The organism is Hymenobacter cyanobacteriorum (assembly GCF_022631375.1).
Classification (GTDB): Bacteria; Bacteroidota; Bacteroidia; order Cytophagales; family Hymenobacteraceae; genus Hymenobacter; species Hymenobacter cyanobacteriorum.
Genome location: NZ_JALBGC010000003.1, coordinates 171,786 through 229,056 on the forward strand (window position 1 = coordinate 171,786; position 57,271 = coordinate 229,056).

The window sequence follows — 57,271 nt, forward strand, 5'->3', positions numbered from 1 at the left end:
CGCAGGCCGTCGACTCCTTTGCCACCGACAAGCCCGTGCGCCGGCCGCTGCCGCCCGGCTACTACCTCGAAGCCCACGCCGAAGGCGCGCAGCTGGTGTATGAGCTGCGCGCCGAAACCGACCGCGAAGTGGCGCTGCTTGATAATCAGGTCGACCTGACGCTGGTGGTGCGCGACTCGCTGGGCCGCCCGCTGCCCGACGCGCAGGTAGCCGTAGCCGGCCGGCCGCTGCCCTTCGATGCCGCTACCCAGAGCTACCGCCAAGCCGGCGGCGGCCGGGCCGGCCTCGTGGCCGTGACGCACGCCGGTCGCACCACCTTCCACCCGCTCAGCCAGACGTTTCCTGAAGGCCGCCGACGCTACGGCCGGCCCGCCGGCCCCTGGCTGCGGCGCGCCTACTGGCGCGTGGTGTACGGCTTTCCGCTGGGCTACCTCACGCGGCCCACGCGCCAGCTGGTGAATGACTTGCGCCACGCCTCGTACGTGTCGACGGGCCTGGTGGGGCTGCTGCGCTCCATTTTCAACGAGGAAGTGCGCGAGGAGCGCCGGGAGCGCCGTCACCCCGAGCGGGAAGATTCTGACGACAACGACGAGCAGGCCGGCCGCTGGACCAGCTACGTGGCCACCAGCCAGCCCCGCTACCGCCCCACTGGCGACACCCTCCGCCTGAAAGCCCGCGTGCTCAGCCGCCGAAATGGCAAGCCCTACCGCCAGCCCCTCACGCTGTGGCTGGGCGGCGATTACACCCACCCCGAGGGCAAGCGCCTGGCCGTGCTGCGCGCCAGCCGCCCCGGCAGCTACCTCTACACCCTGCCCCTGACCGATACGTTGGGCCTGCGGGCCGATACCTACGTGGGCTTCCGGCTGAAGGACCGGCGCGGCCAGGTGCGGGCCAGCGGCCAGTTCAAGCTCGAAGACTACGAGCTAAAAAACAGCCGCTACACCCTGCGCGTGGCCGAAAAAAACCCGCACGCGGGCCAGCCGCAGGCCGTGTACGTGCGCGGCACCGATGCCAACGACCTCAATCTGCTCGATGCCCGCGTGCAGCTTAGCCTCACGCCGGCCGGCGCGCCGGGGGTGCTGCCGCGCCGCCAGCTGTTCGTGCCCGACACGCTCTGGACCCGCCGCCAGCCCCTCGATGCGCTGGGCGAAACCCGCCTCGACGTACCCGCCACCGCCCTGCCCGATGTCGATTTCAGCTACCAGGTGCAAGCCACGCTGCTCACCGCCGACAACGAGCGCCGCACCGAAAGCACCGTGGTGCCGCAGCTGCGCGACCCCGGCCAGCTGAAGCTGGAGCTGCGCGGCGACTCGGTGCACCTCAGCTACGAACATCTGGGCAAGGCGCAGCCGCACGCGGCCACGCTGCATATTTCGGCCAACCGCAAGGTGGGCGGCGACTGGCTGTTTCGGGGGCCGGTGCAGTTACCGGTTGCGGCGCCGGTGCAGGCGCAGGCCGATTATTACGAACTGCGCGACGCGCAGGGCCACACCGCCCGCCTCGACCTCGACGAAGAAAATGCCGGCCTGAGCCTGCTCTCCGACCGGCCCGCCGACTCGCTGGTGCTGGCCGTGGACAACCCGCGCCGCCTCGCATTCTGGTACTACGTGTACCAGGGCAACCGCCTGCGCTACCGCGGCTACGGCCCGGCCCTGCGCCTGGCCGTGCCCCACGCGGGCGCCGAGCCGTGGTACGCCTCGCTGCACTACTGGTGGGGCGGCGAATTGCGCACCGCCGAGTACACCGTGGCCCTGCCCGCCCCGCAGCTGCGCATCGAAACCCAGCAGCCCGCCGTGGCCTACCCCGGCCAGAAAATCAGCCTCGGCTTTGCCGTGACCGACGAGCGCGGCCGCCCCGTGCCCAACGCCGACCTCACCAGCTACGCCCACACCAGCAAGTTTGAGCAGGCCGCCGTGCCCGCGCTGCCGGTGCTGCGCGTGGCCCGGCCGGTGGCGGGCCGGCGCTCGCTGCGCCGCTTCGGGCTGGCCAACGATTTCGGCCACCAGCCCACGCGCCGCCTGCTCGACTGGCCGCGCTGGCGCAACGTGCTGGGACTTGATTCGCTCACGTTTTATCGGTTTCTGTACCCGGATAACGGGTTTTTCCACGAGTATCGGCCCGCGCCGGGCGGCCTCACGCAGGTGGCGGTGTTCGTGGTCGACTCGGGCCGGGTGCAGCCGCCGGTGGCGGTGTACGTGGACGGGCAGCCCGGCTACATCCACCACATCAACAGCAACGACCCCTATACCGTGGTGGCCGACAGTGGCCTGCACAACATCAGCATCCGCACCAGCACGCGACTCGTGCGCCTCGATGGCGTGTATTTGAAACCCCTGCACAAGCTCACGCTTAGCATCGATATTAATCAACCTTGCTATGAATTGAGCGTGCAGAAGGTGAAGCCACAGCTCATTCCAGATGAGTTGCTGGCTTTGCAGCGCACGCTGGTGGTAGTAGACGAGGCCGGCCTGACCGCGCCCACGCTGCGGCAGGGCCGGCTGCTGCGCCCGCTCGGCGGCCGGACGTACTCGGGCCGGGTGGCGGGGCCGTTCCGGCCCGATTCGGTACTGCTGCGCGACCCATTGGGGCTGCGGCGCAAGTTTTTGTTTGAGCCGCTTTACAAGTATTCGTTCGGGCCGCAGTTGCTCAAAATGCAGTGTTTCGATGCCAACCTGCTGGGCCCGCTGAACGGCACGGCCGGCTATGGCTGGTTGCCGCTGAAAGGGTTTGCTTACACCGAAGCCGACTTCCGCCGGCAACCGCAGTGGGTGGCCCCCACCATTCCAGTCTACCTCGACAACGCGTTTGACGCGCCGTGGAGCACGCCCGCCGGGCAGGGCCGGCTGGAGCTGCGCTCCCCACCGCCGCCCAACAACCCTACCGAAACCGCGCTGCCGGCACCGCGCTACGTGCGCCTCATCTGCGCCGACCAGCCCAAATTCCTGCGTTTCGTGCGCTACTACGGCACCATGACGCTGCACGCCCTGCCAGCCGGCCGCTACCGTGTGGCCGTGCTGCTGGCCGACAGCTCCTGCTTAGCTCCGACCGAGGACGTGCTCATCCAACCCAACGGCCAGACTTACTACCAGCTCCAGCGCACCGACCGCGTGCCCGCCGGCCCGCTCGGCCACCGCCTCAACCAGCTGCTGTGGCGGCTGCGCCCCAAGCTGGGCACGACCATGAAAGACGTGGAGCAGCGCCGCGTCATTCGGGTCGAAACGCCATCCAAGCCACAACCGGGCTGGCGCACCATCCGCGGCCAGGTAATCGACCAAAGCAACGAGGAAGGTCTTCCCGGTGTGACGGTGCTGCTGAAGGGCACTACCCTGGGCGTGTCGACCAACGCCGACGGCAGCTTCGTACTACAGGTGCCACCCGATGGCTATAGTACCCTGGCCATCAGTAGCGTGGGCTACGTGACCCGCGAAATTCCACTGGGCTGGTTGGGCGAGCTCACCGTGAAGCTGGCTGCTGATGCCAAGCAGTTGAGCGAGGTGGTGGTGACGGGTTATTTTTCGGCTCGTCGGGCAGATTTAACTGGCTCGGTGCAGACTATTTCGGCGGCCCCGCTTCGTGGCCTGAGCGGCCGGGTAGCGGGCGTGAGCATTGATGGCGCGCAGCCGGGCGCGGGCGCCCGCGTGATGATTCGCGGGGCGGCCGCGCTCACTAGCAACAGCCCGCTGATTATCCTCGACGGGCTGCCCTTCAATGGCCTGGCCGCCGACCTCGACCCGGCTACGCTGGCCAACGCCCGCACCATTGCCGGGGCGCAGGCCACCGGCCTCTACGGCGCGGCTGCCGCCAACGGCGTGCTCATCCTCACCACCAAAAAAAGCGCCGATGCCGACGGCCCCGGCCGCGACCCGCGCCTGGCTCTGCGCCGCCATTTCCGCGACTACGGGTGGTGGCGGCCGCTGCTGACTACCGACGCCCGCGGCCAGGCCCGCACCGAGGTGGTGCTGCCCGACGACGTGACCAGTTGGGACAGCTTCGTACTGGCGTCCGACCGCCACGGCCGGCTGGGCCAGGCCACTGGCCGCCTGAAATCGTTCAAGCAGCTGCGGGCCGAGCTGGCCACGCCCCGTTTTCTGGTGGCCGGCGACCGCACCCAACTGCTGGGCAAAAGCCTGAACTACGGATTCGACACGGCCCGCGTAACGACCACCTTCCGCAACGGCGACAAAGTACTGGGCAGCCAGGCCCGCCTCGTCAGCCCCTCGGCCGTGGATACGCTCACCTTCACCGCCCCCACGCCCACCGGGCCCGATTCGGTGACGGTGAGCTTCGCCCTGGCCCAGCCCAATGGCTACCAGGACGGCGAGCAGCGCACCCTGGCCGTGCTGCCGGCCGGCACCCGCGAAACCGTGGGCACCTTCGCCACGCTGGCGGCGGCCGATACCACCGTGCAATTCATGATTGACCCGACGCTGGGCGAGGCCACCGTGCGGCTCGAAAGCGACGCGCTGCCGCTGCTGCTCTCCGAAATCGAGCACCTGCAATCCTACGCCTACCTCTGCAACGAGCAGGCCGCCTCCAAGCTGAAGGCCCTGCTGCTGGAGAAGCGCATCCGCGCCGTGCAGGCCCAGCCCTTCAAAGGCGACCGGGCGGTGAACTTTCTCATTCGCAAGCTGCTGGCCGGCCGGCACAAGCCCGAGGGGCTGTGGGGCACCTGGCCCAACTCGCTGGTGAGCCCCTGGGCCACCTCGCACGTGCTGGAGGCGCTGCTGGAGGCCGAGCAGGCCGGCTACAAGCTGAAGCTGGACCGCGCCCCAATTCAGGCTTTTTTGCTGCGTGAGCTCGATGCTCAGCTGAGCGAAGCTGCCACCGTGGCCGTCCTGCGCCGGGCACATCCGGCCTACTACAGCAGCTACTACCAGTCGGCCGACGACCTCATTCGGCTGCTCTCGTTGTTGCACCATCTGGGCGCGCCGGCCGACTATCGCACCTACCTAGCCCGCTTCGACCGCCTCCAGACCGGCCGCCAGCCGCTCGACCGCTACCTGGCCCTCACGGCGCTGCGGCAGCAGCTGGGCCTGCCCTACCAGCTCGATACGCTGCGCCGCTACCGCCTGCGCACCCAGCTCGGTGGCGTGTTCTACTGCGACACGCTGCACGCCTCTACCTACTACCGTTTCCTGCTGCGCAACCAAGTGGGCTCCACGCTGCTGGCCTACCGGGTGCTGCGCGCCGCACCCGGCCACGAGGCCGAACTAGCCCACCTGCGCCTGGGCCTGCTCAACCTGCGCGAGGGCGGCCACTGGACCAGCACCTTCGAAGCCGCCCAAATCCTCGAAACCATTGGCCCCGAGCTGTTTGCCGATGGCCGGCCGGCCACCTTTGCCCGCGCCCGGCTCAGCGGCGGGCTGAGCCAGACGGTGAGCGAGTTTCCTTTCACGGCCAAAATTCCTGCCACGGCCGGCCCCATTCTGCTGCACAAGGAAGGCCTGCTGCCCGTGTACGCCACCGCCTACCAAACGCGCTGGAACCCCACGCCCGCCCCGGTGGCCGGCGCGTTCACGGTGCGCACGGCGCTGGCGGGCCAGGCCGGCACCCGCGTGCTGTTGCGCGCCGGCCAGCCCGCCGAGCTGGTTGTCACCGTCGATGTCAAGGCCGAAGCCCGCTACGTGCTGCTCGAAGTGCCCATTCCGGCCGGCTGCTCTTACGGCGACCCGGCTGCGCCCAACTACCTCGAAACCCACCGCGAATACCTGCGCCACCAAACCGGCATCTTCCTCGACCAGCTGCCCATTGGCCGCCACGAGTTCCGCATCGCGCTCCAGCCGCGCTTCCGGGGCCAATACACCATCAATCCGGCCAAGGCCGAGTTGGTGTATTTCCCCACCAAGTTTGGCCGCTCGGCCAGCAAGCAGGCGGTGGTGAGGTAGCGTAATGAAGCTACCCAGCCACATCTAAACCGTCATGCTTTGCTGCGCGCTGCATGACGGTTTGGTACCTGTCAGCCCCATTTTAAATGACTGCACCATCAATCGTCGCTGATTTGATGCAGGGAGATATGCCCGCTCTCTTCCAGCACGGCGAATTGCTGGCGGTCGCGGGTGGCCAGCACGGCTACCGGGGTGCTTTTTAGCTCGATGAGCCGCACTTCATCGTAGCCCTTTTCTTCCCACCGCAGCAGTGCGACACATGAATCATCGAGCACCACCAGATGCTCAGGCCCCACAAACTGTAGGTTGCCGGCAAGGCTGTAGGTCGACAAAAAAGCGGGCAACGGCTCGTTACTGATGGGCTGGGTGGGCTCCCAGTTAAATAGGTCTTCCTGCATGGCTATGGCCAGCTGCAGCTTCGGCGTGTAGGGCGAGGGCACAAGTTGCAGGATTTCGCCATCCGGTAGCTGGTGGGTGCGCCCGCGGCCGTCTTCCGCCCAGCATACCAACCAGTGCTGCCAGTAGCTATAGTACATCCCATCGCGGTAAAGCAGCTCGGCCGGCCAGTTGCGGCCGTTTGCGTACTCGTCCGGATTACCTTCGGCAAATGGGTGCGCGAATGGGACTCGCCGCTTACCTTCAGCCAAATAACGCTCTACCACAATGTTCCCGTTCTGGAGCCGGGCGGTGGCGGTGCCACCGTCGGGCAGCAGGCACACACGGGCGGGCCAGGGCGGCAGCCAGCTGGGACACTCCACGGTCAGGGCTTCGGCGAAATATTTGTTTTGGGGGAGATACTTGGTTTCCAACGAAAGCTGCTCCGAGGGCCGCAGGATGATGCGGGGGCCGTGCTGCTCGTCGGCCACCAGCACGATTTCCGTGCCGGCCGGCACCGGGGTTATCCACGAGTAATATTCGACCTGGCCGTACCAGTTGCCCCGGGCCAGGTGCAGCCGCTCGTCGCGCACACCCACGGCCACCCATTGGTGGCGGTGCGTCAGGGCAGCTTTCCAGTGAATGGTGGGGTCGAGCGGCGACGTGGTTAGGCCGGCGGTTGGGCCAGTTGCGGGCCGCGCGCGCGGCTGGCTGATGAAGCGACCGCAGTCGGCGGCCAGCAGGCGGTCGTCGGGCACGAAGTGGCGCAGCAGGCTCAGGTGGGCGAGGTTGCCGGCGGCGGCTTCGGTGCTCACCACCTCGTAGGCAATGTCGCGCGCGGTGCTGAGCAGCGTCGGGGCCGGGTGCTTTTCGCTGAGGGTGGCCAGCACGCGTAGCAGCGGCACGCGCCGCTCGCGGGGCGTGTGCTCGGCAAAAATGGTGCGCACGGGCGCGCTCAGGTCAGCTCCTGGAGCGGCGGCCAGCAGGTCGAAGTACTGACGCAGGCACACTTCGGGCTGCTTGGGGCTGGCCCAGCCTTGCAGCAGCACCTCCTGCGCCCGGCCGGTATCGACGAGCTTGTGGGCCAGCAGGCGGGCGGCGGCGGGGTGGTCGTGGTTGTCGAGCAGCAGGGCCACGCCGCGCTCGTAGTGGCGGGCCGCCAGCGCGGGCTGAGCAAGGCGTTGGTGCAGGTCGCCGGCTTTTTCGTGCTCCTTCAGCTCGGCGTAGAGCTCGGCAGCTTCGAGCAATAGGCCGCCGTTTTCGAGGCACTTGGCGGCGGCCGGCTTGTTGTGCAGGTGGTCTTTGTAAAGCGCGGCGGCTTCGCGGCAAAAGCCGCCCTGCTCCAGGGTGTTGGCGGCGGCCGGGTAGTCGCCCAGCAGGTGCGCGTAGATGTAAGCAGCTTTTTTGAAGCGGCCGGCATTGATTTCCTGCGTTGCCGCGGCGCGGTACCGCAGGCTCAGGCTGTGGCGGTAGGAATCGAGGTTCCAGGCATCGACCCGGCCACCGCCACCCAGGCGGCCGAGGTTGAATTCGGTGTTGCGCTGCCCCAGCCGGGCCGATTCCGGCGCGCGGCCGCGGTCCTGGTATGGCCCGCCCAGCGGAATAGCGTACTTCAGGGCCTCCTCCAGGCTTTCGCCAAACAGCTTCAGCAGGCGCTCAATCTCGTTCTGGCGCTTCTGCTCCAGGTTGTGAATGCGGCGGTTGAGCCATTGCTCGACCCGCTGCCCGAACCCGGGCCGGGCCGGGGCGGCGGGCGCGGGGCGGCGCGGCGCAGTCGGCGCGGGGCTACGTTCATTCAGCAAGCGCATGAAAAGCCGCCCTAGCATCACCACCAGCATTATCAGGCCCGCCACGGAGTGCGAGCCCAGCGCACTAAACAGCAGCGCCATCAGGGCTAACACCCCCAGCACCAACGCGGCTCCGCCCAGCACCTTACCAAAAAATCCCCAGTCGATAAGCAAGGGCCGGGGGCGTATTCTCCACAGGCCTGCCCCCACTCGCAGCAACCAGTGGCGCAGGTTGTCGAAGGCCGTTTGCAGCGGCCCCGTTTGGTCGTCGGCCAGGCCCGGCAACTGGGCGAGCGGTACGGTGCCCACTTCTTCCTGAATGCTCTGCACCACTTCTTCCACGGTGGGCTGGAGCACGCGCACTTGCTGCAGGCGCGGCCTGGGCGCGAGGCCCGGCCGGGCGCGGCTCCAGTCGGTGGGGCGCGACGCGGGGCAGTCGAGCAAGGTGGCCAGGTCGAGTTCGTCGGCCGTATCGAAACCGACCAAACCGATGCCGGGGTGCAGCAATTGCCGGGGCCAGAGCAGCGCGCCCGCCAGCTCGCCGGGCGCCGTGGCAGGCCAGAGCGTGGCGCCCACGGGCACGTAGAGGCGGCCGTCGGCTTCGCGGCCGTAGGGTTCGAGCACGTCGGCGGGCAGGTCGCCGGCAGCCACCACGAACAGGCCGGCCACTTGCACCGAGCGAATGGACTCGGGCACGAGGTAGCAGGTTAGCTGGGCGGCGGGCAGGTTCCAGCGGCTCAGCTCGCGTAGCCAGGCCGCCGGGTCGGCCCCGCGCAGGAAGGCCGCGCTGGCCGGGCGTTGCGCCGTTTCGTGGTAGCGAAGCGTGAGGAGCATGAGCGGTTAGCCGAGGTGGGCGATGAAACGTTGAAGATACTGCTGCTGAAACTCCTGCGGTGGCAGCCGCCGCACCGGGTCGGGGCCGGTGAAATAGTCGGGGCCGCACACGGTGCCATCGGCGGCCCAGGCGGCGGTGGGTTTGCCCAGAATCAGCAGCACGGCCAGTTCCGGCACGCTGGCATCGGCGCTGCGCAGGTGCAGCAGGCCGCGCGTGTCGGCCACGGCCGTGCTGCCATCGGGCCAGCGGAAATGCCGCAGCAGCACCTGCTCGTTGGCCGCCAGGGGCAGCGTGTGGTCCAGCGTGGCCTTCGTGCGGTACGTGGCTTGCTGCCCGGTCGTGATGCTCATCAGGTGCAGGCCGTGGTGCAGCGAGGCCGAATGGCTGATGAGGCGCAGCTCGTGGCCCTCAATCACGAGCTCGCCCAGGCCGTTCACTTCCAGGCGGTTCACCCGTTGCAGCACCGTGTAGCCGTTGTTGACGTGGCGCTTGATGTGGCCGAAATCGGGCCGGAAGCCGGAAGGCGTGGCCGTGGGAACCGTAAAATTCCGGCTGTCGCTTTTCCGCCACTGCTCGCAGTCGAACACCAGCACGCCATCGGGCTGCGGCACGTAGTAGCACTGGTCTTTGAACACCACGCCGGCCGGGGCCTCGCCCATTTTCAGCTCCGCCGACAAATCCATCATGGTGGCCTCGATGTCGGCGCTGAAGGCATACACCCGCAGCAGCTGCGGGCCGCTCACCAGCACATACACCTCTTGCTGGCCATCGCTGCCGAACCAATAGCTGCCCGCTTCAATCTGCGGCAGCAGCTCCCGCGCCCCGAAGCTTTTATCGGGCCAGAACAGCACCCTGCGAGTATCGACAATAGCCAGCACCCCAATCTGGGGCACGTAAAACGTGTTTTTGATGGACATCCGCAGCCCCGTAACCGGCAGGTAAAGCGGCGCCGGCGCGTACTGCCAGAAGGCCGGCCCGTCGGCGGCAATTTGCCGAAGCAGCGGCCGGCGCGGCACCACCACGGCTGCGAACAGCAGCTCGGCCAAATCGTAGCGGGTGGTGCTGGCCAGCGTGCGGTGGCCGTTCTGGTACTCGTAGAACTGCAGCTCGCCGCTGCGGTCTACCGTGAGCAGGAAGCGCAGCATCGGGCCGGCTTCGGCCAGCGCCCGGGCAAACTCCGGCTGGTGCAGCAGCCCGGCTTCGGTGATGAGCAGACAGTCGCCGGGGGCGGGCCGGTGGTGGCCGACATCCTGCAAAGCCGGGCCGGCGTGCGGGGCCGGGTCGAGCCGTTCCAGGGCGGCCACCACGCCGTCAAAGGTTTCCAAATCGAGCGGCGTGGCCTGCTGGCCGCCGAGGGCCAGCGCCGCCACCGGCACCGGCGGGCGGCCCTGGCGCGAGTTGCGGGCCCAGGCCAGCGCGGCGGCCAGCGCAAACACGCGCGGCACGCCCCACATGCGCAAGGTGGTGTCGAGCAGCACGGCGCGGGGCTGCACTTCGGGCTGCGGCGGGGCTTCGCGGCGCAGGTACAAGGCCTCGTTGTTCACCAGCCGGGCCATCAGCGAAAGGTCGTCGTGGGCCAGCTCGCTCAGCAGCAGCCGGTCGAAGTTGCCGCGGTTGCTGATGTCGGCCACGCCACCGATGGGCTGGTTGCCGGTCCTGCTGGCGTGCAGCGGAATGCGCAGCGCCGCCACCAGTTGCCGGGTGAGGCGGGCCAGGCCGGCCGTGCGCGCATCCTGGGCCAACTGGTCGAGCAGGTCGATGGTGGCCGGTGCGTCCGGCAATGGTTGAGGAGCCTTATTGCCCCGGGTATGCCGGTGCAGCGCCACGGCGGCAATCAGGTTTCCAAGGAGATGGCGGCCAGCTTCGGGCAGCGGCGGGGGCAGCTTGTCGAGGCCGGTGCGCAGGTGCAGGGCAAGGGCTTCGGTGGTGGGGAAGCGCCGACGCGCCTGCACCAGGCAGTCCAGCTCATTAAAAAACGTGCGCCGCAGAAGCTGCCCGCCCGGGGCGCTGCGCAGGGCCGAATCCAGCCGGCCGCTGCTCCAGTCGTCAAGCAGCGCCCCTGCCATATCCGGGGCCACCAGCGGAGCCTGGACGCTGAAAATCGTTTGCAACAGATGCGCCTTGGCCACGCCCTGCCGCAACCCGGCGGGCAGGCCGCGCACCACGTCCATAAACTCCAGGGTTTCGCTCACCTGCCTTTCCGATATGCCGACGTGCGGGTCTTTCGGGCCGCCCGGCAAGTGGTGCACCAAGCTGCGCAGCACGGCCGGGCCGCTGCTGCCGTCCGGCCAGGTATCGGCGCAGGCGGCCAGCAGTAGCAGCACTGGGGCCAATGGCGGTAATCCTTGTGCTACGAGGCTGCGCAGGCTTCCCGCCAAATCTTCGCGGTAGCAGATGGTGTTGCCGTGTTTCCACTCCACCACTTTGCCTTCTTCCACCCAATTCCAGAACGAGCCTTTCGGGCTCTGAAAATAGTCGAAACCCAGGCTGGGCTGGTGCGAGGGGCCGGGTGCATTATTCAGCTCATTCATCCCCAAACCCTTCCATCGTGAACCGCACCGCGCTGCGCGTAACGGGCAAAACCGCCGCCGCCGGTATGCGCTCCCAGCGGCCATCGGCGGCAAAGAGCAGCACGTCATCGGCCGCGGTTTGCAGCTTCTGGCGCAGCAGCGGGGCCAGCAGAGGAGCCTCAAAATCGAAGCCGGCCGGTAGCAGCAGGCCCGCGCGCCACCACAGCTCCTGGCCCGGCAGCGGGGGCAACGGCACGCCCAACAGCAGCACCCGGCCATCGGCCGCCACCGCAAAGCGCAGGGCGCGCAGGCGAATTTCCGGCGCCGTTTCGGCATAAGCATGCCAGGTGGCCAGGTCGGTGAGCAGGCCCGCGCCCGCCTCAGCCCGCGCCGACGCACCTAGCCGCACCCGATAAGCCGGCGCGCCCTGAGCGGGCAAAGCGGCCGTGGGAAGCTCCAGCGGCACAAAGGCCCGAATTGGCTGCCAACTCAGTCCGGCCGGCAGCCGGGCGGTGGGCGTGCGCTGCCCGCCGGCAAACAGCCGGACCTCGCTATCAACCGCATAGGCGGCCACGGCGGGCAGGCCGCGCACGGGCAGCGGCAGCTCGGCGGTGGCGGGCAGGCCGCGCAGCCAGAGCTGGCCGGCGGCCTCGGCCACTTGCAGGCCCGGCAGGTGACGCACGCGGCCCAGGGCTTCGCGGTCGGCCGCCGCCAGCACGAGGATGCGCTCGGTCATCATGCCTGCAACACTTTCTGCCAAAGCGCATCCAGGGGCTGCTGCACGTAGGCGCGCTGCTCGTCGTTGGCCAGCCATTGGGCGCGGCCGTGCAGGTAGCGCAGCTGGTCTTTGATGGTGGTGCGCTCGGCGGGCGAGGTGGCGGGCAGTTCCCACTGGCCAGCCAGGGTTTCGATTTCGCGCAGCAGGGCCTCGGCATCGGGGGCATCGTGGCCGGCGGCCCGGGGGTGCTGGGCCGGCGCGGTGTCGGCGTGCACCACAGCGTCCACGATGCTGCCCACTACTTCGCGCTGCTCGTCGGTGTCCCAGATGTAGCGCAGCACCCACATGTCGGAGGCGATGGCCGTGGTGCGCTGGCACAGCAGGGCGCTGGCCGCCAGCAGCCGCTGCAGCTTCACGGCGCGGCGGTCCGACACGGCCAGGCCGGCCAGCCGCAGCTTGCGCACGAGGTCGGTGTAGAGCGGGCGCACGGGGCGCAGGTCTACCAGCGGCAGGGCGGCCTGCAGGCGTAGCACCGCTTCGGCCGAAATGGTGGGTGCGTCGGCCGCGTTGGTGCGCTCCAGCGCCCAGCCGGCTTCCAGCACATCGGCCAAGGCCTCGGGGGCCACGTAGTCGCAGTGCACACGCACCAGAAAACGGTCGAACAGGGCCTGCAGGGCGTCGTCTTCGGGCAAATGGTTGCTGGCCCCCACCATCAGCAGGGCGGGCAGGGCGCGGGTTTCGCGGCCCCGCCGGAACACCCGCTCGTTCAGCACCATCAGCAGGCTGTTGAGAATGGCGCTGTTGGCGTTCAGCAGCTCATCCAGAAATACCAAGTGGGCTTCGGGCAGCATCCCGGCGGTGTTGGTCACGAGGTCGCCCTCGCGCAGTCGCCGGATGTCGAACGGCCCGAACAGCTCGTTGGGTTCGGTGAAGCGCGTGAGCAGGTATTCGAAGGTGTTGCCCTGCAGCCGCTGGGCCAGGGCGCGCACCAGCGCACTTTTAGCCGTGCCGGGTGGCCCCAGCAGGAACAGGTTTTCGCGCCCTACCAAACACAGGCACATCAAATCGATGATGTCGTCCTTGCCCACAAAAGTGGCTTTGAGGTGCGCGGCCACGCGGTTGAGCTGCTCGACCAGCAGCCATTCTTCGGTCAGTAGGTTTTCCATTTAAGCGGGTAGTGAAAAGGCAGCGAAATCGGGCCACAAGGTAGCGGCGTATTGGCCCAATGCCGCGTGTACCAGCGGGGCCAGGTGCGTCTGCGCAGCCCGCACCTGGTCCTGCGTCCGGATGATGCGGTCGATGTATTCCTGCTGCAGCGCCGAATGCGCCAGGATGCGCGCTTCCGCTTCGGTTGCACCGGCCGCGCCTTCTTCAGCGCCCACAAACGAAAAAGGCCACTGCCCGGCCGTGGCGCGCAGGCGGCCCACCAGCGCATCGCCGGGGGCCAGGCCTTTGGCCAGCCGCAGCAAATCGGGCAGGTAACGCAAGGTTAGGTCAGCCGAATAGATGGCGGCCGGGGTGATTTCGCCCGTGAAATCGGCTAGCTGCGTTTGCACCACGGTTTCATCCAGCTCGCGCACCAGCGCCAGCTGCACGGTGTGGTAGAGGTAGGCCGCCGCCCAGCTCGCTGCCGGCGCATCAAAAGCCGGAGCCGGACCGGGCAATTCGCGCACATCGTCGGCGTAGTAGGCGCGCAGCAACTCTTCGGCAGCCAGTAGGTCGGCCGGCTCGAAAGGCACCGGGCGGGCCGTTAGGGTAACGGCACCAGTCGTCAGCAAATGGTGGAGGAAACCGGTCAGAAGCATGGGTAGAATGCAGCTAGCCGCGGCCCGCTCCTTGGCGGCTCAGCCACGGCGAATGGCTCGGCACAAAGCTACGGTAGTGGCTGGCTGTCCGAAACCAGCCGCACGCCCGTTTGCCAACGCAGGGCAAAGGGCTCCATCATCGCGCATTATTACTGCGGGAATGAGCTTGGCAGCAAAACAAAAAGGCCGTTTGCGAATTGCAAACGGCCTTTTTTCTAGGTAGCGGGGACTGGATTGCGGCCTATGTTTGAGCCCTTATACTAGCCAGACTAAAAAAGGCCCTTTCTAGCCTGCAAACCGCTTTCGCAATGTGCAGTTGTCGGGATTAGTCGGGGTACGCACTGTTTAAATCGCAGCGTGTGTACCCCCACGTGTACCCTTGTCGGGGTACACACCCTATCTTTAGCATGGCAACTACACACTCATTTTATGGCGACGGTATCCTTTCACTTGAAGGAGCCGGGGGCAGACCGCCCCACGGCAATTTACGCCCTGCTCACCATTGACCGGCGCAACCGGGTCAAGGTGTACACCGGGCAGAGCATTCACCCCAGCAAGTGGCTCAAAGCTGACCAGCGAGCCCAGGTGCGCGGTCGGGGCAATGAATTGAACGGGCACCTCAACGACGCGCTGGCCGGCATCAGCGAGCGGCTACTGCTCGCCTATTCGGAGCACCTGGCGGCCGGCACCGTGCCGACTGCGGCCGCGCTGCGCGAGGCGGCCGCTCCGGAGCGCCTCGCAGAACCGGCGGCCGCCAAAGTGCCGGCGGGTGGGGTATTCTGGCAGCACTACGACGAGTGGGTGGCCTACACCCGGGCCGCCGGCACCGTGCGCACGGCCCAGGCCCACGCCACCGCCGGCCGCCACCTGCGCGAGTTTTCGGAGGCCAACGGGTACGCCATCGATTTCGAGACGCTGACGCCCACCGTGGGCGACCGCTGGGCCGCCTACCTGCTGAACGTGGCCAAGCTCACCGACAACACCATCAACAAGCACCTGGGCCGGCTCAAAGCCTTCATGAAGTGGGCGGCCAAGCGAGGCTACACGGAGAGTACCGCCCTCGACCGTGTGAGCTGGGCCCGACGTGAGCCCGACGTGATGGCGCTGAGCGCGGCTGAGCTGGCCGCACTGGAGGAGCTGCAGCTGGTCGCCGGCAGCCGGTTGGAGAAAGCCCGCGCCTGGTTCCTGCTGGCCTGCTACACAGGCCTTCGGTATTCTGACCTAGTGAGCATCCGGCCCCAGCACCTGCGGCCCGCCACGGCCACGCTGCCGGCCCACCTGCGGCTCACGGCCCAGAAGACGCGCGCGGTGGTGAACGTGCCGCTGAGTGCCCGCGCCCTGGGCATCGTCGAGCGGCTGCTGACCGGCGAGCTGGCCACGCACAAAAGCCAACCCATCACCAACCCTGTCCTGAACCGCTTCCTGAAGGAGCTCGGGCAGCTGGCCGGCATCGACAGCCCCGTCGAGGTGATTCGCTACCGCGGCGGGGTGGCCGACGTGGCCACGGCGCCCAAGTACGAAAAGCTAACGGTGCACACGGCTCGCCGCACGTTCGTCACGCTGAACCTGGGCAAGGGCATGAGCGCCGAGTTCGTGATGAAGCTCACCGGGCACACTTCCTACAAGTCGTTTCAGCGCTACGTCAACCTGACGCCCCAGCGCGTGGCCGAGGAGTTCGCGCGGTTTCACGAAATGCCTGCCAATGACGGTGATTCCTCTGCCTCAAGCTAATTCAATCTATCATGTTAAACATCCCAGTTGTAACAGATTTCATTGATAAATTATGGAAGATTGAGAACGTCTTTCCAGAAAGCAGCATTCATTTGCTGAGACTGTATCACAAAGCAAGAGAGGCTAAAAGCGATTTAGAAAATTCTATTCAGCAGATGCTTATGGGTCTGCCACGAGAAAATCAAATTCAGATTTTAAATCATGTATTACAACAATTGGACCCCTCTTCTACCCACTTTAATACGTGCGAATGGTGGATAAAGGAATGTATTCGTGGCAAACCTAAGAGTTGCTGGCTTGGCGAATTGGGAGAAGTTGGGCAATTTATTGGAGTAGATAGAGACGCAATTTCGGAGATGACATTCAACGTCGCACGCGGAATTGCAACAAGATTAGACTCTGAAAGTGAAACGATAAAAAGTTGGGGCGAAGCATATTCAGTTGTAAAAAGCATGCGTGGCTTTATCTCGAAAGACTTAGATGCCATTATAAAAGAATACGTTGAAAATGGAGACGCTTTCCCATTTGACGACCAGCCTTTTAATAATGACACTGTTGCCGCTCGTGCCGTTTCCATAGTGACTAGTAAGACAATGGGCGACACTATTTACACTTTGTCGTCTCACCTTACTTTTATAGAAGACCCTAAAGCAGGATGGACAGCGTCTCCTTCGCGCTGGTGGCAGGGAAAGCTTGAAACAAGCATAACCGATTTAATCAGCGGCCTTTATTACGAGGAACAGGCTGGTTATGCTCCAGCTATAGAATGGCGTGCCAAGCTGGGTGCAGCTCGGGATAGATACTATGAGGCGTTTTACTGGAATGTTGACTCAGAAGGCAAGCCAAAGCCGGGCCTAGTTACTCGCCAACTCTCGGATTTGCAATGGCAGGGCAGCAAAACGGAGTTGGCAGAATTAGGCTATGCCTTGCTGGAGGCTGGCTTAATTAGCGGCCCGCGAGAAGCGGCACTGAGGGCGTTAGCAAGTTCTTTTGGGCAAGACTTAGGCAATCCAGCGAAGCACTTGCAAACCTTGCAAAAACGCAAATGGGGCCCTGGTGGCAAGGAACCAATAACGCCGCTTATAGACCGGCTCGGGGCAGCTTTGAAACAACTGCTGAAAACCAAGTCAGAGGATTCCCCTAAAAAATAAGCATGTCAACCAATGCTAAGCTTCCCAGCAGAACGCGAGTTTATCAATCAATTATGCGGCGTTCAGGGCACTTGCTCCGGCCGATTCGATAAGTTAGCGCTAATCAAGCTTGCTCATAGGTCATACGCAGCCGGTGAAAATTTTGAGGAATCAGTGGCAGAATTTATTTTGAAGCTACCTCTGCCAAATCAGATACAAACATTGGATTTCATTCTCAATAAATTAGTGGGTGAGGATGGTGCTGTTTTTCTTTCTATCCCATGGTGGGTAGGGGAAGTAAAAGGCTATAGGAGCAGGCTCAGCTATTGGAAGGATGAGGTGATAGCTTATGCAGGTTTTTTGACTGAAGACTTTAATAAAATCTACCGCGAAATTGCTGCAGCTATAGCCAATGGGGAGAGCGTAGAGAAAATGGCTGACTGGACTGAGGCAATCAACATTTTAGGAGATGTACTTCCTTATACCCACGAAGATTTAACCCTCTTATCTCAAACACAAATTGATGACCTTTCGCATGAACTAGATTATGACGTATTCTCTATAGTAGCTCAAGAAATTGCATTCAAAGAATACGACCGAATTGTTCTTCAGCTAAGTCAGTTTTACTCTTCTGTCCTTTCTGGAGACCACAAACCAAATCAAACTGCACACCTGAAGTGGATGGATGGTATTCAAGACTTTTGCCATGAAATAAGCCTCTACTGCTCATTGAATGAAACAGAAGGGTCGATTCATGTTTTTGCAGGAACAGGCTTCAAAATCTTTAATGAATCCTTTGTGCAATTTTTAAAGCTTATCAAAGACGTCGGCAAATTCCGAAGAGACCAGGTATATGAGTGGTTGAATCCCAGCCCGACTGACATTGGTGTGAAAGATAAAGTGTTATCACCTGTTTTGGCTTGGCAGGGTAGTAAAACCGACCTTGCTGAGCTAGGCTACGCTCTGTTAGAAGCGGGGCTGATTGGTGGGCCCCGTGAGGCTGCGCTGAAGTCTTTAGCCAACTTCTTTGGTCAAGAACTTGGTAACCCTGCGAAGCACTTACAGACGCTACAAAAGCGGCAATGGGACCCCGGTAAAAAGGAGCCCGTTACGCCACTGCTGGATAGAATGGCGAGTGCCTTAAAATCCTTGCTGAGAATCAAAGCAATAGCTCCAGCAAAAAAGTAATGTTGGGGTACTACCCCACCTAGTACGCCGTTTTCGCTCTGGCCGATGAGTCCCTTTGTTCTGTCGCTGGCAGGCTTGTCACATTCCCCAGCCAGCGGCGGGAAATATGCACGGTATCATCACCCAGGGCGTGGCCCACGTCCACCACGCCATCACATCTCTTACCATTGAGCATGCTGCAGCCATTATCGGCGGCACCTGTGCGGTGGGGCGCCTGCTGCTCCAGTACCTGAGCTTCCGGCGTGGCAAGAGCAAGCAGTAGGCCCCAAATATTGCTGCAGCCATAGGGCGTTGCTAGTCGGGCGTTGTTATTTGCTACATGTATTATCAGCCTGATGACCGCTGGCCCAGATTCGGCGCGCCCACCCGCGAACAGTTCGAAGCACTGTATGTATTTCCGCCTCGCTTCCACGCGGGTGTCCCCGAGGATGTAGTCAAATCCTACACCACGGCCAGCCACCTAATGGCCCTCGCCTGGTATCACTATCCTGTTTACGATGAAGCGCTGAACAAGCTGCTGTTGATGCTGGAGATGGCCATCAGGTTGCGCTGCCAGCAGCTGGGACTACCAGCGGGCGCAAACCGGTCGTTGCAGCAACTTATCAAAGCGCTCGAGGCAGCCGAGCCAGCCAAGCAATTGGGCTGGTGGCTGGACGGGCTCCGGCGGCTGCGTAACCGGGTGGCCCACCCGGAGGAGCACAGCTTCGGAGGCGTGGTTTTTCGGCTTGCGATGCTCCGAATGGTGAACACGCTGAATCAACTGTTCGAGGATGAGGCGGCCGTTACACAAGGCCTGCAGTACTGTGCCGCGCTGGCCGACTTTGCGAACCAACCGCTGGAGTGGAGCACTTCAAATCCGGATATGTTTCGGCCATTCACCCATGCGCGGCCGCTACGGGCCCGACATGTGGACAGCGAGTGGCGCGTAGTTTGGGCGCTTTTCCCTTCATTGCCCAATTGCATGCCCACTGTGACGGTGGTAGTCGGAGCGCTGGAAGAGAAAGGATTTCGCGGGGTAGAAGTACCGTCGCAGCAACTGATAGTCTTACGGCCCATGCGGCCAGAGGCCATCGCCTACGAAGAATGGCAACACCGCGCGCAGCGAAGTCAGATTTCGGAGACAGAACGAAAGCTATCTGAGGTTGTGCAGGAAAGTGAAATGTATCGGCAACAGGAGGAAATGATTTATCGGTTTCTGTGGGTGTAGCAGCGCGTTGTGCGCTAGCCGCTTTACCCGGTTCACCCGTTAAAACCGCTGACCCGCCAGCCGGGCTGTGGCAACGTCGTCGATGAAGGCCGCGGCGCGCGCCGCCAACTGCGCCGGGAAGTCGCCGCCGGCCAGCGGCCCAAATCGCAGCGCCACGTCCTGCTGCAGGGCCAGACCCAGTGCGTTCGAATGCCCGTAGGTACCGTAACTGGCCGCTAGGCATGAGCGCGCCGCGGCCAAACGCTCAAGGGACGGCAGCCGTGCCCGCTTGACATGCTTGTTGAATGCTGGGTCCACCGGTAGCAAGTTCCACAGTTCGTTGACGGGGTAGAAGCTCAGTGGCAACAAGTGGTCTAGGTCGTACTCGTCGGGACGGGTGATGAGCTTTCCCGTCCAAGGGCAAACAAAGTGGTGCTGCTCCATCAGCAGCACGTTGACGTGGTTGCGCTCCCACGTCAGCGCTTGGCGGTTATCGGGCCGGGCCGTGAGTAGTGCGTAGGCCTCCCCGCGCGGGGCTGCCCCGAGCTGTTCGGTGAACAGGCTCCACTCGTGTACGCACAGGGCCTCGACGTACAGCGACAGGCGGTGGGAGGCCCGCCACAAGTAGGCCGGCACCAGCAGACATTTTTCGTTGGGGTCGGTACCGGGCAAGGCCGTGGCCACGGCGTCACGCAGGCGGATGGGGGCAGTGAATACGCTTTGCTCGTGGGTGCCCGCGTGGCGAATCGGCATGGCCAGCGCAGCAACGGCCGCCTTGCGGGCCTGGTCGTAGGTGCTCAGCAATTCGGCGGGGTATTGGCCTCGCCGGCGGGGCGAGCGCATCTCGGTGAGCAGAAAATAGCCGTCGCCAGCGCGACCGGGGCCAACCACCAACCGCTGCCAAGCAGAGCGTAGCAGTGCCAGTGCCGGACGGAAACTCATGTCCTGGCGCTGGGCCTCGCCGCGTTGGGCAGGGCGCCCCTGCAGCACGGGCTGGGCGGGGTCGGCAAAGCTCCAGTAGTAAGCCAGCCACCACTCGGCCAGGCGCACGAGGGGCACAGCCACGGGCAGCTCGCCCGTGAGCGCCAGGTCGGGGTAGCCGAGCACCACGTCGTTGAGCGCCCGCAGCAAGGCGAACTTGTAGCTCGTTGTTTTGCTGTCGTGCTTGAGGATGGTGGCCAGCAACTGCTCACCGGTGGCTTCTGAGGGCATAGGGCTGACAAGATAGTAAGTGCTCAGTTTCGCCACGTCAGCAGCCTGCGGCTCCAGTACATGAATTACTGTTGCGCGATAAGGCCACCCGTTGAGGTGGCCTTTATCATATAATCGAGCCCGCAGTGGAGCGATATATCAGGCGGTCAGAATCGAACTGACAACCTCCCCTTTCGAAAGGGGCGCTCTATCCAATTGAGCTACACGCGCAAGTTCGTAAGCATTGTGCTTGCGTAACATTTATACTCCCGACACTTGCGAGATGTTAAAATTGAATCAGCTTCATAAAGGTTACGAGAAATAAGGCAGTCCAGCTAACCAAGCTCATCTATAGACCTACAATATCCTTTACTGCTTGCTCAATTGTAGTTGCTGTCCTTAATAGGTCCTTTATGATATATCGCTCGCGTCCGGTTAGGTGCCCTCGAATTATGCGAGGGTTGGCATTAATCATATTCTGTACGTCTTGAAAGGGCACTACTTTAATTGTGCTGCAATCAGCATAACTGTCATAAAGTGCAAACAAATTGCGCTGGCCGTTGGGTAATAGCAATTGGCGCTTACCTATCTCAGGGTTCCTTGCTGCGTAAGGATTGAGCCGAGAGTTTGCAATAACCAAGCCCACATCGGTGCCACTAGCAGAAATAGAGGCAACAATTAAGTACTTCTCCTTCGGTGGGTTTACTAAACTGGTGTAGGTCAGTAAAACCATGCCCTCAACCGGGGGCTGCGGCCTAGGTTGATACCCCACGTTATGCTGCAGCAAATAGGTTATCGCTTAGCGAATCCCTCAGGTACTCAAGTTCCTCACGGGTAGCCCCACCGGCCTCCGCGATGTCCACTGGGTCTATAGGCCGATTATTCTGAGCTTTATCCCAAGCTGAATCATGGGACAATTTACTAAGCTCGTCTGGACTTGTATCACGATACCGCTCAATTGATGCCAATAACGCCTGTTGGGCACTCTCAGCTATGTAATCTAAATCGGCACTAACTTTTGCCTGAGCATGACGCCGTCCCGGGTAAGCAAGGCTGGCTTTAACTTTAGTAACGAATTCAGCGGGGTACCTGTAACCAGTCTGACGCCCATCTACGATTTTGACGAAATCGTACATCATGGATGGCACTGGGCCTTTTTCCATCTTGATAAAGTGGTCCTCCCCCATCAACGACAGGCCGTAGTTTACCAAGTGCTCTTGTTCAGCGAAATAAATCGTTTTAAACGCTTTAAGATAACCAGGCTGGCCCATACGCTCGACAACGTAGACCAGCGTGTTTAACGCTTTTTCAAGAGAGAGAGAGGAGAAAGCCATAACCTATGTCAGACATTCCCTTACGGAATGTAGTTTCGAAGGTAGGTCTTTTCTAATTAATCCTAGTAGTGAATGGCACTAACTCATACTTAGTCTACTGGGTTATCAGAACAGATGCGAGCCATTCGAGCAGCGATACAGCAAGCAGAAAAGCCGCTCACCAATGGTCAAGCAGCTGCTTATTTTATTCCTACCCGCCCGGAAAAAGTACGACCATTAGGATACCCTGACAGCTTTGGTGTTGGTCAGGCCTACTTTGGAAGGGGCTTATGCTGGGTGAAGCAACTCATTTGCTGGTTGCATTTGAAGTACAGCCCTGACTCAACGGAAGTTATTTATGTCCGGTAAGGAATGGAATGTTGCAACGATAACCTTCCGACAGCTAGCTTACGGTTGACACAGAGTTTTTCTATCGGCCAAAAGGTATGTGTAACCCATTACGCATCCTCCGGGACAGTAAAATGCTCTTGCTGTCTCTATCGGCTGCTATGTGTAACCCATTACGCATTAGAGCTTCTACCCCGCCTCATCATGCCATACGCTATTCTTCTCGTCAGCAAGCTTACCACCCCGGGCATGGCCACCAGCGCCACCCAGCACAACTACCGGCTGGAGGAGACGCCGAACGCGGACCCGGCCCAAACCTGGCGCAACATGGACTACGTGAACTTCGAGCGTCGCCCTTACCTGGACTTGGCCAACGAGCGCCTGGCAGAAATCAACCTGGTACCGCGGCGGCGGGACGCGGTGCGCCTCGTGGAGCTGGTGCTCACGGCCAGCGCCGACGGCTTCCCGCGCGGCGCCGATGGGCGGGTACCTGACCTGTTCGACTCGCCCTGGCTAAAGGATAATTTCAAGTTCGTGGAGAAGCAGTTTGGGGCGAAGAACGTGGTCGGCTTCATGCTGCACCAAGACGAAATCACCCCGCACCTGCACGTGCTCGTCGTGCCCATTACCTCCGATGGCCGGCTCAGTTGCCGAGACGTGTTCAGCCCGGCCCGCCTGCACCAGCTGCAAACCGACTACGCCGAAGCGATGGCCCCCCACGGGCTGGCGCGGGGCATTAAGTACAGCACGGCCAAACACGAAGACGTGCGCCGGTACCACGGAGCCCAGCAGATGAGCAAGGAGCAGCTGACAGAGTTGGCCCGGCCCCTAGTCATCGCGCCGTATCAACTACCGGTTCCGCCCGAGCGCATGACCATGGAGCAGTACCGCCAAGAATCCCAAGCCGCGTTCAACTCTCAATTAGCCCGGCTGCAGGCCCAGACCAACCAGAAGATTGGGCAGCTGGCCACCGTGGCGACGGCCAACGCCTACGAGCGGGAGCGGGCCCGGGTGCTGGAGAAGCGTCTGGCCAGCAGCCAGAACTTGGTGGTGGAGACCCACGCGGAACTGACCACCCAAAAAGGTACCCTTACCGCACAAGTGCAACAGCTTCAACAGGAGTTGTCCACCCGAACCGCCGAACTAGCGGAGCAGAAAGCCCTGACGACTAAGGCACACCTGAATCATCTACGCGCGGTCATGAAGCACTTGCAAGGGGAACCGTTGTCAGAGAAGCTGACGGCCTGGGGGCAGGGGCAGCGCCAGACGCACCAGGCCGGCATCGAGCGCGGGTTGGCCAAGCAGTTGCTCAAGCCAATCGAGCAGGTGGCGGACATGGTTCCTGTACTCCTCAAAAACAGCTACGTGCTGGAAGTCATCAGCCCCGAGAAATTCACCCTGACCCACGAGAAGAACGGCATGCGCTTCAGCAGTGACGAGCTGCGGCCCAATGGGCGGGACTTTTTGGAGCAGCTTCGAGAGGCAGTGGGGAAAAGAAAGGCACAGGAGCGGGCGGGCCAAGCACCGAACCGGGATGGCGGTATTGAACTGTAAGCTTCGCTATTAATCAGATGGGAAACTCATTGGACTTGCGAAGGATGCTTGCTTACCGAGAGGAGGAACGCATAGCAGCAGCTGAGAAAGCAGGTGCTCGAAAGCGAGCATATCGAGAAGAACGAACCATATACTATGAGGGGTTTAACGGATACTTTGCTTGGATAATTGCCAGAATACCTCTTTTCAAGCGTCATGATGCATTCGATATACACTTGCATGGGTATGGAATTCCGCTAAAGCTTTATGAAGTAGCCGCCTATTTAGAGGAATTAACGGGTGAAAGGTTTGAAGCAATCTTCGGGTTCAAAGCAGCCAGACAAGACTATCAGTACTTAGATGACTTAATAACGCTTGGGCTACAAAGGCTGGGCACCGAAGTAAATGATGTCGGCATCGACTGGAACAACGTCAGCCGGGCTCAATCTTGGCTAGCCGAACAGATAGCCAACTTTAAAACGGCTCACGCTGCGGCCCCCTTTATGGCCGCTGATGCAAGCCAGAAAGCACCTTTTGCTCTGCAGCCGAATACGTCGAGTTACTGGCCATGGGCTCCCTTATTTGGCAATCGAATCTCCTCTGACCGGTTTTATCAGTTCCTCGAAGAATGCGGTTTATTAAACAGCGATGGGAGTCTCACGCCACTTGGCAAAGGTGACGAACTCGGTAAAGCCAGAAGGGCTCCGTGGGTCGGAACTTTACAAGCATTGATAGCTGCCAAAATTCTTGACCCGAACGTAGCAGCCATTTGTCGCGCATTAGCTGCACCAAGCGGCAGGTTACAAGTAACATTAGCAGAGAATACTTTACTGAATCCCAGCGACAAAGCAAGCACTTACCAGCAGGTAGCGGAAGGAAAGCTACGTGAATTGGGGTTGCTGCGGAACTGAGTTTTTTCTGCGCCGCTGGTTTACGCACAATCTCTATCGGCTCTTTGTGCCACGCTGACCGGCTCACTTCTCCGGTAGCGTTGCGAACGTGCTAGCAACCATCATCACCCAGGGCGTGGGCTATCCGCAACTGCTCGATGACCTACGGGCTATCATCCGCCACGAAGTCGGCCTGGCCCAGGTGTCGGGCGCCTCATCTGCGACAGAGGCTGAGCAGGAGTTACTGACCGTGCGCCAGGCCGCGGCGCTACTAGATGTGTGCGTGGCTACCATCCACGAGTGGAAGCGCCGTGGCCTGCTGGCCTATACCCGGCTCGGTGGGCGGGTCTATTTGAAGAAGGTAGAGGTGCTCAACGCGGGGACTCGATGTCGGCGGAGTGAGAAGGTGGGGAGAGAAAGAGTCGGCAATGCTTAATTACTCTTCAGTTTTTTGTGGCGTTTCAGTTTTTCTCGAACCTATAGTATTGTGCTCTGATGGCCCAGACAGTATGCGCCCCATAAGTGCCACTCCTTCTGTATCAAGAATCCTATTGAGAACGTCTTTAATTCGTTTCGCTACTTCTGGGCTACTGGTGCTTGCTGCTACTTCAGCTATTTCTTTGATAGCAGTTTCTTGAGCCAGAAGCCTTTTATCAACTTCGCTGTATTCGGCTGATTTTTCGCGCAGTGTTTCGGGTGAGACATATAAACCTGAAAAATCACCCGACCCCATATAATCCTCCCAAGCAGCTTTGAGCATCGTCCCCCTACCCATGACAAGCCAATCTATACGCACTTGTGGGAATGCATTAATGATTTTCTGAAGTGCGGAAAAAGATGGAGAACTTTGGCGAGTGCCTACAATCTCTCCAAGACTCTGGTTACTGATGCCTACTGCTTTTGCGAATGCTGATTTATTGCCCTTACTAAACTCATTAATCATTTTAGCAATTCGCTCATTTACAGATGATTGTTTCATATTATTCAAAGATTAGTTGATTTTATTACGGTTTTGTTGGCATTTTCGTAAACTAATCCGTAAACTTGCAGTGTTAGACATTCAAAGATGTACAAGTATAAACAAATGTAGGAGAAATGGAAGCAAAAACCAGCATTAGTAGTTTACTTGCCCCTGGTGACATTGGAGGTATTGCCAAAAAACTAGGCATCTCAACCACTGCTGCTAGTGCCGCAATTCGCCGGGCCAACCCAGGACACCCAGCCGTGAGAGAAGCTCTCAGACTTGCTGAGGCAAGTGGCGCTATAGCTGCGGCCCAGACACTTGCGAACCTGGGTTAATCCTAGTAAAACAGCTACACAGTCAAATACTTACTGACCTATCAAAAGGCCAGGCCACCCCCCTATTGCCTTTTCTAATGGCTGTCATCATTACCCAAGGCGTCGAATACCAACAGTTGCTGGATGACTTGCGCGCGCTCATTCGCCATGAGATGAGCCAGTCCTTGCCCGCAGTCGCTACGGCACCAGTAGCTGACGAGCTACTCACGGTGCTGCAGGCAGCGACGCTACTAGACGTGTGCGTGGCCACTGTGCACGAGTGGAAGCGCCGCGGGCTACTGGCGTACACCAAATTAGGCGGCCGCGCTTACCTCAAGCGCTCAGATGTATTAAGTGCTGGAACAAGCCAGAAGCGTAGTCAAAAGACTGCCCGCAGTAAGTAACTCATTTCTATCACCATGCTACGCATCATATACCCTGACGGCAGCATCGCAGAGGCGGAAGGTGCCGAGTCCGAACAACATCTGCTCGATGATGCCAGCAAGCGCCAGGCCTATACAGTCAAAGGGCTGGCCAATAGGCTGAACATAAGCGAGCGCGGAGCATACGACCTCGTGCGCAACGGCGAAATCCGCTACGTCTGCGCCGGCAAAAAGAACTACCGCATTTCTGAGCTGGCCGTCCGCGAATACATGGGCGACATCAAGTCATAAACAACTAGCTACTCCAAATACATGGCCGACTCTACTAACCCAATATTAACTGTCACCTTCACCACGGCCAACGGCATGCTGGCCTTCGAGGACCGCGACGCCACGCTGCGGCTGCTGGAATACGACATCAAGGCTAAGCGCGACGCCGAGGCCGAACAAGCCCAGCTTTCCAAAGCCTACGACGTCACGGCGCTGGCCGCTCGCCTCGGCATTAGCACCCGCACCGCCTACGACCTAATTCGAAACGGCAAAATCGGCTACTGCCTCTGCGGCAAAAAGAACTACCGCATTAGCGAGCGGGCCGTTCGCCGTCACGAAGACGGACTACCCCCGCTGCCCACCTGATAGCCCTCATTTTCTGGGATTTATACCGGCCGATTTACTCAGCCCTGGCCACGCCTTTGCCTTCATTTTTCACCCTTCAATACATCAATCTCATGGATGCTAAGACCCCCACCCTAGCCGACATCGCAGCCGCCCAGGCTGCCAATCCCTTGTTCGCCTACGACCGCGGCCACGAGCAGCGCACTCTTGTGCGGCTGCAGCGTATTTACGCGGCCAAGCTGGCGCAGATGGAGGCTTTCCTTTCGTTCTTCGACGAAGGCCAGCCCGACATTGTGCTGCGCAGCGCTTCTCAGGAACTGGCCTTGCGCTTGCCCGCTTGCCCGCAGATAAGCGAAATCTACAGCGGTCTGCGCGATGCCTTGGCTGATGAACTGCGCAACCTGGAAAAGGAAATTGTGGCTGCTCATCTCGACATCGAGCGTGACCAGCGCAAGACTGAAAAATACAAATACAGCGAGCCCGCTCACTTGGCAATCATCCGCGCATTATGTGCGCCAGCGGGTGCTACCATGGCAGCTTTAGTGACGTCTCTCGCTGCTGAATCTCCTGTTTCCAATGCAGCATAGCGTGGCCAGTTTCTCGAAAACGATAGGCCGCCGGCTGCGCCAAGCCGCCCAGGCTGGGGCCAATATCCAAGGCCAGCAAATGATTGCTTTGGCCGACGGCCGCAAACTGTGGGCTACCCGTGTACCCCGGCGTGAATGGCCCGACCTGCAGCCTGGCCATAAATTACTGCTGGTGCGCTCCTCGCGGAAGCACTTGCCTGACCACACCGGCATCGAAATGGCCACCGTGCTGGGCAATCACGCCGGCGTCGAGTCGCTGGCCCTGGCGTGGGGCTGGCGGCCCGATGGCGAAGCTGATGACCGCCCCGCCACCGTGCTCTATTACCATGATATGGCCACCATCCTGCGCTACGAACTGCGTGACACTGGCTGCCCCGACGTGGTGGCCACCATCCTCCCAACCCCGAACTGATACCCTGTACCGAACTGCTATGCTAGTTTCCTTCTTCCCCAAATTAATGAATCCCGAGCCCACCGCGGCGCTCCACTTAGCTGAGCTGCTGGCTGGCATCCGGGACGGGCGCTGGGCCGAGCAGGTGTTGGCCGTGCGCGCGCTGTCCGCCAGCAGCACGGCGTACAGCGAGGCAAAACGAAGCCTGCCTTGCTTCACGCCTTCCGGTACCTTCGAACGACGCACCCCGGCCGGGCTGCTCCAGCACTCGGGCATCGTGGGCCTGGACCTCGACGCCAGGCAAAACCCGGGCGTCGACCTGTCTGCCGTCAAAGTGCTGCTGGCTGCTGACCCCTCTACCTACGCCTGCTTTGCCAGCGCTGGCGGTGAAGGGCTGTGCGCGCTGGTGCGCATCCCCGCCGATAATCACGCCAGCAGCTTCCGCAGCCTCAAAGCCTATTATCACCAGGCCTATGGCTTAGTAGTGGATGACCTCAACGACGTGAGCCGCCTGCGCTTCGTGAGCTACGACCCCGCGCTGTACCTGAACGAGGAGGCGGAGCTCCTCACACCCACGCCAGTGCAGGCTACCACTCTTTCTACATCGAACTAATGGTTATGCCTGACGCTGCTATGCTGGTTTCTTACTTCCCCAACTCGCTAAAGCCTAAGTTACCGGAAGCCCTGCCGCTGCCCGAGCTTCTGGCCGGCGTGCGGGATGGGCGCTGGGCAGAGCAGGTACAGGCCGTGCGCGCGCTAGACCCAGCCAGCACGGACTATACTAGTGCGAAACGGGGGCTGCCGAGCTTCACCGCTTCAGGCACTTTCAAACAGCGTAGTGTGGCCGGCCTGCTTCAGCATTCGGGGTTTCTCTGTCTCGACATCGATGCCAAGACCAACCCAGGTGTTGACCTAGCCGCGGCCCGCCGGAGGGTAGAAGCCGACTCCTACACTTTCGCATGTTTCGCCAGCGCCGGCGGGCTGGGCTGGGCTAGTGTGATACCGGTGCCGGTGGATGACCACAAGGGCAGCTTCCGCGCGCTGGAACGCTACTACCAGCAAGAGTATGGACTGACCGTCGACCCTGCCTGTAGCGACGTGAGCCGCCTGCGCTTCGTCAGCCACGACCCGTCGCTGTACCTGAACGAGGAGGCCGATACCTTCGAAGAGTCGGAACCTGAACCTGCAAAGCCAGCCACTACGGTGCCGGCGCGGGCCCGCCCCGCGCGGACTACGCCTTATAACGAAGACTACGGCCAGCGGGCGCTGGAGCTGGCCTGTGACCGGGTACGGTCCGCGGCCGATGGCACGAAGCGCACCGTGCTCAACACCATGGCATTCCTGTGCGGCGGCTACATCGGCGCAGGCTTCCTCGGCGAGGCCGAGGCCCAGCGGGCCCTGGAAGCCACCATCAGCAGCCGCGAGGTGGAAGATTTGCCAGCCGCCTTCAAAACCATTACCATCGCTCTGCGCGACGGCCAGCAAAAGCCTGTGCTACCGCCGTCGCTCCAGCGCATCGTGCGCCAGCAGCAACGTAACGAAGTGCCGCGCGAAGCCATCGTGCAGAGCCTGAGCGCGAGCACCGGCGCAGCTGCAGAAGCATTGGCCGCTGGCGTTGATTCGGTGCTGGCTGAGCCCAACCCCACACTGCTTACGTTCTGGAGCGTGAATATGAAGGAGGGCAAAAACGACTACCCCACTACGTACAAACTGCGCATCGAGCGCTACGAGCTGCGCGAGTGGCTTCGTGGCCAGGGCTTCAGCTTCCGGCCGGCGGGTGCCGGCGGCGCCGTAGAATTTTTGCACTCCGCCCAAAACATCGTGCGGCTCGTCGAGCGCTACGAATTGAAACAGCATGTACTGGGCTACGTGGAGCAGCTGCCGCCGCGCTTCGATAATATCGAACGGGCCGACCTCTTGGAGGCCGTGCTCGTGCAAATTCGTGGGCTGTTCGACAAGGAGGCGCTCGACTGCTTGCCGCCGCTGGTGGGCGAGTTCCTGCGCGACACGGCCAGCACCGCCCGCTACTTCTTCCGCAACTGCTGGGTGGAGGTGACGGCCGACGCCATCGCGCTGCGCCCCTACGACGAGCTGCCCGGCCTTATTTGGCAAAGCCAAGTGCGGCCGCACGACTTCCGCGAAATCTTTCAGCTCGAAGCCATGAGCTGCCACTTTCATCGGTTCCTCGTCAACATCACCGGCGGCGACCCGCAGCGCCTGGCCCAGTTGCAGCGCGCGCTCGGCTACCTGCTGCACGGCTATAAAAATGACGCCAGCGCCCGGGTGGTCATCTTCGTCGACCAGGTGGCCACTGCGGGCCAGCCCGCCGGCGGCACCGGGAAAAGCCTACTGATTCGGGCCGTGGGCGAAATGATTAAGGTGACCCAGCTGCCGGGCGCGACGTTCCGCTTCGACGATGACTTTCGCTTCGCCCTCATCGAAGACGATACACGCATTGCCTACTTCGATGAGTGGGATGGTCGGCGGCTGCCGTTCAAAAAGCTGTTCACCGAGATTACCAGCGACATGGTGGTGAACCGGAAGAACAAGCCCCAAGTGGTAGTTCCTTTCGAGCGCAGCCCAAAATTCGCCATCACCACCAACGATATGGTGGGCGGGCAGGGGGCCAGCCACGAGCGCCGCCGGCTGGAGATTGCCCTGGCCCCACACTACTCCGACCGCTTCACCCCAAAGGATGAGTTCGGGCAAGGTTTCTTCAATCAGGGGTGGGACGAGACGGACTACCTCTACTTCTTCAACCTAGCCCTCGGGTGGGTGCAGCAGTACCTGGCCCACGGCCTGATGGCGCTTGACAGCCACGACATCCAAGCCCGGAAGATGGAGCAGGACACTTCACCCGAGTTCATCGAGTTTGCGCAGGCCGTGCTGCTGCTTGACGGCACCGCCCCCTACGGCAATGTGCTTGATGACAAGCTATGGGCTACTGACCTATACCAGCAGTTCACCGAGGAAACGGGCGAAAGCCGTGCACGCTTCACGCTTCGGATTTTTATGAAGTGGATGGAGCGCTTCGGCTACACGAAGGTGCGCAACACCGTGCGCGGTGACCGCCGCAATCAATTCTATTTCCTTAAACCCCAGGCCCAAGCCGAATAGAGTGGCTCACGAAAATATTTTGAGGCTCGTGAGCCACTGTATCTGCCTACAAAATATTGCAAAACAAGATATTATGTCATACATGCAAAACAGCAAAAACACGCTACACATTTCTATAGGCAGGATTGTAGATTTCTAAGTTACGCGTATTAAATAATAGTAAATATCTAAGAAATTAGAATAGTGCAACGATTATGAAAATCTACAATTTCCGCCAGTGAATAGGTGCTCATGTATTGCCAACTGCCTTGCGATTTACAAAGCACTGATTTATAAAGCAGACCAACCATATACAGTGGCTCACGAGCACTATCAAAACTTCGTGAGCCACCCTTATCACAACGCTTCTCAGCTTCTCCCATCACTAAAGTCACGGCCCACCTCATGAATCCAGCTCAGACCTCCGACACTCCGCCCGCCACTGCTGACCAGCCTCCGCCGGCGCACCAAGATGCGCCAGGCCTCACGCTCTACCGCGACGGCTATGCCAACCTGAACGGCGAGGCCAGCCGGGCCCTGCCCAGCCAGGCCAGCGAGCTCGCCCTCTGGCCGCCTACCACCCGCCGCCGGCAGTGGCTCCTGCTGCCCGCAGACGGTGAGTTGGCCGGTGACATTCGGCTGGTGGGTCGCACCGACCGAGGCAGCCTCCGCTTTCGGGCGCCGGCACTGGCTGTGGCCCTGTTTGCAGCGCTTCCCGAGACCCAGCAGTCGCTAAAGTTGCAACTAGAGCCGATGGCCACTGGCTGGCGTTTGGTTGCACAAATCTGTGCAACAATACCTGTTCCATAATTATCCATTGCGGCCCTTAGTAGCAGACCTTTGAGCATGTCCACTTCTACACTTGTCTACACTTCAACGCCCGCGCCGGAGTGGCCGCCGCTGCCGACCTGGCGGGCCGCCTTCCTCGGCGCGCTGGCGCTGAACGGCAACGTGAGCGACGCAGCCAAGGCGGCGGGCATTTCCCGCGACACGGCCTACAAAGCCAAGGCCCGCAACCCCGATTTTGCCCAGGACTTTCAGACGGCCGAACGGATTGCCAGCGACGTGCTGCTGCGCGAGGCCTGGCGCCGCGCGGTGGAGGGCGGCCGCACCTATAAGTTCACGAAGGACGGCGACCCCATCCTTCATCCGGAAACGGGTGAGCCCTACTACGAGATGGTATACAGCGACGCGCTGCTGACACTGCTGCTCAAAGCGCGCCTGCCCGAGCAGTTCGGCGACAAGCTCCGCGTCGAGCAGACCATCAAGCAGGAGGCGGCCTACGACCTGAACCTGCTCACCCCCGACGAGAAGCAGGCGCTGCTGGCGATGAAGCGGCGGCTCCAAACCCTGCCGGCTACCACCAGTGATGAGGAGGGCTCGTACCATGACTGAACCCGAAGTTGATTACGCCATGCTCCTGAGCGAAGTGAGCGAGGACGAGCTGGTGGCCAGCCTCTGCGAGGACCGCTTTTACTTCTTCTTCCTCGAATTCTGGGAGACCATCGAAGCCGTGGAGCTGGTGCCGAACTGGCACATCGAATACCTCTGCGACCAGTTGCAGCAGGTGTACGAGGCCTGGGCCGCCAAGCGCGCCCAGCCCGACGTGCTCATCAACGTGCCGCCTGGCACCAGCAAAAGCACCACCGTGACCCAGCTGTTTCCGGCCTGGCTCTGGCTCAAGCACGCCGGCATCCGCATCCTGAGCAGCAGCCACACGGCCCCGCTGGCCACCAGCCACGCGGTGAAAAGCCGGCTGTGCCTGAAGAGTCCGAAGTTTCAGCGGCTGTTTCCCGGTCGCCTCGACTTCCAGGACGACCAGGACGGCAAAACCGATTACCGCAACACGGCCCTGGGCCAGCGCTTCAGCACGAGCACCGGCACCGGCGGGGCCATGGGCAACCACGCCGATTTCATCCTCATCGATGACCCGCTCAATCCCCAGGGCGGGGCCAGCGAGAACGGCCGCCGGGCCGCCGAGGACCACCTCAAGACCCTGGCCACCCGCAAGACCGACAAGGCCCGCAGCGTCACGGTGCTGGTGATGCAGCGGATTCACGAGCTCGACCCCGCCGGCCTGTGGCTGGCCAGTGGCCGCCGCCTACGCCACATCTGCCTGCCCGGCGAACTGACCAAGGACGCCCAAACCGGCGAGCTCGGCAAGCAGGTGCGCCCGGCCGAGCTGGTGGCCCGCTATACCGACGGCCTGCTCGATACCTCACGCCTCGGCCGGGAGGTACTGGAAGGCCTAAAAACCACGCTCGGCTCCTACGGCTACGCCGGCCAGGTGCAGCAACTGCCCAGCCCCGACGAGGGCGGCATCCTCAAAAAAACCTGGTTCCGCACGATTTCGGTAGAGGCCTTCCAGGCTCTGGCCGGCCCTCGCGGGGCCGTCTGGCTCTTCGACGCCGACACGGCCTACACCGCCGACCAGAAGAACGACCCCAGCGCCCTGGTGGCCAGCTGCTACCTGGGCCAGACGCTCTACGTGCGCTATGCCGGCGAGATGTGGCTGGAGCTGCCGGACCTCAAGAAGCGGCTACCGGAACTGCTGGCCGCGCACAGCTACTCCCGCCAGAGCAAGCTCTACGTTGAGCCCAAGGCCTCGGGCAAAAGCGTGGTGCAGGAGCTGCGCGCCATCAGCCAGCTCAACGTGGTGGAAGCGCCGAGCCCGACTGGTAGCAAGCTCGAACGGGTCCACGGCGTGTCGCCCTTCATCGAGGCCGGCCGCGTGGTGCTCCTCGACGGGGCCTGGAACGAAGCCTTCGTTACCCAGTGCGCCGGCTTCCCCACTGCCGCCCACGACGACATGCTCGACTGCCTGTGCCAGGCCATCGCCCGCTACAACCTGAAGCCGCGCCGCCGCAGCGCCCTCTCCGAAGTCATTACCTAATCCCCTAATCCCATGTCTTTCCCCCTTCCAACACCACGCGAGCAACTTGCCCGGCTTACGGTCCACACCGCTTATGTTGAAGCCCTGACAGCGGCGACGGCCCCCGTCTTTACCATCGACGCGGACCCCGACGGCCCCGATGAGCCAATTGAGTTGACATTCATCAACGACGAGAGCCTGGAGCGCGTGAAGGCCGTGCTGCTGGCCGAGATGCGCCGCACTGCCCAGCTTTTGGAGGCACAAATAGCAGCTGCGGGGAGCGCTTCTACCGAGTTATCCGCTCCTTCCTACTCGTAGCCATGCCGACGACCCTAACGCTCAGCGGCACGGATGGCAGCTCCCGTCCCGTAGTGCTGCCGACGAGCTGGCTTGACATCACCGTCGGACAACTGCTGCGGCTTACAACCGAACCCAACACGCCGCGGCTGTGCATTCTCAGTGACATGACCCCGGAAGAACTAGCGCGCATTGACCCGCCCGACCTGCTCTACTTCGCCAATTGCCTGGAATTCATGACCGACCGCGAGTCATTAGCCGAATTGCTCACTTTCTTTCTCCCCTTCGCCCATGGCCGCTGATAACCAAATCATTTTACAGGTGAAGCTTGACGAGGGCAAAACCCTGGAGCAGCTGCAGGCCTTGGTGCTTGAAATTGAAGCAACCAAGAAAGCGCAAGTGGACCTTTCAGCGGCCAAAAAGGCCGGGGCCGTCACGGAACAAGAGTATTCCAAGCAGGTAGTTGACCTACGACTCCAACTCAAAGGCCAGCAGGTCGAACAAACTAACCTCACCAAAAACCTCGACCTCTACCGCACGGCGACCGGTGAGTTGGGCAATACTTACAAAGGCACCCAGGCCCAGCTCAGCCTCGCGCAGCGCCAGTACCAGGTGCTGCAGGAAAGCCAGAACGGCAGCACGGAGTCGACGAAGGTGTTGAGCGAAACCATTGCCAACCTGCGCTCGACGCTGGCCAAGACGGATGAGCAGCAGGGTCTGTTTGTCCGGAACATCGGCAACTACCCCAAAGGCGAAAGCCTGGAACCGCTGATTCAGCAGCTTGTGCACCTGCAGGAAGTGCAGAAGCAGCTGCCCGCCGGCAGCCAGGCCGCGGCGGAGGCACAGAAGCAAATTGGCTTTCAGTTCGGCAAGCTCAACGAGTCGGCGGCCAGCGCGGGCCTGACCCAGACGGCCCTCAACAACAAATTGCAGGACTACGGCGAGCGCCTGCGGCCCGCCACCACTGAACTGGCTAAGCTCACCATTGCCCAAGACGAAGTAGCCCGCAGCGCTGGCAAGGAGAGCGAGGAGTTTGCGAAAATCGGCTTTCAGATTGGGGCGACACGAAAGGCTATTTCAGCCGTGCCGCCCGAGCTGGCCAAGGTGCCCACCGCTGCCGACACGGCGAAAAAATCGCTGTTTGATGCAGCCAACAGTACCGGTATCTGGGGCCAGTCCATCGGCAAGGCCCAGCAGTTTCTCGCGCCCTTTCGCACCGGGCTCGACGTGTTGAAAGGCGCGTTCAAGGGCGTGAAGGAAGGAGAGGAAGCTGCCGCGGAAGGCACGAAGGTGCTGAAAATTGGCTTGGCGGAAATTGGTATCGGCCTCATCATTCTGGCCCTCACGACGCTCGTTTCGTATTTTACGCAGAGTGCGGAGGGTATGAAAATTATCAAGGGCCTGACCTCGGGCCTGGGGGCAGCGTTTCAGGTGCTCACCGACATCGTGACGGGCACCGGCCGGGCCATTGCCCTGGTGTTTCAGGGGGATTTCAAGGGTGCCGCCAAACAGCTCGGCGACCAGTTCACGGGCGTGGGGGCAAAAATTGCTAATGCAGCGAAGGAAGGCTATAGCCTAGTAGGGGCTGAAAAGGAGCTTATCAAAGCCCGGCGCGAACTGGAAATTGCCGATGTACGCGAGCAAAGCCGCGTGAACGTGTTGTTGCGACTCAGCAAGGACCGCAGCAAGTCCGCCACCGAGCAGCTGGCCGCCCTGAAGGAAGCGGGCGAAATCGAGGCCCGGCTGACGGCGGCCCAGATTACCCAGCAGGAAAAGGAGCTGGATTTAATTGAGCGCAAAATCAAGCTCAAGGGTTCGGGTGCGAAAGGCGATTTGTTGCAGGAAGAGGCCGATAAGAAAAAGCAGATTGCTGAGACGCTGGCTGCTCAGGACGAAACCAACGCCAAAATTCAGGTCCGCGAGTCGGTGTTCCGCCAGAAGCTGGCTGCTGATAGGCTGGCCGCGCAAAAGGCGGCAGCCGCGGCCCAGGCCCAGGCGGTGCAGGATGAGATTAAAAACCGGATTACCCAGACCGAAACGGCGCTGTTGTCGGTAAAGACAGGCAGCGAAAAGGAGCTGCAGCTGCGTGAGAAGCTGGTGCACCAGCAGGCCGAACTCGAAGCCGCCACCGAGAAAAAGACGGCAGCTGACCGGGCTCTGATTCGCGCGAAATCGCTGGTGGAGATTGAGAAGCTGGAGGAAGAATTTCAGCAGAAGCAGCAGGACAACGCCCGCAAGTTTCTCGACGACCAGCTGAAAAACGACCAGCAGGCCATCGCCAACGAAAAGCGGGTACGCGAGGAACGCAAGGCCGAAACCGTTTCAGCCTACACCCGCGACCTGGCCGTGCTGGAGCGCAGCCTTGACGCGCGCCGGCTGGCCATCGAAACCGATTACGCCGAGGGCCGCGCCTCGAAAAAGCAGTACGAGGCCGGGCTGAACGTGATTGAGCAGGGCGGGTTTGCGGCCCGCTTGGTGCTGGCCAAGCACCACAACCAGGACGTGACCAAGGCCGAAAAAGAGCTGACCCGCGCCCTGAATTCGGAGCTGCTGAAGCGAACCGAAAAGGAGAACGCCGAGTATCAGCAGCGACTCGACGTGGCCAGCGCCTTCGGCCAGGAAATTGGCAGCCTGTTCGCCCAGACGCTGAACGATACGGGAGCCTCGCTGGAAGATTTCGCCGCCAAGGTGCTGATTCTGATTCTGGATAGCCTCGAAAAAGCGGTACTGGCGGCTCAGGCCGAAACGGTGGCCAACGCCATCGCCAAAGGCGGGGTGTACGGCATCATCGAAGCCGCCGCTGAGGTGGCCCTCATCACGGCCGCTTTCGAGGGTGCCAAGGCCATCATTTCCAAGCCTTCTTCCAAGCAGTTCGCCGAAGGCACCGTGCTCGGTGGCCCATCCCACGCTAACGGCGGCATTCAGTTGTTTTCGCCCAGCGGTCACCATTACGGAGAGGCTGAGGGCGGCGAGATAATTATGACCAAAGGAGTCTGGAACAACCCGCTGCTCAGGCCGCTGGCCAGCACCCTGAACGTGCTCGGCGGCGGTGCCCCACTCATGCCCCGCGTCCATATGGCCGTGGGTGGCGTGACCGCTACGCAATCAGCGGGCTACCTACGCGGTGATTCCATGATAGTCGACCCGAAGGCATTGGGCCAAGCCGTCGCCGCCGCCCTTTCAAAAACCCGCATCGAAACCAAGGTCAGCAACATCAAGCGTGGCCTGGCAAAGGACGCCTACAACAACAGCATCAGCAGCTTCTAGCGCCATGACTCACAACGAAATCTGGCTACCATACGGCGGCCGCCTGGTGCGCCTCGACTTATCGGAAGATTCCGAGCTGTTGCCCTCCTTCGCCGCGAACGACCGGACGAAGCCCGAGAGCATCGAGAACGATTACGCGCCCGAATTCAGCGTGCCCGGGAACCAAAACAACCACCGACTACTGCGCCACGCCGCCGCTACCGGCCCGGCCCGGGGCCAGGCCTACGCCCGGCTGCCGTGCCTGCTGGTGTCCGATGGTGTGGAAACGCTGCCCATCGGTATGCTGCTGATAAAGGGCTACGAAGGCGGGCAGTACCAGCTTCAGCTTACTGGCGGCAACCGCCGGCTCGCTGACCAGCTCAAAACCGAATTGGGCGAGGACAAGCTACTCTCCGACCTAGATTTTTCGCGCTTCGACCACGTATGGAACCCCGCTAACATCACGGCCCGGCTCAGCTATGACTATTGGGCCGCGAACGGGTACGGTTATGAGGTTGTTGAGCGTGGAAAGCCCTTAAGTCTCGAAAGCCTCGACCCCTACACGCTTTTCCCCAGCGTCAGCGGCCAACTGATTTTCAAGCAGATTCTGGCTGATGCTGGCTTTACCGCCGATGAGCTGGATGACGAGCCGCTGTTCGCCGCGCTGAACGTGCCAACGGCCAACCCCTACGTGTACCCGCAGGATTTCCGCGATGCCCGTGCCCTGCAGGCCGGCCTCATCGTTCAGGCTATTTCCAGTGGGCAAGGCAACCCGCTGGAAAAAACCGCAGAATTTCCGCCGGAAAAACTCAATTTCGCCTTCACCAGCTTGGCGCCCTACCGCGCACCCACGGCCACCACCTACACGGCCGGCGTGTACACCGTCGAAACGTTGGGCTACTACAACGTCAACGCCTCGGTGCTGCTCAACTACGGGTGTGACGACCACTTCCCGCATTCGGGCCGGGTGAGCTGCAAGGTCATGCTCTACATCAACGGGCAGCCGGTGCTCGATGCCAACGGCGACCAGATTGCCTACTTCCAGCCCGACCGCATCATCGGCTACAAAGAGGAAACGTTCACGCCCTATCTGGGCAAGTGGCTGCTGCACCCTGGTGATACGGTCAGTCTGTGGTGGCAGGGCGACGAATGGGAGCACAATGGCCAGGACCCCACCGACCCGCGTTGGCGCGTGGCCGATACCGGCGGCCGGCTGGCCAAGGCCGGGCTGCCAGGTGATTTGTACGTGTACCTGCCGGCCACGCTCACGGTGGAGCTGCTGGAGGAATTCCCGCGCGGCGGCCTCATCAAGCTCAATCAATGGCTGCCCGCAGAGATGACCCAGCTGGCATTCTTGAAATCGATTTTTCTACTTCTTGGCATCACTTGCCAAACAGACCCCTACCGCCCGCACCTGCGTCTGGCCACCGGTGACAAACTGCTCGAAAACATTCCCAAGGCCCGCAACTGGAGCAGCAAGCTTGATGCCGCAGCCGCCCCCGGCCGGCTGCCCGAGCGGTCGCTGGCCTTCCGTTTCGGCGACTACGGCAAGAAAAATGCATTGCTCTGGACCGAGGACGAGCACGTAACGAAGGGTTACGGCGACGGGCACATTCTGGTAGATGACGAGGTACTGCCTGCGAAATACGAGCTGGCTACCCTGCCCTTCGCGGCCAGCGAACTCAGCCCCACCGTGCCGGGCGTGCTGCGCATCCTCAACTACGAGCTGCCCGACCTGAGCGCCACGACTTACAACAGCATCACGGCCAAACCTCGCTTGGTGCTGCGCCAGGCCATGCCTATGCAGGCCGTGCAGGTGCTGAACAATCCCGATAATCCAGCCGCTGGAAAAACAGCCGTGAGTACCACGTTCAGCTTTTTCGCGGGCCTCGACCCGGGCCTGCTGCTCAACGGCACGGTGCTCACCCACTACTGGCAGGATTTACGAGCAATGTTGGACGAAAGCCGCTATCTGGTGGAGCGTTTCCGCCTCTCAGCTACTGACGTGGCCACGCTGGATTTCAGCGTGCCGGTGTGGGTGGCGGCTTTTAATGATTTCTTCGCCGTGTCACAGGTGGTAGAGTTCGACCCACACCGCAGTACCGAGGTGCACTTGGTGCGGCTCAATGCCAAGCACCTGCCCCCACCGTCTGTGCCTGGTGAGGGCGTAGAGTTCTGGGTGCAGGAGTTCGCTGGAGCTGAATTCTATTAATGCTCAGTGGGCAGCTTATGGCGTCTGCACTTAGTCATTTTTGCACGCTATAAGTAACATGTCATTGCCGCGTCGGTGAGTGAACAGGCGGCCAGACCGAGCATTGGCATTAGCTTATATGAAGCTGATAGATAATGTGTTGCCCTATATTTTAATCGCCGAAGAATTCGCGCACGGCCGCTTCGCTGACGATATACTTATTTCCAACACGCCGGTGGCGTATACCACCCCGTATGGGACCCACTTTTAGCAGTTGGCGGATTTTTGCTTCACAGAAACCAATTCGCATTACCAGCCGGTCATTATATCCACGCCCAGGTGTGGGCTTCATTCCAAGGTGATATGTCCTAGCCAATGTTTCATTGCTATCAGCTTGCATAGCTTCAATTTGGACAGCCATTTCTTTAACCTGGGATACAAGTGCTTCGAACTGGTGGAAGGTTGGGACTTGATACATAGAATGGACTGCATGGAGATGTAATGGTAGAGCATTCTATCCTATCCCACACAAAAAGACGGTGTTTGTCAATCGCCGAAGAATTCACGCACGGCCAGCTCGGATACCAGCCACTTGTCGCCGGCACGCACGCGCCGCAGGCCACCGCGGACCGGGCCGGCCTCCAGCAGTTCACGCAGCTTGGTTTTGCCCACGCCGGTGCGGATGGTCAGGCGGTCATCGTAGTTGCGGCCGGCGGTGGGCTTATCACCCATGTGGTAAGTGCGGCATTTTACTTCTTCAGCAGCTTTTGCGGCAGCTATGGCAGCAGCTATTTCAATCAGCACCCGCGTCTCAGCTGCGCCATTTAAGGTGACGGCCAGTATCTGGCCACTGGTGAGGGTGAGGGTGAGCTGGGCGTTATGCATAAGAGCAAATCTGCTGGATTGATACCTGCCCACAATATATAAAAAATGAAAAAAGCCCCAACTGGCTGAAATCAAGACTTTTGATTTACAAATGAAAATATTAATTTTGTTTCATAGCAAATTTAATATTGTTATATTTATGTTACACAAAAAAACGTTGTTATGAAAACTCTCTCTCTCCTTTCGCTCTGTTTACTGCTCCAATTTCAGGCGTATCCGCAATCGGTCTTTAAACGCCAAGTATTAAAATCAAACACACACGCGAAAGCTTCTTCCTTCAGTGATCCACCTGGTGGACGTTCGACTACAACCATAGGTGATGGTGGAGGTAGAGGTGGAGGGGGGGGGCTCGGAGGAGGTCCTCCAGGGAACGTAGGAGGAAGTAAGAAGGGAGACGGTTCAATTAGCACAACTCCTAGTACTCCGCCTTCACCTCCACCTTCAATTCCGTCAACACCTACAGGGCCTACAGGGCCTACAAACCCTGGCACTGTCGAACAAAGCCAAATCACAACAGATGCCCTAAAAGAACTAGTCAAGTTGCCAGCGAGTGCATCAATCTTAAAAGCCATGGGCAGCGTTCCAGCATTCAAGGCAATTGCAGACAAGCTAAAGGCAAATGATTTTAATATTTCTTCGGAGCTGTCTAAAATTACGCCTGCTGATTTTAGCGCACTCGGCAAGGTGATTGCTAAGTTCGGAGGACTTGCTACAGCCCAAATAATGATGGTAGCGGACCCAGCTTGGCGAAATACCGCGCTACTATATATAAATGCCAAGAATGGTCACTCTGCAGATGAAGCACGATTGCGAGTTGAAGCAGAATTTTGGAGTAGAATGCTCGGCAATGTTGTCGGACCGATTGGCCGCGGCGAACTAGTGAGTCTTGAGAATTTTGGGGTTTCTGTAACTCCTGCTCACATTCCCGCTACAGCTACGAATCCGCTCATTTCAGGTTTGGCTGTAAGTTTTACAGGCTTAATTAAGGCCCTATTTATATCCCCTGCTACTATTACCCATGTTCCGACAATTACGCTAGAAATCACTGTCATTGAACCCGCCCACGGCACAACAGCGGCTAGGACACTATCTGTAACAAACAAGGAACTTGATGTAATGCCTGATATGGATTTGTCCACTATATCTCCACTTTTTGCATCATTTAAGAATCTGCACCTAGGTGCTGGAATGCACAACGTACAAGTAGTAGCACGGTTGATTAAAAACGATAGACAATGGGCTAAGACTTCCAAAACGCTAGCCGTGAATGTGCCTGCCAGGTAGATTTCTATATGAGCGTATTATTCCTCGCCATGGTACAAGAGCGATGATTGCCACATATTACCCAATATTAGGGCAATTCGATAAATTGAGCGCTTATTTCCCACCCCGCCGCCGCCATTCCACCAGTGCCTCCTCCCCATACCACACTGCGCACCAGGTGAGCAGTTGCGGGCTTCCCTCCTGCTCGAATAGCTCCAGCGGCCCAATGCCCAGCAGCGGAACACCGTCGCGGCTCACGTAGCGGAAGCCGTCGGGCACCATATCGATGGCGATGGAGTCAACGTAGGCCTGAAACTGGGCTTGCTCTTCCACGGGCACGTACTCACCGGCCACGTGTAAGGCGCGACGCAGGGCTGCAGCCAGCGCAAAAGGCCGGTGGCGCAAGATGGCATCGACGAGCAACGATTGTTCAGCGGTAGGCAAGTCCACCACTACGCCACCTGCAATTCATCTTCCCGGTAACAGTCCCAGAAATTGTCGTTGAGCCGATACACGTTGACCCGGCGCACCAGCCCATCGGCCTGCCGTTCCTTCAACTGACCCCGCCAAATCACCTGCCGGGCCGGGGCGTCGGGTGCCGGCAATACCTGATGGCCCAACCCGTAAGCGAAGGTGCTGGCCGCCTCCAGCACGCGCACCACGGGCGGCGTGCCTTCGTCTTGGCTGAACACGTCGCCTCGTTCAGGGTCTAGGTGTTCATCCGACGCAACGTCGACGAAGGTGTCGTCAGAAGGAGAAGATTCGGCATCGTAATAGACTTTCGGGGCAGTGGTCATGGCGAAGAAGTGGTATATGCAGCTACTAAACTACGTAGCAACGTCGAAATCCTCTAACTCATAAACACCCCAAAAATAGCCAGATACCAATATAGTTAGCGGAATTAAACTAACTTTTTTAGCCATTGTGTCGTTACTTGCGTCCTGCTTACTTGACTGCTGCCCACCATGACAACCGTTGACATCTTAGACATTGCCCGCGAGCCGGTGTGGCTTATCCAGTGCGACACGCCCATCCCGGCCGGGTTTCCCAGCCCGGCCGATGACGAGATGGGTGAGCGGGTGGACCTGAACAAAATCTTGCTGCCCCACCCGACCCACACCTACCTGGCGCGGGTCAACGGCACGAGCATGGACGGGGCACCCTCACACATCGTAGACGGAGCCCTGCTGGCGGTGGACTGCGCCATGAAGCCGCGCGTGGGGCACGTGGTCATCGCCGCGGTGGAAAACGAATTCACCGTCAAGCGCCTGGCCAAACGCGGCGAGGTGTACTGGCTCGTACCCGACAACCCCGAACACGCCGCCATCGAGGTGCGCGGGGCCGACCACGTGCGGGTGTGGGGCGTGGTGACGCACGTGGTGACCGAACTCATTAATGGCAAGCTCCACGAAGATGTTCGCGCTCGTCGATTGCAATAACTTTTACGTCAGCTGCGAGCGCGCCTTCCAGCCGGCGCTCCGCCAGGTGCCCGTCGTCGTGCTCAGCAACAACGACGGATGTGTCATCTCGCGCTCCGCCGAAGCCAAGGCACTGGGGCTGAAGATGGGCGAACCGCTGTTCCAAGCCCGCTCCCTCATCGAGCAGCACCAAGTGCACGTGTTCAGTTCGAACTACGCGCTCTACGGGGACATGAGCCACCGGGTGATGAGCTACTTGGCCAGCCAAGCGCCGGAAATGGAAATTTATTCCATCGACGAGGCCTTCCTGAGCCTACACGGCATGGGCCTGCTGCAGCCGTCGCTGGAAGGATACGCGCAGCAGCTGCGCGCCCAAGTGCTGCAACGCACACACATTCCCACCTGCGTAGGCGTAGCCCCGACCAAAACGCTGGCGAAGCTGGCCAACCGGGTGGCCAAGAAGGATGCTCGGCTCGACGGCGTGTGCCACCTTGACACCGACGCGCGCCGGCTCTGGGCCCTGGAGCAGGTCGCGGTCGAGGACGTGTGGGGCGTCGGCCGGCAGTACGCCACCAAGCTGCACGCTCTGGGCATCACCACGGCCGCCGCGCTGGCCCGGTGCTCCGAGGCGATGGCCCGCAAGCACCTGGGCGGCGTGGTGGGTGCGCGCCTGGTGCGCGAACTGCAGGGCTCCCCTTGTCACCGGCTGGCCCCCAGCGAGGACGGCACGCTCAAGCGCCAGAGCATTGCCTGCACGCGCACCTTCGGCAAGCCCCTCACCGACTTTGAGGACGTGATGAGCGCCGTGGCGGCATTTGCGTCCCGGGCCGCGGAGAAGCTGCGCCGGCAGGAGAGCGCCGCCAACGTGCTCACCGTCTTCCTGAGCCAGAACCGCTTTGGCCCGACACCCCCGCCCCACACGCGCTCGGCCCAGGTGACGCTGGCCCTGGCCACGAGCAGCACGCCCGAGTTGGTGCGCGTGGCCCGTGCCTTGCTCGGCCGGCTCTGGCAGCCGGGCCTGCGATACGTGAAAGCCGGCGTGGTACTCGATGGCTTTGAGGTGGGCGAGCAGAAGCAGCTCAGCCTGTTCACGCCCGACGACAGCGAGCGGGCCGAACGGCTCATGCAGAAGCTCGACGCCCTGAACGCCCGCTTCGGCAAGAACAGCGTCCAGGTAGCTACGGCCCTCGGTGCGGCCGGTAAACAGCCTGGCGTTTGGAAAGGCCAGCAGCAATGCCGTACGCCTGCCTACACTACGGACTGGAATCAGTTGTGGACGATTAGCTGCTAAACGTTATTAAGCTGGGCTACGAAAGTCTTGTTCTGGCAAGCGCCCGTCTAATAGACCCGCTGGGTCCTAGCGAATAGATTCAAGCCAGCCTGTAATAACGAACCGGTCGTTTTGCGCATCGCCATTCAGGGTGATGACGTTGGGACTGGTTAGGCAAGAAGTAAGGGCTCTTGCTCATGTACGAAATGGAGCGTGTGCCAAGGCGTTTTACCTAAGCACTAAGAAGATGAGAAACTCTAGTAACTACCTATATGATAATTTATAACAAATACTTGCTTGGATGGACATAGCTAATTTATATTTGAAATGTCTATTATTATATGTATTTCTCGCCCATGAAATATTGGCTACCCCTTCGCCGCCATAGTAAGCAGACGCAATGCTTTGGGTGCGCTATGCTTGTGTATTTGCTGCTGCTGGCAGGACCAGCTAAGTGCGGCGGTCTCGATGCTATCCTGAACCCTGATGGCACGGTGCGCACCGGAGCAGTGGGTTCCTTCAATGCCAAGGGATACACCATTGAAACCACCCCCGACGGGCGCCCCTCGTTTCGTGTCCGACCTTCCCAGCAGCGCTTCAGTGGAAACAATAATCGTTTCTTACGTCCTGCTTCTGTGACCAATGGCGTAGACGGAGTGGTACTTGCCATAGCTATAGCGAGCAACGGAACGCTCTACGCAGGGGGGTACTTTTCCCGGGCCGGCGGGGTGGCCGTCAACAACATTGCCCAGTGGAACGGCACGAACTGGGCACCGCTGGACTCCGGCGTGAGTGGTTCCCAAAATGCATTGCAGACTTTCGTTAGCGCCCTGGCTATCACGAATGCGGGAATACTGTATGTGGGCGGGAATTTTACCACAGCAGGTGGAGTGACCGCCACTGGCATTGCCCAGTGGAACGGTACGAGTTGGGCACCTCTGGGCGCTGGCGTAAGCTGGCGCGTATCCGCCTTGGCTCTGTCGGGCGGGACGCTCTACGTAGGCGGAACTTTTACCACGGCCGGCGGAGTGGCCGCCAATAACGTTGCCACCTGGAATGGTGGGGGTTGGGCGGCCCTGGGCGACGGCATAAACAGTCACGTGTACGGCGTGGCACCGAGCGGGGGGTCGCTCTACGTGGGCGGGGAATTTACCCGGGCTGCTCAGACGAAAGCCTATCGCCTTGCCAAGTGGAACGGCACAAGGTGGGATTCCCTTAACACCGGCATCAATCTCGCAGTGGGAGTTGTCGTGAAGGCCATGGCGGTTTCCAGTACAGGAACGGTTTATGCGGGCGGAAACTTTACCACGGCTGGCGGAGTGACGGTCAACGGCATTGCTCGGTGGACCGGCACGAACTGGGCACCGCTGGGCTCTGGCGTAAATGGAGCGGGTACAGGGGGCAGCGTAGATGTCATCACGATATCGAGCAGCGGGATGTTATATGCCGGGGGGTACTTTAGTACAATCGGCGGGGTCGCTGCGAATCACATTGCCCAGTGGAACGGTACAAGTTGGGCGCCTCTGGGCGCTGGCATGGACGGTCGCGTGCAGAGTTTGGCCCTCTCAAGCGATGGAACGCTTTACGCGGGCGGGGCTTTTACCACGGCCGACGGGGTGAGTACCATCGGCATTGCCCGGTGGGATGGGGCGGTGTGGAACGCGCTCGATGAAGTTCCCAGGCTTACCGCCTTTCACCTACGTCAGCCGGGCGTTGTTACATCGCGTACCGACTTGCATTATCAACCCTCCAGCAGCGTAAAGGTGGGAGCAGACAATGCCGCGGGCACCTTATTTAGTGTGGCCCGAGGCGCTGGGCAAAACACGCTTTCGCTCCGCATCCGGGAAAATGCGAACAACAACGCCACCGGCCCCCTTGCAGATGCGGCGGGCTACTGTGGGCAGGTGACGACAACAGCTACCGCTGTGGAAGCGGTTTACCACCATCCAGCTTTCGTTGATGACCCTGGGCCTTATAAGACGCTCCACTTAGAATTAGTGGATGTCGCTAATCCAGCGGTACCTGTGGTGATTAGTACGTACTTAGTGCGAGTGGTGCGCCCCCCGCTGCTGTTGGTACACGGCTTGTTTTCGAACGGGCAGACTGCTTTCCCCGGCCTTATAAACAGGCTGGTGGGTGACCATGTGTATGAGCAGGAAGGCGATATCCGATATGCTGTCTACGATAACGACCGGGAGTTTTCACACAACGCTCAATACATCATTTATGACAAGGAGGCATTGCTCTCGGCCTATTCCGACCGAAATATCTCCGTTTCGAAGATTGACGTGGTCGGCCACAGCATGGGCGGACTGCTCGCCCGGCAGTACATCCAAAGCGGTGTCTACCGGCAAGACGTCAACAAACTCATTACGCTTAACACCCCCCACAGCGGTACCCCCATTCCTAACTTTATCAACAGCCTCTCGCCCTTGCCCCGCGGGGCCATAGCACTGGGATTACGGTTTTTAATAGGTGACATTGATGCGGGTGCCGTGAATGATTTGAGCTACAATGGTAGCGCGATGGGCCGACTAAACACCGCTCCCAACCTACAGGGCGTGGCCTTGCATACCATCACCACCCATACCTTCTTGGGAGCGGCTCCGGACCTTCAGCAATTGCTCAACGGGCGGTATAGCTGGCCCGGGTATATTGCTGGCTGGATGGGCTTGCTACACCCCCGCCTCAGCTTGAACACCTACCTCAATGATAGCGTGTATCAAGACCGCCACGACTTGGCCGTGGGCGTAAATAGTCAAAATGGCGGGCTATCTGGCCTCTATACCAGCAGCAACATTCCGAATCAAACTCACTTCTCTGGCAGCAACCCGGTCGTTCATACTAGGATAAAAGAATTGTTGAAGGCCAACCCGAACGGCACCCCCAATACCTCGACTACTCCATTTACCAAAGCCGGGGTTTCTCCGCGTCCCGTCTACAGCGTCTATACACGGCCTATATCGGTTTCTTCTATCAAGACTGCCTCCACTTTACAAATAACTGCGCCCACTCGCAGCACCATCGTTACCGACGTGGATAGCATCAGTGTGACAGTTGCGGGGAGTTCGGACGTAACGAAAATCATGCTCGTATGTGGGGTGGGTACTCCCGTCGTCGAAACCCGTCTCATTAACGGTGCTGGCGGGACAGTCTTTATCAAAGTGCCGAAAGGGGGCCTGGGACGGCTTAAAGTGGCAGCATTTGCCTTTGCTGGTTCCGCTTACGTGCAATTCGACACGCTCAGTACCGGCCTCACCACTACTGCTACCCTGACGGGATTGCGGCTAGCGCCGCGCTTGTTCTATACTACCCCTGGTGACAGTGCTATTTTAGAAGTGACGGGCACCTATTCCGATGGCATTGACCGTAACGTGTTAGGCCAGCCCGGGATGCAGTTCGCCTTCAAAATCAGCGGCAAGGCCCGCATGGGACGAAGCAAACACCACGTAGTGGGCCTCGCCCTCGGCCGCGATTCGTTGCGCGTTACATACGGGGGCCGTACGGACATCGTACCCATAGAAGTGGCCGCACGGCAGACGCCAACTCTTTCTTCCCGCGCCCCCATGGCGAGTCAGCAAATAGCCATGTGGCCAAACCCGGCTCAACAGTCCGTGCAAATCAGTGGAGCAGGCGGCTTACCCATTGCACTGTTCGACATGCTTGGTCGCGTCGTCCGCACTTACGCATCCCTGAAACCCTCCGAAGTGGTCACCATGGATTTGCGTGGCTTGCCAAGCGGCGTCTACATTGTTCGCATGGGTTCTGTTACCCGGCGCTTGCTAGTAGAGTAAAGCATTAGAGCGGAAAACTGGTATCGGGGCAAGAATCGGCACCCTTACGCCACTACTAATATCTCACCACCCCCAGGCTGTCCGTCTCATGCAGAAGCTCGACGCCCTGAACTCGAAGTTTGGCAAGAACAGCTTGCAGGTGGCCACGGCGCTGAGCGGGGCCGGCAAGCAGCCGAATGTGTGGCCAGGCCAGGCCCAGCGCCGCACGCCGGCCTACACCACCGGCTGGGCGCAGTTCTGGACGGTGAAGAGCTGAGCTAATCCCCTTCCATCCAATCCGGCAGCTTCACGAACATGGCGTAGTCTGGCAGGCGGTCATCCTCGCTGCCTGCTTCGAAGGGAAAGCAGAACTCCACCTTGTTGGCCTCCGTGTCGTAGGCCAGCTCGACGAAGAACGGCTCGGGCATCTGGTAAAGCAGCGCCGCGCGGTGGAAATCATCCCAGCGCCGGGCTAGGTAAGTGCCGACGCGGTAAACGTAGGCGAGCTGCACTTCGTCGGAGAGCAAACGGAAAGCATGAATGTCCATGGCCTTCGCTAGTAGCACCACTTGCACGGGTCCATGCGCTGCTGGGCCGTGGCCAGAGCGATGGGTAACACGGCCACGCTGCACCGAACCAAGCCGCGGCAGTCGGGCGAAGCGTGGTATTTGACCGTGTTGCCACTGGCACAGTAGTACACCTTCGGGCCCGAGCTTGCTCGGGTCTTGGTCTTCACCTTCACTTTGGCCGTCGCCTGATGAGTAACGGTTTTGTGTGTGGTGCGCGGGTGGGTGGTCTGGGCCTGAGTCGTGAAGCTGAGCGCGAGGAGAACCGCCTGGAGTAGCAGGTGTTTCATAGGGGGCAAGGTGGGAGGCGGGCATGAAAAAACCCCAGCTCAATGGCTGAGGTTTTAATGTTTTACGCTGCAGCAGATGGTGTTTGTAAATCATCGCCTTCCCATTTCTCCGACTCTGGTTCAGGGTCAGGATGGTAGATAGACTGCTTTAAAAGGAATCGTGCAGCTTGCATAGCGACGGGATTTGCTTTGCCTCTAGGCGCAGGGTCACGATAAAGTATATCTGCATGCATTGGCAAACCGGAATCCTCAGTTGTGGGCTCAATCTCAGTAACGAGTTGGAGATTGTTATCCAATGGCGTAGCTTCTACCGTTACAACGCCATTGACTTCAGGAATTTCGTTGGCTTGGCTAATTGCAACCGCAGGCAATGTTGCCATGCCAACATAAAGGCTTTTGTCTCCTATGCGTAATTTACTACAGTGCTGTTTGCAGAAATGCGCACTAGTATAAGCCAAGCGTAATACCGAAACATCACGCTTAGCTGGCGGAGGTAAAAAGGCTTCAGGCTTTAAGCTCTTTTTGCTGTCAGAATAAAAGAATGGATGAACAATACCGCGAACAAGGGTCTCAGTAGGCGCAATACTACGCGGTATAGATTGAGCCATTGGACGTATCATCAGCTGGAAACAACTCGCACAATAAAGAAGTCACACGAGTCAGCAACTCAGGATTAGGATACGTTTCAGCCATTGCCAGTTGTGGATGGCCCTTAACTTCAGCTATAAACGACCAATCTTCGTCACCAACCTCCACACTCAAATAGTCGTCGCCCCGCGTCCATTCTAGCGTTACTGTTCCATAAGGTGTAGGAGTCAGTCCATCAATAGACAAACTTGAAGTCCATGCGTAAGGTAAACGGTTGATAAGGTCAATCACGTTACCAACTGCTGCCGCTGATGGAGCCACTGCCCCATAGCCGTCCCAATTTTCAGCCAACGCTGAAAACCGGGTGACTTGTTGACATAACAGCCCTACATGATGAGTGCGTACTGACGTGATGAACGCGTCAGGAGACTGCTGTACGGCCTGACCAGGTATGGTAACAGGCTTCAGCAGTTCAGCTTTTACCGAGGCTACACTCATAACGGTAAGTGAAGCTGTTGCGAATGGTCGCAATAGAGTGCTGAGGTTCATGCAGTAAGACCAATTAGTTGTTGGATTTCTGGCTGTAGAATACCAGACAATACGGATTTATTGTGCTCGTGTGCTTGCTGTAGTACGGATTTTAACTGATTTGGCTGGGCTAATAAATTCGCTAAATCAGTCGGATTGACAAATTGATGAATCACATTATGACTAATAGTTGCAACCGGTTTATTCTCAGTCAATGAGGTTATGTGTAATCTGTCATAGAATGGCAATTCGGTAGCTCTGCTCGGTACAGTCAATAATAATTCGCTAGATGAGCCGTCAAAGAAATGAGACGGCAAATAAGCGGTATTCTGCTGGTACAATTGCGCTAACGGGAAAGGCATTGAGGGATGTGTCCATTCCATTACGTCCTGGTAGTGAAGGCCGGCAGCCAATACTATCATGTTATTCAGCAATGGAGCTAGCCTTTCGGCTATTCGTTGAAACGAATCAATAAAATCGGCCCAACGCTCATAACGCAGATTATGGTATGATAACCCTACTCGTTCTGGGTCATTGCGTATTTGCAGAACACGGGTTTGCGTACCGTTTTCTATAAAAGCAGCATATACCCCAGGCAAGCCGTGTTTCTTTGTACTTGCAGCCATACTGCCGATTTCTTGCAGTTGACCTTCAATATGCACCTCCATTCCTTGCATAAGTTCAACACGGTTGAACTCGTCGGGGAATTGCTCGAGCAGCACCACTCTGAATGCATCAGCATGTACGAAAGGCGAGCCAAAAAATAAGCTGATTGATGCTTCTTTAATCGCATGCTTCTCATGAGGAAGCCGCAGGAACTGCTGTATCATGCGTAGTAAAGCGGTAAATCATTCATTGGCACAAAGCTAAGCTGTTAGCAACAACAACAACAACTGTTCACCCATTAATATGTGTCATAGGAATAACTAAGGCCGCATAGTCTCGCACACCTTTTCAAACACTAAAACAGAAAACGCCTCTTACGGTGTAGTAAGGAGCATTTCGTGGCAACAGATGAAGCTAAAGAGAAAGATTTAATCACACACCAAAGTTTATGGTGTGTACCCCTACGCGTACCCCTGTAAAGAAAAAAGGCCGTTTCCTGATTGGAAACGGCCTTTTAGGTAGCGGGGACTGGACTCGAACCAGTGACCTTTGGGTTATGAGCCCAACGAGCTACCAACTGCTCCACCCCGCACTGTTTTGGTGCTGCAAAGGTAGCTAAAGAATTGGTTGAAACAAGTAGAAAGGGCTCTTTTTTTCTTCTGCGCTGCTGAACTGCACTCATTGCTTCAATAAAACACTGACTGCTTGCGAATTGCAGAAACACAGATTACGGCTCATTGAAATGAGTGGCCTCTGCGTCCTTATTCTACCTTTGCAGCTTAGTCATCAACCCAGCACGCATGAGTCCCGTTCGGGTCGACGATTTTTTGGAAATCAGCTACCGGGCCGATTTGGATGTGCTGGTGGCCCGCTGGCTCCGGCCCGTGGAGTTGCCCGAGTTGCAGGCTGGCTACGAGCAGCTACTGGCCGCCGCCCAGGCCGGAGCCGGCCGCCGCTGGCTGGTTGACGTGCGCCGCCGCTTCAACACCCACCAAGTGGGCGCGCAGTGGATGGTGAGCAGCCTGCTGCCGCGCCTGGGGCCCGCGCTGGGCGGCCGCAGCCGGTTGGCCTACCTGCTGGCCCCCATGTACCTGCGCGATTCGGCCGCCGACTCAGCCTTTCCGCCCCAATCCTATTTCGAGGGCAAACCTTTTATTGGCGACCGGTTTATCGAGGAAAATGCGGCCATTGAGTGGCTGCGCGCGGATATTGCGGGCTGACTAGTCCGGCAGCCAATGTAGCCCCGAACGGCAATGAAACGGGCACGGCGTAAGCGGACAGGGCTGCGTATAGGTTGCCATCACCGCTAATTTCCGCCTCACGCCCGCCTGCTTATGCTGCCGCTTCAGTTCACCACTTCCCGTACCGCCCGTTATTTATGCCTGGGCGAGCCCGGGCCGGCCATTGCCCACGTGTGGGTGTGCCTGCACGGACACGGCCAGCCCCTGGCCGAGCTGGCCGCCCACCTGCAACACCTCGACACGCCCGAGCGCCTGCTGCTGCTGCCCGAGGCCCTGAGCCGCTACGAGCAGCCCCAGGATGCCAACGCCGACGGCATCATCGACGAAGCCCCGCGCACCGATGCGGCCTGGTTTGCGGCCGAAACCCTGCTGCCCGACCTCACCGACCTGGCGGCCTACCTCGATGCGCTGACCAGCCAGGTGCTGACCGCCTGCCCGCCCAACACGCCCGTAACGGTGCTGGGCTACGGCCACGGCGCCGCTGCCGCCTGCCGCTGGCTGGCCGGCAACGGCCGCGCCTACAACCGCCTCATTCTGGTGGCCCCGGTGTTTCCGCCCGAAATTGACCGGCGCGCTACGCTGGTGGCCCTGCCCGAGCACCCCGTGCTGGTGGTGAGCACCACTACCGACACCTACTCGCCCGAAGCCGCCGGCGAAGGCCTGATGCAGGACCTGCTCGAAGTGGGCCTGAGCGCCCAGCAGCGCCTGGTGGATGCGACCGGGCCATTGCCACTGGCGGCGTTGGCGGGAGTTTAAAAAAACCAACAGGTGGGTCCATCGTACCGGACTGTGAGGCGCCCTGCCCCTACAGGCAGCCAATATGAAGTGAGTTAAACCGGGCTAGGCACTTTTTTGATGCCTATTCGATGCTGAACCGATTTTTAAACCGGGCGAGCGGTGATTCGACCCAGCGCCAGGACAGGGCACTGAGCAACGCCAACACCGGCACCAGCAGCAGCAGCAACATCAAGGGCTGCATAAAAAAGCGCCGTTGTTCGGCGCTCTCGCTGAAATGATACACGAGCCGTTGCCAGAACACCAGCAGCGGCAAATGATACAGGTAGAGGCTATAACTGCGCTGGCCCACCCACTGCACGACGGGGTGCACCAACCCCAGCCGCCGACCAGCGCCGGGGTTGTGCAGCAGCCACCCAATAGTCAGCCCATCGGCGAGGGCCAACCCGATGCTTTGGGCAAGCACCTGGCTACTGGTCCAGCCCCCGGGGCCGGTCCACAAGCGGAGGGCGGCCCAGCATAGCCAAGCCAGCAGCACGTAGCGGCCCTGGGCCACCCGGCTCAGCCAGGCACGGCCCTGCGCTTGGCAGAGCACGGCACCCAAGGCAAATAAATCGAGGTTGGAAGGCAGCAGCAGGTGCACCATGTCGGGGCGTACCAGCGCAGCCCAAACGCCCCGAAACGCCCAACCGGCGGCCACTACCAGCAGCAAGGGCATCAAACGTCGGCCCAGGCCGGCCAGCAGCCAGGGCCACAAAAGATAGAACTGCAACTCAACCGCAATGGTCCAGAGATGCCCAATGCCATCGCCCCAACCATGCGACTTGTATATCAACAAATTAGCTGTCGGCAGCAAAAACCAGACAGGGTGTTCGCGCACGGTGGCCAGTGGCAGCAGCGCGCAGCCCAGCAGCGTGAGGTAATAGAGGGGCACAATTCGTAGCACCCGCCGCAAATAGAAGATGCCCAGCCGACGCCCCCAGGCCCCCGGGGCACCGGGGTAGGCACCGCTGCGCCAGATGATGCCCGTGACAAGGTAGCCGCTCAATACAAAAAACAAGCTGGGCCCTAATTCGCCAAACGGAAAAAACGGCTGGAGCCAGTGCTGCACCAGCACGATGCTGACGGCCAAGGCGCGCAAGCCGGTCAGTTCGCGGCAATAGGCGGGCGAGGAAGGAGGCGAAAGGAACATGGCACCTAAAAGGAGCCGCAAAGTACGGGATGGCCCCAGAGTACGCGCTTTCTTCGGACCTTTGCGGCCCGGCGGCCGGCCGGTGCTTTTTGCTACTCGCTTATGTCTGATAAACGCTCGCCCGCGCTGGGCTTCATCTTCGTTACCATTCTCATCGATGTAATTGGGCTGGGCATTATCATTCCGGTAGTGCCCAAGCTGATTGAGCAGCTCACCGGCGAGGGGCTGAGCCGGGCGTCGGTGTATTCGGGCTGGCTCACGTTTGCCTACGCGGCGGCGCAGTTCTGCTTCGCGCCGGTGATGGGCGGCCTCAGCGACAAGCTGGGACGGCGGCCGGTGCTGCTAGCCGCGCTGCTCGGGCTGGGGCTCGACTACATTTTCCTGAGCTTCGCACCCACGCTGGCCTGGCTGTTTGTGGGGCGGGTGCTGGCGGGCATCACCGGGGCCAGCTTCACCACGGCCACGGCCTACATTGCCGACATCAGCACGCCCGAGAAGCGGGCCCAGAACTTTGGGCTGGTGGGCGTGGCCTTCGGGCTGGGCTTCATCATCGGGCCCACGGTAGGCGGGCTGCTGGCGCATTTCGGGCCGCGCATGCCGTTTATGGTGGCGGCGGGCCTGAGCCTGTGCAACTTCCTGTACGGGCTGCTGGTGCTGCCCGAGTCGTTGCCGGCCGAGTTGCGCCGGCCGTTTGAGTGGCGCCGGGCCAACCCGGTGGCTTCGCTGCTGCGGCTGGGCCGCTACCCCACGGTGCTGGGGCTGGTGGCGGCACTGGTGCTCATTTACCTGGCCGGCTCGGCGGTGCAGTCGGTCTGGACGTTCTACACCATGCTCAAGTTCAGCTGGACGGAGGGCATGGTGGGCTTTTCGCTGGGCGTGGTGGGGCTGTTTTCGGCGCTGGTGCAGGGCGGGCTGGTGCGGGTGGCCATTCCGAAGCTGGGCGCGGCCCGGGCCATCGTCATCGGCCTGCTGTGCTACGCGGTGGGCCTGGTGCTGTTTGCCTTTGCCAGCCGGGGCTGGCTGATGCTGGCGTTTCTGGCCCCCTACTGCCTGGGCGGTATTGCCGGGCCGGCCTTGCAGGGCACCATTTCGGGGCAGGTGCCGGCCAACGAGCAGGGCGAGCTGCAAGGGGCCCTCACCAGCCTGGTAAGCGCTACCGGCGTGGTGGGCCCGCTGCTGATGACCTACCTGTTTGGCCATTTCACGGGGCCGCAGGCGCCGGTGTACTTTCCCGGCGCGCCCTTCATCATGGGCGCGGCGCTGGCACTGGCCAGTGGCTTGCTGGCGTATTATTCGCTAAAAAAATACCCGCCCGCCGACCTCAGCCTGGCGCCGGCCGAAGTAGCGGCGGCCCATTAGCTCCCGCCGCAATTAGAACCACCGGCAACTATACTTGCGTAGATGCCACCTGCTCCGCCCGCCTTTTCCTATGACTGACGACGCTCCTTCGCCCTTGCTGCAACTCGCCTATCGCCCCGACCTCAACATTCTGGTGGGGCGCTGGGGCTACCAGCCGGCCCCGCACGAACTGCCGGCCGTGTACAAAGAAGTGCAGGAGCTGGCCCTGGAACACAACTGCCGGTTCTGGCTCCAGGATATTCGCCGCCGCACCCTCAACGACCCGGCCACCACGCGCTGGCTGCTGCAGGATTTTTTCCCCGGCATGGCCCGACGCCTGGGTGGTCGCCTCTACATTGCCTACCTGGTGGGCCCGGCTCTGCACGACTCCATTGTGAACCGGCCCGACTACATTCCGGCCGAGGCTTCCGACGAGCAGCCGTTTGCCGTGTCGTTTTTTGGCGATGAGGGCGCGGCCATGCAGTGGCTGCAGGCGCGGCCGGCCGATGCGCCGGTGGGCTAGCGCAGCTTGGCGCAGCACATTTTTTGACGGCAGCAACCCCATTTCCCCGGCGGAAATGGGGTTTTTCTTTTTTCGGAAGAAATTTTGGATAACCCGACACACTATAATTACGAAACATTCGTAGATTTACGACATCACCGTACCACCTAGCTCTTGCCAACCATGGAACGCCTTACCCAACCCGAAGAGGACGCCCTGCGCGTGCTCTGGCCGCTGCCCGCCGGCGGCTTCGTGAAAGACGTGCTCGATGCCCTGCCCGCCCCGCGCCCGCCCTATACCACCCTGGCCAGCACCCTGCGCAACCTCGAGCGCAAGGGCTACGTGCGGGCCGAAAAGCTGGGCAACTCCTACCGCTTCGTGCCCGTGATAACGGCCGACGACTACCAGCGCCGCTCGCTGGGCACACTGGTGCAGCACCACTTCCAGAACTCGTACAAAGACCTGGTGTCGTTTTTCGCCCAGGAAGAAAAAATCAGCGCGGCGGATTTGCAGGAGATTATTCGCCTCATCGAAAGCAAAAAGGAGCACTAGTCATGGCCGCGTCGTCTTCCATCCTGCTCTATTTGCTGAAGGCCAATGCCGTGCTGCTGCTGCTGACAGCAGCCTATTTTGGGCTGCTGCGCCGGCTCACCTTCTTCCAGCTGAACCGGGCCTACCTGGTGCTGGCACTGCTGTTTGCGGCCGTGTACCCGGCCCTGCCGGTGCCGGCGCTGCTGCCGGCCGAGGCCACTCCCGCCGTCATTTTTCCGGTGGTGAGAAGCTCAGAGGCTTTCCCAGTACCAACAGCCGCCGCCGATGCGCCGGTTATTGACTGGGCGGCCGCGGGGGTGGCCCTGTACGGGGTGGGCACGGCTGTGCTGCTAGCCCGACTGCTGGTGCAGCTGCTGGCACTGGCACGGCTGCGGGCCCGCTCGCGGCCGGCCGTGGTAGGCGGGCTGGCGGTGCGGGTGCTGCCGGGCGAAATCAGCCCGTTCTCCTTCGCGCACAGCATTTACCTTAACCCCGACCAGCACCCCGGTCCCGAGCTGGCGGCCGTGCTTCGCCACGAGCAGGTGCACGTGCGCCAGGCCCACACCCTGGACGTGCTGCTGGCCCAGCTGGCGCTGGCCGCCGCCTGGTGCAACCCGGCCGCGTGGCTGCTGCGCCGCGCGGTGCTCGACAACCTCGAATTTCTGGCCGATGCCGCCGTGCTCGAAACCGGGCTCGACCGGCGCGCCTACCAATACAGCCTGCTGCGCCTGAGCCACGCGCCGGCCGGGCCTTCCCTTGTTTCCTCTTTCACATTTCCAACCCTCAAAAACCGCGTTGTTATGATGAACAAGCCGCTTTCTCCGTCCGGGCAATTGGCCCGCTATTTTGTGGCCGGGCCGCTGGTGCTGGCCGTAGCCCTGGGCATTTCGGGTGCCCGGGCGCAGAGCGGCGGGCCAGTGGGGCCGCCCGCAGCCGCCCGGGCGCAAGCCACGCCGGTTGCGGCACCGGCTTCGGCGTCGACTTCGGTTGTGGTTCCGGCTTCGGCAGCGGTTTCAGCCCCGGCTTCGGCGGCGAAGGCCACTACAATACGGCCGAAGCCGGACGGGGCTGCCGCCCGCCCGCTGCCCGCCAACATTGTGGCCTACATTGCCAAAACCTACCCGGGCAGCCGCGTGAGCAGCTATGCGGTGGCCGACCGGGTTT

Annotated in this window: 52 protein-coding genes and 1 tRNA gene (2 of these 53 only partly in view); 34 read left to right on the top strand and 19 right to left on the bottom strand. The window is 60.4% G+C overall.

Annotation, left to right across the window (positions count from 1 at the left end; all coding sequences use genetic code 11):
* Positions 1-5,885, top strand: the 3' portion of a protein-coding gene (locus MON38_RS10490; RefSeq protein ID WP_241936122.1) for a carboxypeptidase-like regulatory domain-containing protein. Its footprint begins 178 nt before the window's first position; 5,885 of the gene's 6,063 nt are visible here — the last part of the coding sequence; its start codon lies off the left edge, out of view; the stop codon is at positions 5,883-5,885.
* A 98-nt stretch (positions 5,886-5,983) separates the two neighbouring features.
* Here the strand turns inward: MON38_RS10490 and MON38_RS10495 are convergent, their stop codons facing one another.
* Genes MON38_RS10495 through MON38_RS10515 form a run of 5 tightly spaced genes read right to left on the bottom strand, consistent with a single transcriptional unit; the run spans position 5,984 to position 13,915 of the window.
* Positions 5,984-8,881, bottom strand: coding sequence for a hypothetical protein (locus MON38_RS10495; protein ID WP_241936123.1), 2,898 nt, complete (start codon positions 8,879-8,881; stop codon positions 5,984-5,986).
* Positions 8,882-8,887: 6 nt separating this feature from the next.
* Positions 8,888-11,413 (bottom strand): hypothetical protein, encoded by a 2,526-nt coding sequence (locus tag MON38_RS10500; protein ID WP_241936124.1) that lies wholly within the window; start codon positions 11,411-11,413, stop codon positions 8,888-8,890.
* Entirely contained in the window at positions 11,406-12,131 is a 726-nt protein-coding gene (locus tag MON38_RS10505) for a hypothetical protein (protein ID WP_241936125.1), read from the bottom strand. Before MON38_RS10505 ends, MON38_RS10500 begins: the two co-directional genes overlap by 8 nt.
* Positions 12,128-13,276 (bottom strand): AAA family ATPase, encoded by a 1,149-nt coding sequence (locus MON38_RS10510; protein ID WP_241936126.1) that lies wholly within the window; start codon positions 13,274-13,276, stop codon positions 12,128-12,130. The genes MON38_RS10505 and MON38_RS10510 overlap by 4 nt, the downstream gene beginning before the upstream one ends.
* On the bottom strand, positions 13,277-13,915 hold the full coding sequence (locus MON38_RS10515) for a hypothetical protein (protein WP_241936127.1): 639 nt from the start codon (positions 13,913-13,915) through the stop codon (positions 13,277-13,279).
* A 429-nt stretch (positions 13,916-14,344) separates the two neighbouring features.
* On the opposite strand from MON38_RS10515, the gene MON38_RS10520 reads away from it, so the two are divergent.
* The 5 genes from MON38_RS10520 (at position 14,345) to MON38_RS10540 (ending at position 19,171) form a co-directional block, all read left to right on the top strand.
* Positions 14,345-15,646 (top strand): tyrosine-type recombinase/integrase, encoded by a 1,302-nt coding sequence (locus MON38_RS10520; protein ID WP_241936128.1) that lies wholly within the window; start codon positions 14,345-14,347, stop codon positions 15,644-15,646.
* Positions 15,647-15,657: 11 nt separating this feature from the next.
* Positions 15,658-16,797, top strand: coding sequence for an RteC domain-containing protein (locus MON38_RS10525; protein ID WP_241936129.1), 1,140 nt, complete (start codon positions 15,658-15,660; stop codon positions 16,795-16,797).
* Positions 16,798-16,809: 12 nt separating this feature from the next.
* Entirely contained in the window at positions 16,810-17,964 is a 1,155-nt protein-coding gene (locus MON38_RS10530; protein ID WP_241936130.1) for an RteC domain-containing protein, read from the top strand.
* 106 nt (positions 17,965-18,070) lie between these two features.
* Positions 18,071-18,226, top strand: a complete 156-nt coding sequence (locus MON38_RS10535; protein WP_241936131.1) for a hypothetical protein — start codon at positions 18,071-18,073, stop codon at positions 18,224-18,226.
* A 57-nt stretch (positions 18,227-18,283) separates the two neighbouring features.
* Complete coding sequence (locus MON38_RS10540; RefSeq protein ID WP_241936132.1) at positions 18,284-19,171, top strand: hypothetical protein; 888 nt, start codon at positions 18,284-18,286, stop codon at positions 19,169-19,171.
* 39 nt (positions 19,172-19,210) lie between these two features.
* Here the strand turns inward: MON38_RS10540 and MON38_RS10545 are convergent, their stop codons facing one another.
* Together MON38_RS10545 and MON38_RS10550 are read right to left on the bottom strand one after the other, a co-directional pair.
* The gene (locus MON38_RS10545; RefSeq protein WP_241936133.1) at positions 19,211-20,362 is read right to left on the bottom strand and encodes an HNH endonuclease domain-containing protein; all 1,152 of its coding nucleotides are present in this window, start codon (positions 20,360-20,362) and stop codon (positions 19,211-19,213) included.
* 752 nt (positions 20,363-21,114) lie between these two features.
* Positions 21,115-21,675 carry a Panacea domain-containing protein gene (locus MON38_RS10550; RefSeq protein ID WP_241936134.1) on the bottom strand — a complete coding sequence of 187 codons (561 nt, stop codon included), beginning with the start codon at positions 21,673-21,675 and terminating at the stop codon, positions 21,115-21,117.
* Positions 21,676-22,206: 531 nt separating this feature from the next.
* Between MON38_RS10550 and mobV the strand changes: the two genes are divergently transcribed.
* The 3 genes from mobV to MON38_RS22870 all read left to right on the top strand — a co-directional run bounded on the left by mobV (position 22,207) and on the right by MON38_RS22870 (position 24,861).
* Entirely contained in the window at positions 22,207-23,556 is a 1,350-nt protein-coding gene (gene mobV / locus MON38_RS10555; protein WP_241936135.1) for a MobV family relaxase, read from the top strand.
* 44 nt (positions 23,557-23,600) lie between these two features.
* A complete protein-coding gene (locus MON38_RS10560; protein WP_241936136.1) occupies positions 23,601-24,446 on the top strand; it encodes a hypothetical protein in 846 nt (281 codons plus the stop codon).
* 88 nt (positions 24,447-24,534) lie between these two features.
* Positions 24,535-24,861 carry a helix-turn-helix domain-containing protein gene (locus MON38_RS22870; protein WP_241936137.1) on the top strand — a complete coding sequence of 109 codons (327 nt, stop codon included), beginning with the start codon at positions 24,535-24,537 and terminating at the stop codon, positions 24,859-24,861.
* Here the strand turns inward: MON38_RS22870 and MON38_RS10570 are convergent, their stop codons facing one another.
* Positions 24,862-25,404: a hypothetical protein gene (locus MON38_RS10570; RefSeq protein ID WP_241936138.1), complete on the bottom strand. Its 543-nt coding sequence runs from the start codon at positions 25,402-25,404 to the stop codon at positions 24,862-24,864.
* A 397-nt stretch (positions 25,405-25,801) separates the two neighbouring features.
* On the opposite strand from MON38_RS10570, the gene MON38_RS10575 reads away from it, so the two are divergent.
* From MON38_RS10575 to MON38_RS10640, 14 genes are all read left to right on the top strand, one after another.
* Positions 25,802-26,107 carry a helix-turn-helix domain-containing protein gene (locus MON38_RS10575; protein ID WP_241936139.1) on the top strand — a complete coding sequence of 102 codons (306 nt, stop codon included), beginning with the start codon at positions 25,802-25,804 and terminating at the stop codon, positions 26,105-26,107.
* A gap of 15 nt (positions 26,108-26,122) precedes the next feature.
* Complete coding sequence (locus MON38_RS10580) at positions 26,123-26,377, top strand: helix-turn-helix domain-containing protein (protein WP_241936140.1); 255 nt, start codon at positions 26,123-26,125, stop codon at positions 26,375-26,377.
* Positions 26,378-26,398: 21 nt separating this feature from the next.
* A complete protein-coding gene (locus tag MON38_RS10585; protein WP_241936141.1) occupies positions 26,399-26,722 on the top strand; it encodes a helix-turn-helix domain-containing protein in 324 nt (107 codons plus the stop codon).
* 56 nt (positions 26,723-26,778) lie between these two features.
* Positions 26,779-27,288: a hypothetical protein gene (locus MON38_RS10590; protein WP_241936142.1), complete on the top strand. Its 510-nt coding sequence runs from the start codon at positions 26,779-26,781 to the stop codon at positions 27,286-27,288.
* Positions 27,278-27,700 carry a hypothetical protein gene (locus tag MON38_RS10595; protein ID WP_241936143.1) on the top strand — a complete coding sequence of 141 codons (423 nt, stop codon included), beginning with the start codon at positions 27,278-27,280 and terminating at the stop codon, positions 27,698-27,700. The genes MON38_RS10590 and MON38_RS10595 overlap by 11 nt, the downstream gene beginning before the upstream one ends.
* A gap of 46 nt (positions 27,701-27,746) precedes the next feature.
* Positions 27,747-28,292, top strand: coding sequence for a BT4734/BF3469 family protein (locus MON38_RS10600; protein ID WP_241936144.1), 546 nt, complete (start codon positions 27,747-27,749; stop codon positions 28,290-28,292).
* 5 nt (positions 28,293-28,297) lie between these two features.
* Positions 28,298-30,796, top strand: a complete 2,499-nt coding sequence (locus MON38_RS10605) for a BT4734/BF3469 family protein (protein WP_241936145.1) — start codon at positions 28,298-28,300, stop codon at positions 30,794-30,796.
* Positions 30,797-31,180: 384 nt separating this feature from the next.
* Entirely contained in the window at positions 31,181-31,585 is a 405-nt protein-coding gene (locus MON38_RS10610) for a hypothetical protein (RefSeq protein WP_241936146.1), read from the top strand.
* Between the two features lie 36 nt (positions 31,586-31,621).
* A complete protein-coding gene (locus MON38_RS10615; RefSeq protein ID WP_241936147.1) occupies positions 31,622-32,170 on the top strand; it encodes a hypothetical protein in 549 nt (182 codons plus the stop codon).
* Complete coding sequence (gene terL / locus MON38_RS10620) at positions 32,163-33,668, top strand: phage terminase large subunit (protein WP_241936148.1); 1,506 nt, start codon at positions 32,163-32,165, stop codon at positions 33,666-33,668. The genes MON38_RS10615 and terL overlap by 8 nt, the downstream gene beginning before the upstream one ends.
* A gap of 12 nt (positions 33,669-33,680) precedes the next feature.
* Complete coding sequence (locus tag MON38_RS10625) at positions 33,681-33,965, top strand: hypothetical protein (RefSeq protein ID WP_241936149.1); 285 nt, start codon at positions 33,681-33,683, stop codon at positions 33,963-33,965.
* Between the two features lie 2 nt (positions 33,966-33,967).
* On the top strand, positions 33,968-34,246 hold the full coding sequence (locus tag MON38_RS10630) for a hypothetical protein (RefSeq protein WP_241936150.1): 279 nt from the start codon (positions 33,968-33,970) through the stop codon (positions 34,244-34,246).
* A complete protein-coding gene (locus MON38_RS10635) occupies positions 34,236-37,211 on the top strand; it encodes a hypothetical protein (RefSeq protein WP_241936151.1) in 2,976 nt (991 codons plus the stop codon). The genes MON38_RS10630 and MON38_RS10635 overlap by 11 nt, the downstream gene beginning before the upstream one ends.
* Positions 37,212-37,215: 4 nt before the next feature.
* Positions 37,216-39,402 (top strand): hypothetical protein, encoded by a 2,187-nt coding sequence (locus MON38_RS10640; RefSeq protein ID WP_241936152.1) that lies wholly within the window; start codon positions 37,216-37,218, stop codon positions 39,400-39,402.
* Positions 39,403-39,553: 151 nt separating this feature from the next.
* On the opposite strand, the gene MON38_RS10645 is transcribed toward MON38_RS10640, so the two are convergent.
* Both MON38_RS10645 and MON38_RS10650 read right to left on the bottom strand, forming a co-directional pair.
* The gene (locus MON38_RS10645) at positions 39,554-39,859 is read right to left on the bottom strand and encodes a hypothetical protein (protein ID WP_241936153.1); all 306 of its coding nucleotides are present in this window, start codon (positions 39,857-39,859) and stop codon (positions 39,554-39,556) included.
* A 68-nt stretch (positions 39,860-39,927) separates the two neighbouring features.
* Positions 39,928-40,266: a hypothetical protein gene (locus MON38_RS10650; RefSeq protein WP_241936154.1), complete on the bottom strand. Its 339-nt coding sequence runs from the start codon at positions 40,264-40,266 to the stop codon at positions 39,928-39,930.
* 162 nt (positions 40,267-40,428) lie between these two features.
* Here MON38_RS10650 and MON38_RS10655 point away from each other — a divergent pair, with 162 nt between their 5' ends.
* Complete coding sequence (locus MON38_RS10655; protein ID WP_241936155.1) at positions 40,429-41,550, top strand: hypothetical protein; 1,122 nt, start codon at positions 40,429-40,431, stop codon at positions 41,548-41,550.
* Between the two features lie 93 nt (positions 41,551-41,643).
* On the opposite strand, the gene MON38_RS10660 is transcribed toward MON38_RS10655, so the two are convergent.
* Both MON38_RS10660 and MON38_RS10665 read right to left on the bottom strand, forming a co-directional pair.
* The gene (locus MON38_RS10660; RefSeq protein WP_241936156.1) at positions 41,644-41,979 is read right to left on the bottom strand and encodes a hypothetical protein; all 336 of its coding nucleotides are present in this window, start codon (positions 41,977-41,979) and stop codon (positions 41,644-41,646) included.
* A 2-nt stretch (positions 41,980-41,981) separates the two neighbouring features.
* Entirely contained in the window at positions 41,982-42,326 is a 345-nt protein-coding gene (locus tag MON38_RS10665; protein ID WP_241936157.1) for a hypothetical protein, read from the bottom strand.
* 168 nt (positions 42,327-42,494) lie between these two features.
* On the opposite strand from MON38_RS10665, the gene MON38_RS10670 reads away from it, so the two are divergent.
* The 4 genes from MON38_RS10670 (at position 42,495) to MON38_RS10685 (ending at position 48,267) form a co-directional block, all read left to right on the top strand.
* Complete coding sequence (locus tag MON38_RS10670) at positions 42,495-42,968, top strand: LexA family protein (protein WP_241936158.1); 474 nt, start codon at positions 42,495-42,497, stop codon at positions 42,966-42,968.
* The gene (locus MON38_RS10675) at positions 42,925-44,238 is read left to right on the top strand and encodes a Y-family DNA polymerase (protein WP_241936159.1); all 1,314 of its coding nucleotides are present in this window, start codon (positions 42,925-42,927) and stop codon (positions 44,236-44,238) included. Before MON38_RS10670 ends, MON38_RS10675 begins: the two co-directional genes overlap by 44 nt.
* A gap of 395 nt (positions 44,239-44,633) precedes the next feature.
* A complete protein-coding gene (locus MON38_RS10680) occupies positions 44,634-48,011 on the top strand; it encodes a PGAP1-like alpha/beta domain-containing protein (RefSeq protein ID WP_241936160.1) in 3,378 nt (1,125 codons plus the stop codon).
* Positions 48,012-48,099: 88 nt separating this feature from the next.
* Positions 48,100-48,267, top strand: a complete 168-nt coding sequence (locus MON38_RS10685; RefSeq protein ID WP_241936161.1) for a DUF4113 domain-containing protein — start codon at positions 48,100-48,102, stop codon at positions 48,265-48,267.
* 1 nt (position 48,268) lies between these two features.
* Here MON38_RS10685 and MON38_RS10690 read toward each other — a convergent pair whose 3' ends face one another.
* The 6 genes from MON38_RS10690 to MON38_RS10715 form a co-directional block, all read right to left on the bottom strand.
* Entirely contained in the window at positions 48,269-48,538 is a 270-nt protein-coding gene (locus MON38_RS10690; protein ID WP_241936162.1) for a hypothetical protein, read from the bottom strand.
* An 8-nt stretch (positions 48,539-48,546) separates the two neighbouring features.
* Positions 48,547-48,846: a hypothetical protein gene (locus tag MON38_RS10695; RefSeq protein WP_241936163.1), complete on the bottom strand. Its 300-nt coding sequence runs from the start codon at positions 48,844-48,846 to the stop codon at positions 48,547-48,549.
* Between the two features lie 62 nt (positions 48,847-48,908).
* Complete coding sequence (locus MON38_RS10700) at positions 48,909-49,454, bottom strand: hypothetical protein (protein ID WP_241936164.1); 546 nt, start codon at positions 49,452-49,454, stop codon at positions 48,909-48,911.
* Complete coding sequence (locus MON38_RS10705; RefSeq protein ID WP_241936165.1) at positions 49,432-49,932, bottom strand: hypothetical protein; 501 nt, start codon at positions 49,930-49,932, stop codon at positions 49,432-49,434. The genes MON38_RS10700 and MON38_RS10705 overlap by 23 nt, the downstream gene beginning before the upstream one ends.
* Positions 49,933-49,979: 47 nt before the next feature.
* A complete protein-coding gene (locus MON38_RS10710) occupies positions 49,980-50,792 on the bottom strand; it encodes a TIGR04255 family protein (protein ID WP_241936166.1) in 813 nt (270 codons plus the stop codon).
* 295 nt (positions 50,793-51,087) lie between these two features.
* Positions 51,088-51,160 (bottom strand) — tRNA-Met (locus MON38_RS10715).
* Positions 51,161-51,368: 208 nt separating this feature from the next.
* Here MON38_RS10715 and MON38_RS10720 point away from each other — a divergent pair.
* Together MON38_RS10720 and MON38_RS10725 are read left to right on the top strand one after the other, a co-directional pair.
* Positions 51,369-51,788 carry a hypothetical protein gene (locus tag MON38_RS10720; protein WP_241936167.1) on the top strand — a complete coding sequence of 140 codons (420 nt, stop codon included), beginning with the start codon at positions 51,369-51,371 and terminating at the stop codon, positions 51,786-51,788.
* Between the two features lie 114 nt (positions 51,789-51,902).
* Positions 51,903-52,565 (top strand): alpha/beta hydrolase, encoded by a 663-nt coding sequence (locus MON38_RS10725; RefSeq protein ID WP_241936168.1) that lies wholly within the window; start codon positions 51,903-51,905, stop codon positions 52,563-52,565.
* Positions 52,566-52,668: 103 nt separating this feature from the next.
* On the opposite strand, the gene MON38_RS10730 is transcribed toward MON38_RS10725, so the two are convergent.
* Positions 52,669-53,736, bottom strand: a complete 1,068-nt coding sequence (locus MON38_RS10730; protein ID WP_241936169.1) for an acyltransferase family protein — start codon at positions 53,734-53,736, stop codon at positions 52,669-52,671.
* Positions 53,737-53,838: 102 nt separating this feature from the next.
* Here MON38_RS10730 and MON38_RS10735 point away from each other — a divergent pair, with 102 nt between their 5' ends.
* The 4 genes from MON38_RS10735 to MON38_RS10750 all read left to right on the top strand — a co-directional run.
* Complete coding sequence (locus MON38_RS10735; protein ID WP_241936170.1) at positions 53,839-55,095, top strand: TCR/Tet family MFS transporter; 1,257 nt, start codon at positions 53,839-53,841, stop codon at positions 55,093-55,095.
* Between the two features lie 70 nt (positions 55,096-55,165).
* On the top strand, positions 55,166-55,597 hold the full coding sequence (locus MON38_RS10740; RefSeq protein ID WP_241936171.1) for a hypothetical protein: 432 nt from the start codon (positions 55,166-55,168) through the stop codon (positions 55,595-55,597).
* Between the two features lie 162 nt (positions 55,598-55,759).
* Entirely contained in the window at positions 55,760-56,128 is a 369-nt protein-coding gene (locus tag MON38_RS10745) for a BlaI/MecI/CopY family transcriptional regulator (RefSeq protein ID WP_241936172.1), read from the top strand.
* A gap of 2 nt (positions 56,129-56,130) precedes the next feature.
* On the top strand, positions 56,131-57,271 hold the 5' portion of the coding sequence (locus tag MON38_RS10750) for a M56 family metallopeptidase (RefSeq protein ID WP_241936173.1). Its footprint extends 641 nt past the window's final position; only the first 1,141 of its 1,782 coding nucleotides appear in the window; the start codon lies at positions 56,131-56,133; its stop codon lies beyond the right edge, outside the window.

Excerpts from the sequence above, each read along its gene's own strand:
- MON38_RS10495 (WP_241936123.1), bottom strand. The coding sequence starts at position 8,881 with ATGCTCCTCACGCTTCGCTACCACGAAACGGCGCAACGCCCGGCCAGC.
- MON38_RS10500 (WP_241936124.1), bottom strand. The coding sequence starts at position 11,413 with ATGAATGAGCTGAATAATGCACCCGGCCCCTCGCACCAGCCCAGCCTG.
- MON38_RS10505 (WP_241936125.1), bottom strand. The coding sequence starts at position 12,131 with ATGATGACCGAGCGCATCCTCGTGCTGGCGGCGGCCGACCGCGAAGCC.
- MON38_RS10510 (WP_241936126.1), bottom strand. The coding sequence starts at position 13,276 with ATGGAAAACCTACTGACCGAAGAATGGCTGCTGGTCGAGCAGCTCAAC.
- MON38_RS10515 (WP_241936127.1), bottom strand. The coding sequence starts at position 13,915 with ATGCTTCTGACCGGTTTCCTCCACCATTTGCTGACGACTGGTGCCGTT.
- MON38_RS10520 (WP_241936128.1), top strand. The coding sequence starts at position 14,345 with ATGGCGACGGTATCCTTTCACTTGAAGGAGCCGGGGGCAGACCGCCCC.
- MON38_RS10525 (WP_241936129.1), top strand. The coding sequence starts at position 15,658 with ATGTTAAACATCCCAGTTGTAACAGATTTCATTGATAAATTATGGAAG.
- MON38_RS10530 (WP_241936130.1), top strand. The coding sequence starts at position 16,810 with ATGCTAAGCTTCCCAGCAGAACGCGAGTTTATCAATCAATTATGCGGC.
- MON38_RS10535 (WP_241936131.1), top strand. The coding sequence starts at position 18,071 with ATGCACGGTATCATCACCCAGGGCGTGGCCCACGTCCACCACGCCATC.
- MON38_RS10540 (WP_241936132.1), top strand. The coding sequence starts at position 18,284 with ATGTATTATCAGCCTGATGACCGCTGGCCCAGATTCGGCGCGCCCACC.
- MON38_RS10545 (WP_241936133.1), bottom strand. The coding sequence starts at position 20,362 with ATGCCCTCAGAAGCCACCGGTGAGCAGTTGCTGGCCACCATCCTCAAG.
- MON38_RS10550 (WP_241936134.1), bottom strand. The coding sequence starts at position 21,675 with ATGGCTTTCTCCTCTCTCTCTCTTGAAAAAGCGTTAAACACGCTGGTC.
- mobV (WP_241936135.1), top strand. The coding sequence starts at position 22,207 with ATGCCATACGCTATTCTTCTCGTCAGCAAGCTTACCACCCCGGGCATG.
- MON38_RS10560 (WP_241936136.1), top strand. The coding sequence starts at position 23,601 with ATGCTTGCTTACCGAGAGGAGGAACGCATAGCAGCAGCTGAGAAAGCA.
- MON38_RS10570 (WP_241936138.1), bottom strand. The coding sequence starts at position 25,404 with ATGAAACAATCATCTGTAAATGAGCGAATTGCTAAAATGATTAATGAG.
- MON38_RS10575 (WP_241936139.1), top strand. The coding sequence starts at position 25,802 with ATGGCTGTCATCATTACCCAAGGCGTCGAATACCAACAGTTGCTGGAT.
- MON38_RS10580 (WP_241936140.1), top strand. The coding sequence starts at position 26,123 with ATGCTACGCATCATATACCCTGACGGCAGCATCGCAGAGGCGGAAGGT.
- MON38_RS10585 (WP_241936141.1), top strand. The coding sequence starts at position 26,399 with ATGGCCGACTCTACTAACCCAATATTAACTGTCACCTTCACCACGGCC.
- MON38_RS10595 (WP_241936143.1), top strand. The coding sequence starts at position 27,278 with ATGCAGCATAGCGTGGCCAGTTTCTCGAAAACGATAGGCCGCCGGCTG.
- MON38_RS10600 (WP_241936144.1), top strand. The coding sequence starts at position 27,747 with ATGAATCCCGAGCCCACCGCGGCGCTCCACTTAGCTGAGCTGCTGGCT.
- MON38_RS10605 (WP_241936145.1), top strand. The coding sequence starts at position 28,298 with ATGCCTGACGCTGCTATGCTGGTTTCTTACTTCCCCAACTCGCTAAAG.
- MON38_RS10610 (WP_241936146.1), top strand. The coding sequence starts at position 31,181 with ATGAATCCAGCTCAGACCTCCGACACTCCGCCCGCCACTGCTGACCAG.
- MON38_RS10615 (WP_241936147.1), top strand. The coding sequence starts at position 31,622 with ATGTCCACTTCTACACTTGTCTACACTTCAACGCCCGCGCCGGAGTGG.
- terL (WP_241936148.1), top strand. The coding sequence starts at position 32,163 with ATGACTGAACCCGAAGTTGATTACGCCATGCTCCTGAGCGAAGTGAGC.
- MON38_RS10625 (WP_241936149.1), top strand. The coding sequence starts at position 33,681 with ATGTCTTTCCCCCTTCCAACACCACGCGAGCAACTTGCCCGGCTTACG.
- MON38_RS10630 (WP_241936150.1), top strand. The coding sequence starts at position 33,968 with ATGCCGACGACCCTAACGCTCAGCGGCACGGATGGCAGCTCCCGTCCC.
- MON38_RS10635 (WP_241936151.1), top strand. The coding sequence starts at position 34,236 with ATGGCCGCTGATAACCAAATCATTTTACAGGTGAAGCTTGACGAGGGC.
- MON38_RS10640 (WP_241936152.1), top strand. The coding sequence starts at position 37,216 with ATGACTCACAACGAAATCTGGCTACCATACGGCGGCCGCCTGGTGCGC.
- MON38_RS10645 (WP_241936153.1), bottom strand. The coding sequence starts at position 39,859 with ATGTATCAAGTCCCAACCTTCCACCAGTTCGAAGCACTTGTATCCCAG.
- MON38_RS10650 (WP_241936154.1), bottom strand. The coding sequence starts at position 40,266 with ATGCATAACGCCCAGCTCACCCTCACCCTCACCAGTGGCCAGATACTG.
- MON38_RS10655 (WP_241936155.1), top strand. The coding sequence starts at position 40,429 with ATGAAAACTCTCTCTCTCCTTTCGCTCTGTTTACTGCTCCAATTTCAG.
- MON38_RS10665 (WP_241936157.1), bottom strand. The coding sequence starts at position 42,326 with ATGACCACTGCCCCGAAAGTCTATTACGATGCCGAATCTTCTCCTTCT.
- MON38_RS10670 (WP_241936158.1), top strand. The coding sequence starts at position 42,495 with ATGACAACCGTTGACATCTTAGACATTGCCCGCGAGCCGGTGTGGCTT.
- MON38_RS10675 (WP_241936159.1), top strand. The coding sequence starts at position 42,925 with ATGGCAAGCTCCACGAAGATGTTCGCGCTCGTCGATTGCAATAACTTT.
- MON38_RS10680 (WP_241936160.1), top strand. The coding sequence starts at position 44,634 with ATGCTTGTGTATTTGCTGCTGCTGGCAGGACCAGCTAAGTGCGGCGGT.
- MON38_RS10685 (WP_241936161.1), top strand. The coding sequence starts at position 48,100 with ATGCAGAAGCTCGACGCCCTGAACTCGAAGTTTGGCAAGAACAGCTTG.
- MON38_RS10690 (WP_241936162.1), bottom strand. The coding sequence starts at position 48,538 with ATGGACATTCATGCTTTCCGTTTGCTCTCCGACGAAGTGCAGCTCGCC.
- MON38_RS10695 (WP_241936163.1), bottom strand. The coding sequence starts at position 48,846 with ATGAAACACCTGCTACTCCAGGCGGTTCTCCTCGCGCTCAGCTTCACG.
- MON38_RS10700 (WP_241936164.1), bottom strand. The coding sequence starts at position 49,454 with ATGGCTCAATCTATACCGCGTAGTATTGCGCCTACTGAGACCCTTGTT.
- MON38_RS10705 (WP_241936165.1), bottom strand. The coding sequence starts at position 49,932 with ATGAGTGTAGCCTCGGTAAAAGCTGAACTGCTGAAGCCTGTTACCATA.
- MON38_RS10710 (WP_241936166.1), bottom strand. The coding sequence starts at position 50,792 with ATGATACAGCAGTTCCTGCGGCTTCCTCATGAGAAGCATGCGATTAAA.
- MON38_RS10720 (WP_241936167.1), top strand. The coding sequence starts at position 51,369 with ATGAGTCCCGTTCGGGTCGACGATTTTTTGGAAATCAGCTACCGGGCC.
- MON38_RS10725 (WP_241936168.1), top strand. The coding sequence starts at position 51,903 with ATGCTGCCGCTTCAGTTCACCACTTCCCGTACCGCCCGTTATTTATGC.
- MON38_RS10730 (WP_241936169.1), bottom strand. The coding sequence starts at position 53,736 with ATGTTCCTTTCGCCTCCTTCCTCGCCCGCCTATTGCCGCGAACTGACC.
- MON38_RS10735 (WP_241936170.1), top strand. The coding sequence starts at position 53,839 with ATGTCTGATAAACGCTCGCCCGCGCTGGGCTTCATCTTCGTTACCATT.
- MON38_RS10740 (WP_241936171.1), top strand. The coding sequence starts at position 55,166 with ATGACTGACGACGCTCCTTCGCCCTTGCTGCAACTCGCCTATCGCCCC.
- MON38_RS10745 (WP_241936172.1), top strand. The coding sequence starts at position 55,760 with ATGGAACGCCTTACCCAACCCGAAGAGGACGCCCTGCGCGTGCTCTGG.